This window comes from Leeuwenhoekiella sp. LLG6367-2.1 (assembly GCF_045055775.1).
GTDB classification, from domain to species: domain Bacteria; phylum Bacteroidota; class Bacteroidia; order Flavobacteriales; family Flavobacteriaceae; genus Leeuwenhoekiella; species Leeuwenhoekiella aequorea.
Genome location: NZ_CP159331.1, coordinates 2399461 through 2457131, shown reverse-complemented (window position 1 = coordinate 2457131; position 57671 = coordinate 2399461). Strand labels below are relative to the sequence as shown.

Below are 57671 nucleotides of genomic sequence, written 5' to 3'. Positions count from 1 at the left end.
ATCTAGTTTTCTTTATTTGGTTTATACCGAATCTACAAGCTCAGTTTTTGAGTAGAGAGCGCATTCTCAATGATGAAAACTTTGATAAGAAACCCTGGAGTTTTGGATATTACTTCGGGATAAACCGCTATGATTTTAACTTTGATTATAAAGAACAACGACCAGATATTTTTGTAGAACAGAGCTATGGTTTTAATGTAGGCTTGCTTGTTAATAAACGTATTAATGAATATCTAGACCTGCGCTTAGAGCCGGGATTAGTATACAACGGTCGTAATCTCTATTATCAAGATATTGCTGGTGAAGAAAATGACCGATTACGAGAGCTCAACTCTACTTACATACATATTCCGCTACTCATAAAATTTTCAACCAAGAGACTTAACAATTTCAAACCATTTGTGGTAGGCGGTTTGTCATACTCCTATAATTTATCGAGTAACGAGAACAATCCCGATGATAATAGTGCAGGCCAATTTAGAATGAAAGACAACACCTTCTATTACGAAGTAGGTTTTGGAATCGATTTATATCTACCCTATTTTAAATTTTCACCTAGCATTCGTGGAGTATTTGCTTTAACTGACGAACTTGTACCCGATGAAAATCCGAATAGCGTATATACTTCAAATATTGAAGTAATGCAGTCACGAGGAATATTTTTAAATTTTACCTTTCAATAATGTGGGAAGCTAATTTATACAGACAAAAGCACGGTTTTGTGTTTGATTACGGGAAAGACCTTATAAGTATGCTTAATCCCAAAGCCGGAGAGCGTATTCTTGATTTTGGCTGCGGTACCGGCGAACTCACAGCAGAGATTGCACAGAGCGGCGCAGAACTTGTAGGTATTGATGCTTCCTCAGAAATGATTAAAGCTGCTCAAGAGCAATTTGAAGGCATCAATTTTATTGAAGCGCGTGGAGAAAGCTTTATAGACAGCAAACAATATGACGCCATATTTAGTAATGCAACTTTACACTGGATATTAAATCCAGAAGCTGCAATTTCTGCCATGTATAGTAACCTCAAGCCTGCCGGAAGGTTACTGCTTGAAATGGGCGGTAAAGGTAATGTGGCTACTATAATTGAAACTTTGCAGGATGTTCTGGAAGAGCACGGTTATGTACAACAGTCAAAAACCGTAAACTGGTATTTCCCTAAACTTGGCACTTATTCCTACTTCTTAGAAAAAAACGGCTTTAAAGTTACCTTCGCTCATTTATACGACAGGCCTACAAAACTTAATGATCCTAATACAGGAATTATAGACTGGCTGACTATGTTTGCCGGTAAATATTTTACAGGCATACCAGCTGAAGACGTGTCATCGATACATAAAATCGTACAAGATCGCGTAAAAGAGCGATTATATAAGGATGGGCATTTTTATGCAGATTATAAACGTTTACGCATCTGCGCAATCAAATAACCTTAACCTCTTTTAAATTCACTAACTAAAATTGCTCCTGCAATTGCCACATTTAAACTCTCTGTATTTGCATTCCCAAATTGAGGGATGCTTATACGATGTGTAACTTTCTCAGCTATAGTATCTGATATTCCGTTTGCTTCATTACCTAAAATTAATAAAGCATCGTCTGGTAATTGTGACTCGTACACAGATACTCCATCCATAAATGCACCATATACCGGCAGATTTTGTTGACTTATGTAATTATCTAAATCTGTATACGTAATATTCACTCGGGTAATAGAACCCATTGTTGCCTGTATAACTTTTGGGTTAAAACAATCTACGGAATGATTTGAGCAAATAAGATGCTCAATATTAAACCAGTCGCATAAACGTATTAATGTCCCAAGATTTCCGGGATCACGCAGATCATCGACCAGCAGTTGCAAACCTGGTTTCTTTGTTTCTTTAAAAACGGGAATTGCAAAAAGCGCCAGGGCTTTCTGAGGTGTTTTTAGAAAACTTATTTTTTTTAATTCAGTTTCTGAAACTACAGTAGTATCGGTAACATCAGTAAAAAAACCTTCAACCGTAAATAGACTATGTAATTTAAAATCTGATTTTAAAAATTCTTGAATACCTTTAATTCCTTCCACTACAAACAACCCGTGCTGTTGTCTGTACTTTTTTTGACTAAGGCTCGTTATTAATTTTATTTGGCTTTTGCTAACCACGCTTAATGTGTATTTTTGAAGTTATTTTGAGAAAAGCTCACTTGCAACAACTATCAGCAAAAATAGGATTAATTATCCTACTCCTAGTCACCATTGCTTCGTGCAATGCAGTAAAACGAGTAGAAGATGGTCAATTACTACTCACTAAAAACACCATTCGTGTAAACGGGGAAGTTAACGACGCGTATAATATTAACAATATACCGTATCAACAACCTAACTCGAGACTACCGCTCCTAAATTCTCCTTTACGTCTCTATATCTATAACTGGGCAAGACCTAATATAGATTCTATTATGCAAGCTCGCTTTATAGAGAATGAAAGCGCTCGTAAATTCTGGACAGGCGTTCTCTCTCGAAAACAATTAGATAAGTATATAGAGTTTCGCGAAAATTTCAATCAAACACTTAAAAACACTGGCGAACCTCCTGCGATAATTTCAGAAAACCTGTCAAAGAGATCTGCTGCACGCCTTAAAGAATACTATAACAGTAAAGGATGGTTTAATGCGGAAACCGATTATACAATCATAAAAGACAGCCTCGATAAACGCGGTAATGTAATTTATGATGTTAAAACAGGAAATCCTTACATAATAGATTCAGTTTCAACATTTATCGCTTCTTCAGCAGTAGATTCAATTTATAATAAATACAAGAGAGATTCTTTTATAAAAGAAGGATCACAATATGAATTGCTCGACATTAATTCTGAAACTACACGGCTCACCGAGCTTATGCGTAACAATGGTTTATTCTATTTTGACCGGGAGTATATAAGTTTTATAGGTGACTCGGTAAATACCGGGAATAAAGTAAATCTTGAATTGTATATTAAAAATAGAGAAATACGTGCTCGAGATTCGGTATATGAAGTACCTCTAAATGTTCACAAAATAAGTCGTGTAAATGTTACCACAGATTATGGCTATTCTATACGTAATAACACACTTAAAGACAGCGCATCTTTAAACGATTATCATTTATATGCCTATGATAAGATTCGCTACAAGCCAAAATACTTAACAGACGCTTTATTTATTAAACCCGGAGATACTTATAGCGATGATTCCCGCAACAAATCCCTTATAAGGCTAAGTCAGTTAAGCACCTTTAGATATCCTGATTTGCGTTTCACTGAAGATCCCGAAGATCCTAAAGGAACAGACCTAATTGCAAATTTTTATCTCATCCCCCTACCTAAGTTTAATCTTCGAGTCGACTTTGACGTATCTACATCTAATATTCAAAAATTTGGTATTGCCGGTGGAGGATCATTGCAAATACGTAATGTTTTAGGAGGAATGGAAACATTGCAAATTTCTGGTCGCGGTAGTATAGGCGCTTCTAAATCACCTACAGAAAATAGCACAGGCTTTTTTGATATTACTGAGATAGGAACAGATTTAAGTCTTACAATTCCCCGTATATTTTTTCCGCTGAGAACTAAAGGTTTTATCACTCCAGAAATGTCGCCTTCCACCAGCTTCACAACCGGTATAGGTGTGCAACAAAATATCGGACTTGATAAACAGAATATCACCGGTGGTGTAAATTATAAATGGTCACCATCTAATAATCTTAATTATCGGTTTGACCTTTTTGACATACAATACGTTCGTAATTTAAATGTTGACAATTATTTTAAAGTATATGAAAATTCATATAACGAACTCGATGAGATTGCCCAAATCTACCTCGATGAAAATAGTTCGTTTAATGATCCGGAAACAAATCAATTAGCAATTCCTGATGGCGCATTAGGTTTTATAAGTGCTGTACAAACAAATGCTATAGCGGTTACAGAAAGTGAATTTGCAGATGTATTTAATATTGAAGAACGCCGCCAGCGTTTAACAGAAGACAATTTAATTTTAGCATCCAGTTTTACTTACTATAAAAATACCCGGGATAATCTATTTGATGATGAGTTTACAAGTTTCCGCACAAAACTGGAGATAGCAGGTAACACGCTGAGTGCCTTAGGCAATATTATAGGATTAGATAAAAATGATGATGATGCATACAGAGTTCTAGGCGTACGTTTTTCTCAATATGTAAAAACTGAAATCGATTTTATAAAACACTGGGATTTTGGGAATGATAACATTTTAGCTTTTAGAGCTTTTGGTGGTATTGCAATCCCCTACGGCAATTCTAAGAGCATCCCTTTTATACGCAGTTTCTTTGGCGGTGGATCTAATGATAATAGAGCATGGCAGGCATACAGACTAGGACCCGGAAGCACAGATAGTCCTAATGATTTTAATGAGGCAAATATGAAACTCTCCTTTAATGTAGAACAACGATTTACCTTATTAGGCGATTTAAAAGGAGCTATTTTTACCGATGTAGGTAACATCTGGAATGTTCTAGATAATGTTACAGAGCCTCAGGCGACATTTACTGGACTAAGCAGTTTAAAAGATATTGCGGTAGGAACCGGTTTTGGGTTTAGATATGATTTTAACTTCTTTGTGTTGCGATTTGACATCGGTTTAAAAACCTATGACCCTGCATTACCAGAGGGAGAACGCTGGTTTAAAAATACAAACCTATCAAATGCTGTTTATAACGTAGGTATTAACTATCCTTTCTAGGAAATATAAAGACTAAACCCCAAATATTTATTAATTTTACGTTTCAAACTAAGTAAACAATAACTTATGAGTCATAGTATCAAACCGGGAGTTGCAACCGGAAGAGAAGTTCAAGCGATTTTTAAACACGCCAAAGAAAATGGGTATGCATTACCTGCAGTAAATGTTATAGGATCTAGTACTATCAACGGGGTATTAGAAACTGCTGCTAAATTGAATGCACCTGTTATATTACAATTTTCTAATGGTGGTGCTCAGTTTAACGCAGGTAAAGGTTTTCCTAATGATGATCAAAAAGCTGCAGTAGGTGGTGCAGTTGCCGGAGCTAAGCACGTACATGAACTCGCTAAGCGTTACGGCGCTACAGTTATTTTACATACAGACCACTGTGCTAAGAAACTTTTACCTTGGATAGATGGTCTTCTTGATGCTTCAGAAGAGTATTATAAAATCCACGGGCATTCTTTGTTTAGTTCACATATGATTGACCTTAGTGAAGAATCTCTAGAAGAAAACATAGAGATCTGTAAGACCTATTTAGAGCGTATGAGCAAAATGGATATGACTCTAGAAATTGAATTAGGTATTACAGGTGGTGAAGAAGATGGTGTTGACAATACAGATGTTGATGATTCTAAACTTTACACACAACCAGAAGAAGTTGCTTATGCATATGAAGAGCTAAGTAAAGTAAGTGATCAATTTACGATTGCTGCTGCTTTCGGAAACGTTCACGGTGTTTATAAGCCTGGAAACGTAAAACTAACTCCGAAAATTCTTAAAAATTCACAGGAATTCGTTTCAGAAAAATACAATCTTGGACCTAATTCTATAGATTTTGTTTTCCACGGTGGTAGTGGTTCTACTGTTGAAGAAATACGCGAAGGAATAAGTTACGGTGTAATCAAAATGAACATCGATACAGATTTACAATGGGCATTTACTGAAGGTGTACGTAAATATTTTGATGCTAATAAAGATTTCTTACAGTCGCAAATAGGAAATCCTACCGGTGAGGATAGTCCTAATAAAAAATATTACGATCCACGTGTTTGGTTCCGTAAAGGAGAAGAATCATTTAATGCGCGTTTAGAAAAAGCATTTGAAGATCTCAATAACGTAAACACACTTTAGTGTTTATTCTTTCAGAAAAATAATACATAAAACCTCGAAAGTTTTACTTTTCGAGGTTTTTCACCCTTAATAGTTATCTTTTAAAAAACTGACACTTTATTTGAGATTATTAGAAAGAGTCTTCTCAAATTAAATTTATTTTCAAGAAAAGATTGATCTAAATCTGAAAATAGAAGTCAAATTAAAAAGCACAAATTTATGGCTTGGTTCAAACGAAAGGAAAAAGGTATACAAACTGCTACCGAAAATAAAAAAGATGTTCCTAAAGGTCTTTGGTATAAATCACCTACCGGTAAAATAATTGACGCAGAAGAGCTTGCAAAAAACTTCTATGTTAGTCCCGAAGATGATTATCACGTACGTATAGGTAGTGAAGAGTACTTTTCTATTCTTTTTGATGACGCAAAATACAAGGAGCTAGATAAGAATCTAACTTCAAAAGATCCATTAAACTTTGAAGATACCAAGAAATATGTAGATCGTCTTAAAGATGCCGAAGCAAAAACCGGACTCAAAGATGCGGTACGTACAGCAGTAGGTAAAAGTTTTGGAAAAGATCTTGTTGTAGCTGCAATGGATTTCAAATTTATAGGCGGTTCTATGGGATCTGTTGTAGGAGAAAAAATAGCACGTGCTGCAGATTATTCTCTTAAGAACAATGTTCCTTTAGTAATTATCTCTAAGTCTGGTGGCGCACGTATGATGGAAGCTGCTCTTTCATTGATGCAGCTTGCCAAAACATCTGCTAAACTTGCGCAGCTTGCAGATGCTAAAATCCCTTACATATCATTATGTACAGATCCAACCACAGGTGGTACTACAGCCTCTTTTGCTATGCTTGGAGATATTAATATTTCTGAGCCAGGTGCACTCATAGGTTTTGCAGGACCACGGGTAGTACGCGATACTACAGGCCAAGAATTACCTGCAGATTTCCAAACTGCAGAATTTCTTAAAGAACATGGGTTCTTAGATTTTATAACGCATCGTAAAGAACTGAAAACCAATATTAATTTATATATAGATTTAATTCTTAATCAGGCAATTCGTAATTAAATTAATAGTTCAACATTAATAATTAATTGTATCTTTGCCGGCTCAATGGGATAGACTCATTGAATACATAAAAACTATTTAAATAATATTGGCATGTATCTTACTCAAGAAAAGAAAGATGAAATTTTTGGTAAATACGGTAAAGACAAAAACGATACTGGTTCTGCAGAAGGACAGATCGCTTTATTTACACACCGTATCAACCACTTAACCGGTCACTTAAAACAAAACCGTAAAGATTTTAACACAGAGCGTTCTCTAGTTAAATTAGTAGGTAAGCGTAGATCATTACTTGACTATTTAATAAAGAAGGATATTACAAGATATCGTGCTATTGTTAAAGAATTAGGTTTAAGAAAATAATTCTTATTTTTAAAGGGGCAATTTTTGCCCCTTTTATTTTAGTAATTACCCAAAGTCCCGCAAGGGCAAAGAAAGCTACCTAGAGGTTTTTCACAGGTCACACACTACACACAACACAACAACAGACCTAGTCCTTGACTTAACTACTCAAGGCAATTGATTTAATCGCACGCATCGACGTGCCACTGAAAAACATTTTATGATTCCAAAAACTTTCAAAGAGGTCATAGACCTTGGTGACGGTAGAGAGATCTCTATCGAGACCGGTAAACTTGCAAAACAGGCACATGGCTCTGTAGTTGTACAGTCCGGTAAATGTATGATGCTTTGTACTGTAGTTTCTAATTACAAGCAAAGTGATGTTGATTTTCTTCCTTTAACGGTCGATTATCGTGAAAAATTTGCGGCAGCTGGCCGTTATCCTGGTGGTTTCTTTAAAAGAGAAGCACGCCCAAGTGATGGTGAAGTTTTAACTATGCGTCTTGTTGACCGTGTACTTCGCCCTCTTTTCCCAAAAGATTACCACGCAGAAACTCAGGTTATGATACAGTTAATGTCTCATGACGATGATGTTATGCCTGATGCAATGGCAGGACTTGCTGCATCTGCAGCTATTCAACTTTCAGACTTCCCGTTTGAATGTGCTATTTCAGAAGTACGTGTGGCACGTGTTGATGGTAAATTTATCATAAACCCTTCTAGAACACAATTAGCAGAATCTGATATCGATATGGTAATTGGTGCATCTGCAGATTCTGTAATGATGGTTGAAGGTGAAATGAATGAGATTTCTGAAGAAGAAATGACTGAGGCTATCAAAGCTGCTCACGAAGCTATTAAAGTACAGTGCGCTGCTCAGATTCGTTTAGCTGAAGCTTTTGGTAAAAAGAAAACTCGCGAATATGAACCAGAGCGTGAAGATGCAGATCTTGCAAAGAAAATTCACGAGATGGCTTATGACAAAGTATATGCAATAGCTCAAGCAGGTTCTGCTAAACATGAGCGTAGTGCATCCTTTGACGCGATTAAAGAAGAAATTAAAGCTACTTTTTCTGAAGAAGAGTTAGCAGATTTCGGAAGCCTTATTTCTAAGTATTACTATAAAGCTGAAAAAGCTGCTGTACGTGATTTAACCTTGAATGAAGGTTTACGTTTAGATGGTCGTAAGACAACAGAGATACGTCCTATCTGGTGTGAAACAGATTATTTACCTTCTGTACATGGTTCTTCAATCTTTACTCGTGGGGAAACTCAAGCATTAGCAACAGTAACTCTTGGTACTTCTCGTGAGGCAAATCAAATTGATATGCCATCATACGAAGGTGAAGAGACCTTTTATTTACATTATAACTTCCCTCCTTTCTCTACTGGTGAAGCACGTCCTATACGTGGTACTTCTCGTCGTGAAGTAGGTCATGGGAATCTTGCGCAGCGCGCTTTAAAAGGTATGATCCCTGCAGATTGCCCATATACTGTACGTGTAGTTTCTGAAGTATTAGAGTCTAACGGCTCTTCATCTATGGCAACTGTTTGTGCGGGTACAATGGCTCTGATGGATGCTGGTGTTCAACTTAAAAAGCCGGTTTCTGGTATTGCTATGGGATTAATTTCTGATGGTGATTCTGGTAAATATGCTGTGCTTTCTGATATTTTGGGTGATGAAGATCACTTAGGAGATATGGACTTTAAAGTTACCGGTACTGCAGATGGTATTACTGCTTGTCAAATGGACATTAAAGTAAAAGGTCTTTCTTATGAAATACTTGTTAATGCTTTAAAACAAGCACGTGATGGTCGTTTACATATATTAGATAAACTTACCGAAACTATTAGCGCTCCTCGTGAAGACGTTAAAGAATACGCTCCTAAAATGGTATCTGTACGTATTGCAAATGCATTTATAGGTGCTCTTATAGGTCCAGGTGGAAAAGTAATCCAAGAACTTCAGAAAGCAACAGGAACAACTATTGTAATTAATGAAGATCCTGTAACTGAAGAAGGTGTAGTAGAAATTTTAGGTACTGGTCAAGAAGGTATTAATGCAGTTCTTGCAAAAATTGATTCTATTACATTTAAACCTGTTGTAGGAAATAGCTACAAGGTTAAGGTTATTAAGATGCTTGATTTTGGTGCTGTTGTAGAATACCTTGATGCTCCTGGCAATGAGGTTCTATTACACGTGTCTGAGTTAGCTTGGGAACGTACTGAAAACGTAAGTGATGTTGTTAATATGGGTGATGAATTTGAAGTAAAATACTTCGGTATTGATTCACGTACCCGTAAAGAGAAAGTATCTCGCAAGGCATTACTTGAAAAACCAGAAGGTTATAAAGAACGTGCTCCTCGTGAAAATAATGATCGTGGTAGTAGAGATAAAGACAATCGCGGTAGAGATAATCGCAATCGCGATTCTAGAGATCGTAAAAGAGACTAATCTTTAGTTCATATGATTTTAAAAAGGAGCCCTCGGGCTCCTTTTTTTGCTCTAATTCGATTTAAATTCTTCTTAAAAATTTTAATTGAAATATTACCTAAAAAAATATTTAATATTTAAAAATACTATCCTACTAACCGCCAAACCTGCCATATATACAGACTTTGTCAGATTTCCTGCCAAAATTTTAAAATCTCTAAATACTGAATATTCAATCTCAACTTTAACATTTCTTTTTAAAAATTGCTTAGACGTTACTATTATAGCGCTAAGCGGGTTTAATTTTTAGCATTGGCTACAGATTATCAATAAAATCAATTGTCGTACGATACTTGCAGCTAATAGAGCGAACCAATAAAGAAAACTTAATGAAAGTATTAGTATTAGGTGCAGGAAATATGGGATTGACCTATGCAGAAGGTATGGCAGAATCTCCATTTTTAAATAAGCGTAAGCTTATGATATTTGATGTATCGCCAGAAAAAACCGAAGCATTATCTACAATGGCTCAGTTTGATGCATATGACAGTATCGATGAATGTGTACCGAAAGCTGATGTGATATTTATAGCTGTAAAGCCTTATCACAGTCAATCACTATTTAAATCTATGCAACCCTATATAAATGACCAGCAAATTTTTGTGTCATTAATGGCAGGAGTTACAATTAAGACTATTCAAGATGGTTTAGGTGTGAGTAAAGTAATTAGAACTATGCCTAATTTACCAGCTAAAGTAGGTAAAGGTGTTACTTCATTTACAGAGTCTAAAAGTGTAAGTCGTGTAGAATTACTTACAGTACGTAATTTATTAGATACAACCGGAGCATCAATTCACGTAGAAAATGAAAATTTTATTGATGCATCTACCGGAATTTCTGGAAGTGGACCTGCATATATCTTTTATTTTATGCAGTCTATGCTAGAAGCAGCCTTAAAAATGGGCTTCTCCTCAAATGATTCTAAGGTATTAGTTTCTAAAACTTTTGAAGGAGCAGTAACCTTATTTAATGACTCTAACTTATCGCCAGAAACCTGGATGGATCGTGTAGCTTCAAAAGGGGGCACAACACGTGCTGCACTAGATTCTATGGAGGATAATAATGTTAAAGAATTAATTAAAGAAGCAGCATATGCTGCGTTTAACCGAGCAACAGAACTTGGTAAAGAAAAATAATTTTATGAGCTCAAAACGTGTAGTTATAAAAGTAGGAACAAATGTAATGACCAACCGCAATAATAGAATTGTTGGTCCTGTTCTTCACGAATTAGTACGACAAATAGCTGAATTGTATGAGAAAGGATACCAACCCGTTCTTGTCTCTTCAGGATCTGCAATTGCAGGAAAAGAAGTTTTAGGCGATTGTAATTATAAAGATCCGTCTACGAGAAGACAAATATTTTCTTCAGTAGGACAACCGCGAATGATGCGTCATTACTATACCCTGTTTAATAGTTTTGGTATGCACTGCGCACAATTACTGGCGACAAAACGTGATTTTGCACCTGGTAAACATCGTGAAAATATGATTAATTGCTATGAAGGTTTACTTTCAGAAGGTATTATTCCTATAGCAAACGAAGATGATGCAGTTTCCCTAACTATGTCAATGTTCACTGACAATGATGAACTGGCGAGTTTAGTGGCAGAACTTATAGGTGCAGACGCACTTATTCTGTTAACAGATACAGACGGTTTATTTACAGGACATCCTGATGATGATGCCAGTAGAAAACTTACCGAAGTGCATCCCGAAGAAAATGTTGAACAATATGTTCAGGAAAATAATAAAGCGGAAGGTGAAGGCCGTGGCGGTATGAAATCAAAATTAAAAATCGCTAAAGAAACTGCCCGTAAAGATATAACCTGCTATATCGCAAATGGTAAGAAACCCAATGTGATTGTAGATTTACTTGAAGGCAAAAATATAGGAACTAAATTTTCTTCTTAGTTATACGAAGTTAGTTCCTTCAAAGCAGGTTTCAACGTTCAAAAAATTGAACAATTATTAACCGAAAAATTTAGAAAATGAAATTACTCTCAAAAGAGATAAAAAATAAAGTTCTTGATGCTATGATGCAAATCATAAAATCAAGAGAAACCGAAATATTAGAAGCCAATAAAAAAGATCTAGATGCTTTTGATCGTGATGATCAGGCTTTATACGACCGTCTGGTTGTAAATGATGCTAAGATCGCTGGGATGATACAAGCGATTCAAGAAGTTCGTAGTCAGGATGATCCAGTAAGTCAGGAAATATCTAATATTACCCTTGATAGTGGTCTAAAAATCATTAATAAAACGGCACCCTTTGGTACCATAATGATTATTTATGAATCTAGACCAGATGTAACTATCGAAGCAGCTGTTTTAGCTTTTAAAGCAAATAATAAGATCTTGCTAAAAGGTGGTAAAGAAGCTTACCATAGTAATGTGGTATTGGTGGATTGCTGGAAACAAGCACTACGAGAAAATGATCTAGATGAGTCGTGGATTACTATGCTGCAAATGAATAGAGCCGAAACTCAAGAATTCTTACGAAATCCTGACCAGCCTCTAGACTTAATTGTACCTCGTGGTGGAGAACGTCTTATCGATTTTGTTAAGCAACACGCTAAATGTGCAGTGCTAGTAAGTGGTAGGGGAAATAATTTCCTATATGTACATCCTGAAGCGGACTGGAAGAAGACAATAGAGGTTATCATTAATGCAAAAACCGATAAAATTTCGGGATGCAATGCACTTGACAAGGTGTTGGTTGATAAAAATCTTCCCGACTATGAAAGCAGAATTAAAGAGTTAAATCAAATTCTAACTGCTAAAGGTGTTGAAGTTCTAGCTGATTCTAACTCTAAAGAGGCACTTCCTGAAAATGAAGTTGTTCCTACAGAAGACACTTGGTATGAAGAATTTCTAGCTATGAAAATAGTCTTAGGTGCAGTATCGGGTATGGACGAAGCTATGCAAAAAATTAATACGTATAGTGGAGGTCACTCCAGTGCGATTATGACTCAAGATGTAGAAGCAGCGACAAAATTTATGGAAAATATAGATACTGCTGCTGTTTACCATAATGCTTCCACACGCTTTACAGATGGTGGACAAATGGGTGTAGGTGCAGAATTAGCGATAAGCACAGATAAATTGCATCACCGCGGACCGCTCGGTTTAAAACAATTGGTTACAAATAAATACTATGTATATGGTGATGGCCACGTGCGCGTATAAAAATTTGATATAATTGAATAAAAAAGCCCGGCATTGCCGAGCTTTTTTATTTTATAACCCTAATAAAACTATTCATTAATAAATTTAGCTATGCTTTTTAAGAATGTATTTAACTAATTGTCAGCGTACTATGTAAATCTAACTAGAACATATTATTGAAATTGTTAATATTTTCTAAAAATAGTGTGTTGATTTTGTAACCTTTTGGTGGATAGTATCGTATAAGATATAGGTTGAACAACTTAATACATGTAATAGTCCTATGAGACAATTAAAAATTACTAAACAGGTTACAAATAGAGAAACTGCTTCTTTAGACAAGTATCTTCAGGAAATAGGGAAAGTTGACCTTATTACTTCAGATGAAGAGGTAGAACTGGCACAGCGCATAAAAGCGGGGGATCAAAGAGCTCTAGAGAAATTAACTAAAGCAAACTTAAGGTTTGTTGTTTCTGTTGCAAAACAATATCAAAATCAAGGTTTAACATTACCTGATTTAATTAACGAAGGTAATTTAGGTCTAATTAAAGCAGCTCAGCGTTTTGACGAGACCCGTGGTTTTAAGTTTATATCTTACGCTGTATGGTGGATTAGACAATCTATATTACAAGCCCTGGCCGAACAATCTCGTATTGTACGACTACCTCTTAACAAAATAGGCTCCATCAATAAAATAAATAAAACATTTGCTTATTTAGAGCAATCACACGAACGCCCTCCTAGCCCTGAAGAAATTGCAAAGGAGTTAGATATGAGCATTAATGATGTAAAAGAATCATTAAAAAATGCAGGACGTCACGTAAGTATGGATGCACCATTAATTTCTGGTGAGGACTCTACATTGTATGATGTATTACGATTTGGAGAATCTCCTAATCCTGATCGGGAATTGCTTAACGAGTCTTTATGTACCGAAGTAGAACGTGCCTTAGATACATTAACACCCAGAGAAGCAGACGTTGTTCGTTTATATTTTGGTCTTGGTAATCAACACCCTATGACTTTAGAGGAAATAGGTGAAACATTTGATCTTACACGTGAGCGTGTACGACAGATTAAAGAAAAGGCAATACGCAGATTAAAGCACACATCTAGAAGTAAAATTTTAAAAACCTACCTGGGTTAATTTTACAAGAAATCGTTAAAAATGGGGTCTGCTAAGACTTTTTTATTAAATTGCCTCTTATTAGTTACCCCAAATTAACGCATTTAAGACAACAACAGTTTATCATAACTGTTCGTTTTTTGATTGATGAATGAATCCCCGGCTGATTACCGGGGATTTTTATTATTACAGCTATTACCCTATGATTTATACCCTAACTTATGTAAGTACTGCGGTAAATCTTTTTGACAATACAGAGATTAATTCAGTTTTAGATGCTGTTAAAGAGCAAAATAAAATTTTAGATGTTTCTGGTTTTTTAGTTTATAAAGAAGGAACATATCTTCAGCTTCTGGAAGGTGATAAAGAGGTTGTTTCTAAATTATATGAAAAGATAAGAAGCGATGAACGCCATAAAAATGTACTTACCTTACAACAATCCCAAGTTAGTCAACGTGTTTTTGATGATTATGAAAGTGGATTTTTAGTGCCAAATAATACCAACTTAATTTTTGATCTCAATAGTTATTTAAAGTATTTGCGTTTACTCGAGGATAATGAAGTAAATCAAATTATTACCATAGTTGAATCTATATATTCTAAAATGTAAATTTGTTTAATAAAACCTATACTAATGAAACCTACTTACCTTGCTCCATCGATATTAGCAGCAGATTTTGCAAATCTAGAACGCGATATAAAAATGATTAATGATAGTGAAGCAGACTGGTTTCATATTGATATTATGGATGGGATTTTTGTTCCTAATATCTCATTTGGTTTTCCCGTGTTAAAATCAATTACAAAACACGCTAAGAAAACGATAGATGTTCATCTTATGATTGTAGATCCAGATCGCTATATAAAAGAATTTGCTCTTTTAGGATCTACAAACTTGACCGTTCATTATGAGGCGTGTACCCATTTGCATAGAACTTTACAAGCTATAAAGGCCGAAGGTATGAAGGCTGGTGTCGCTCTTAATCCACATACTCCTGTAAATCTACTTAAAGATGTTATTGCAGATATTGACCAGGTGATTATCATGAGTGTGAATCCCGGTTTTGGAGGTCAGTCCTTTATTGAACATACTTATAAAAAAATAAGAGAGCTTAAAGAAATTATTCTAAATGCAAATGCTTCAACCCTTATTGAAATAGATGGTGGAGTTACAGATCAAAATGCTGAAAAACTTCTCGCAAGTGGTGCAGATATATTAGTAGCCGGAAGCTTTATTTTTAATTCTAAAGATCCTAGCCATACTATCAAGGCTATGAAAAATATAATGTAGACCTTTAAAATGAGAAGAGGTACGCTGATGAATAATTTTAAATAATAGTATTCAAAAAAATAAGGCAGAACGGGCGTGTAAGATAGTAAAATACGTAACGCCCCCTACAGCTCACGGATCCACCATACAAAACAGAGGCCAATTCTACCCTATATGTATTTTATATTTTGCGGCAATTTATAAAACATTAATTTTAATTGCCATTGTTATCATTGAAAATGATATTCTTTAACACTTCTGTCAAATTCTGCTCAAAGTAAGCTAAAACAAATTGAAAAATTTTATAGATTTCTTCATTTTGATGAATTTTTAACAAAGAATTAAAATTTAACTACAAGGTTATCATTACTAATAATTGTAGAATTTACATTCAATACTTGAAGAATATATTACGGTCTTTCATTAATGTAAATTGGAAAATCCCATATTAAGGGAAGCACAAAATACACCATACACGTAAGTATTAGTATCGATATTATATTCATCCATATACCAGCTCTTACCATATCGGGTATACGCAAATATCCCGACCCAAAGACAACGGCATTAGGCGGTGTGGCAACGGGTAACATAAATGCACAAGATGCTGCAACTGTCGTTGAAACCAATAACAAATAAGGATTTAAATTTAGGTTTAGAGCAATAGGTGCCAAAATAGGCAAAAGCATTGCCGTTGTAGCTAAATTAGAAGTTAATTCAGTAATAAAATTCACACTAAATATGATAATCAGTAGGAGAAGAAAAAGCGGAAGAGCTTCTAATAATACCATCTGATTTCCGAACCATTCTGCAAGACCTGTAACTTCAAAACCAGATGCTAAAGCCATACCTCCTCCAAATAGCAAAATAATGCCCCAAGGAATTTTTATAGCATCATCCCAATTTATCAGACGATCCTCTTTGTCCTTTGTAGGTATTGTAAACAAAAGAATTCCTGCAGCTATTGCTATAATAGTATCATCTATTTGCGGTAAAAAAAGTTCTAGTAAAAAAGCACGAGAAATCCAGCAAAAGGCAGTTGCTATAAATACGATAAGTACAATTTTTTCTTCTTGTTGAATAGGTCCCAACTCTGCCAGAAGTCTATCGATTTCCTTTTTACCTCCCGGAAATTCCTTCTGTTTAAATTTAAAAGCAACATTGGTTAAATATAACCACGAAATAGCTAACAAGAGAATACTTATGGGCAAGCCAAACTTAAACCACTGGAAAAAACTAATATCTATATTGTAAACTTCCTGAATATATCCTGCAAAAACTAAGTTAGGTGGTGTACCTATCAAAGTGGCCATCCCCCCTATTGAAGCACTATACGCAATACCTAACATTAATGCTTTTCCAAAAATCTGATTCTCATCTGCAATAGTGTTAGGGTTATCTTTTAATTGTGAAATAATAGACATCCCTATTGGAAGCATCATTACCGCTGTAGCCGTATTAGAAATCCACATAGAAAGAAAGGCGGTGGCAACCATAAAGCCTAGAATTATTTGCTTAACATTTGTTCCTATAGCCTTTATAAGATGTAAAGCTATACGCTTATGTAGGTTCCATTTTTCAATTGCAATAGCTAATAAAAATCCCCCTAGGTATAAAAATATATACTTATGCCCGTATGATTCAGTCGTTGTAGAAATGTCAAGAGCGCCAGTAAGCGGAAACAATACTATAGGAAGTAATGCCGTTACCGCAATAGGTGCTGCCTCGGTAACCCACCATAGTGCAATCCATAATGTTGCGCATAAAACAGAATACGCAGGAGCAGTCATCCCTGCAGGTGGATTTAGTTGCTGTAAACAAAAAAATAATAGAGGTCCAAGTATTAGTAAAATTCCTTTTTTAATTTTCATTTATTGTACTATTTAAAGTGGCTTTCACTACATATTTTAAAGCCGGCCTTAAATTACTTTAAATATTAATCTCCATATAATATGTTTTACAGTGATTAGACAAATGCATATAAACAAAGAAACTCCTTCGAGTGAAGGAGTTTCTACGTTAGTATACTTGATCAATTGGGCATACTAACGCCTCTCATTTATCTACTAACTACAATAAATTCAGATCTTCTGTTTTCAGAATATTCAACTTCAGTGCAATTTTCATTTTCCTCATCACAAATATTAATTGGTTTTGATTCGCCATATCCAATCGCACTCGCTATACGCGAAGGATCTATCCCATTATCAATAAGCCAATCTCTGGTAGAAAGCGCTCTATTAGTCGATAGTGTTTTATTAAAATAATCTGTACCACGTTGATCGGTGTGTGCTTCTATTTTAATTATCATTTCAGGATAAGCAATCATCGCGTTCAATACCTTTCTCATTTGTATTGCTGCAATATCATTAATGTTATATCTGTAATATTCAAAATATATTGGGTCGATTTTAATCTTTTCGGTAACCCCATCGGTAATGAATATATCAGACAAATCTTTCAATTTAAAATCTACTAATTTCATAAGATGTCCGGGAATAAGATCTGTATTTAGTTGAAGTTGATCTTTACTAAAGCCGGGTTTTGATGCTTCTACTTGATATTCTTGAGCACAGTTAAGATCTAAACTGTAAACACCATTTTCATTAGTTTCTACTTTTCTAAATTCATTATTTTCAGAATCATAAACAGTTACTATGGCATTTGCAAGAGGCTTCTTTGTTTCCACATTATAAATAGTACCCGTTATTGATTGAATACATTCTTTAAGATTATACTTAAAACTGTAAATATCGTCTCCTCCTTTACCTCCGTCTCTATTCGATGAAAAATATCCCGTATTCTTTGATTTCCCTGCTACGTAGGCAAAATCATCTGCATTGGAGTTTATTCCCGGACCTAAATTTATAGTAGCTCCATAAATCCCATCAGTAAGAGTAGATTTATAAATATCTAAGCCACCGTATCCTACGTGTCCTTCGGAAGAAAAATACAAGGTATTTCCTGAAACAAATGGAAATACATCATCAACAAGACTATTAATTAAAGGTCCAAGATTAAGGGGTTTTGAATAGGTTCCGTCTTCATAAATATCACAAACATAAATATCTGCTTTACCATAACCACCTGGCATATCTGAAGCGAAGTATAATTTTTTACCATCATTAGATACAAATGGATGTCCCACAGAATACTCATCACCATTAAAGGGTAAAAGTTCCTTTTTAAATCGTTTTGCAGTAACATCTACCCGATAGATCTTAAAGTAATTACGTTTGTCTCCTTTAAAAACTTTACGTCTGCCGTCCTGAAAACTCGATGCATAATACAGGTATTTACTATTAGGCGAAAAACTCACCGTAGCATCATGATAGGGAGTTTCCAGTTTATCATTGTACAAACCTACATCTGTCAACTCTCCGTTTGCATTAAGTTCGGCTTTATAAATTGCTAAATAAGGCGTATTGTCACGCTCTGTAATTTGATTAATATCCTTATTTCGGGAAGATGAAAAGACAAATGTGTTGTCACTAAAGGATCCTCCAAAGTCGGCATACTGCGAATTAATATCAAGATTTTTCACTTCATAAAGTGTATCACCTTTGAGTAACTCATTAAATCGAGATCGTTCTTCGTAATAAGCATTTAGTAAACCATCGATTTGTCGTTCTTTTATATAAGTCTCAACAACTGTGCTCGCTTTATCATACTCTTTTAAAAACCTTAGTGTATCATAATATTGATAACCTTGAAGATTGTTTGAATTTGGTCCTGCAAGAGTATACCATTTTTCATAGTATTTTTTTGCATTATTAAAATCCCTTAAATGATAATAGGTATCTCCAACATTCATATAAACTTCTGCTGGAACATTCTTTGCAGTTTCTAAATAGAGTTCATATTCTTTTGCTGCTTCGACATAAATAAAACGATCGTGTAACGTATTTGCCTTTTCAAGCTGACTTTGAGCAAATACATTTAATCCAACAAAGCAACATATTAATGTATATATATGGTTCATAGTTCAGGTTTTAGAAGAATCTTGGTGAGAAGGTTGCGCCTCGTTTACGAGCTAAAGAAAACTTTATTAGCACCTCGTGACTTCCGTCATTATATCTATTAAAGTCTGAAGTATTATAATCATAAGCATAACCTATAAAAATATTATCTGTCACTTGAAATCCTGCAAGACCTCCAACAGCCGCATCTACGCTGTAAGAAACTCCTGCTGTAAATCGTTCAAGAAATAGAAAGTTTGCAGATAAACTTGCCCGCATAGGAGCGCCTTCGATATAATCGAAGAGCACTGCAGGTTTAAACTTAGTGTTACCTCCTATATCAAAAATGTAACCTCCTATTAAGTATAGATTTAGCTTCTCTGTATTAACCATACTACTTTCTTCATTGTAATATTCCTGAGAGAAAAAGTTAGGCGTAGATAATCCTAAGTACCATTTATCGCTAAATAAGTAAGTCCCGGCTCCTAATACTCCTAAGAACTTATTATCAATATTATTCATAAATGCGGGATCATTTGGATTATTAAACATCCCTTTTCTAAAATCAACATTCAGCAATCTAAATCCTGCCTTCAGACCAAATGATAAATACGTCTGAGAAGATAACTGTACAGAATAAGAAAAGTTCCCGTCAACATTTAGATCTTCAGAAGGACCTAATGCGTCTCTAGTAATATTCAGTCCTAAGCCCACATTATATGTAACTGGCGTTTCCAAACCCAGATTTACAGTTTCCGGAGCCCCATCAATACCTGTAAACTGAGCTTTATAATTTGCCGTTATATTAAAGTTATCTGTTGACCCTACATAAGCAGGATTAATGGTCATTGTATTATACATATACTGAGAGTAGTTAGGCTCTTGCTGAGCATAAAGTCCTGTACAGCATACGCCTACTACTAGTACTCTGATTAAATTTGTTACTACTGTTTTCATAATTAAACTTTTTAAATGAGAGGTTTATTTATCGGGCAATGTATACCCATCCTGTAAGTGCACGAGCGCCGTCGTTGATCTCAAGAACATAATAATATGTTCCTGCTGGCAACCCACTTGATTTTTGAATTGAACTTGAGACATTAGAATCACCATTCCAGGTATTTAAATAACCGTTAGCGGTAAATACCAACTGCCCTGTTCTATTAAATATTTGCACTTTATTGTTAGGGTATTGCTCTATACATCTTATAGTAAATACATCGTTCATTCCATCACCATTAGGTGAGAACTCATTAAATACCATAAGACAATCTGGATCTATTTGTAATTCTGCAGCATTATTATCTAAATCTGCATCGACTGGATTAGAGCTAAGAATACGAGCAATATTTAAATAGCTACCGGTATCTAATACACTAACTGTAACTGTTAAGGTAACGGTCTCATTAGCTGCAATAGCTGGTATTTCCCAAATTCCTGTCGTATTATTATAGTCTCCTGATGTAGTATTAAATCCTTCAAAATCTAATCCTGATGGTAGTCTTTCTTCTACCTGAATATCAGACAAAGCAACCTGACCCGAATTTGTAACTGTAATAGTATATACGATTTGCTCGCCTATTGCAGGATTAATATTATCTACGGTTTTAGCAATTGTTAAGTCTGAACAAGCAGCGATTAAAAGATCTACATCTGCTGAAGTTTCTGTAAGGCAAGCATCATTTGATAAATAATTGACATTTACATTTTGAGTTCCTTCTGCCTCCCAGATAACTGTAATTGAATTATCACTATCTGTACCTCCGGAAACTATACGTCCTCCGGTACTCACTGTCCAAAAGTAATCTACCATTCCCGCTTCGGTCGTATAGGTGATTTCTGAACCTAAACATCCTACATCTACTGATGCATCTAAAGTTGCTTGAACGGGTTGAGTAAGTGTAACAGTTACCCCAAATCTCTCTGTACTTTCCAGCGAGTTAACAACAAGAGCTGCATAATATGTTGTACCATTTAACAATTCTGAATTAGGATCTAATGCCACCCCTCCAGATGCTTGAGCATACCATTTAACGTCTGATGTATTTAATACGATATCAGTTAAGGTAGGATTATCTGATGCACAGAAGCTTTGATTTGCATCACCTATCGGAGTTTCCACTCGTACAATCAGTTCGTCTGATGTAGAATCTGAATTAGAATTACCAAAGGAATTTGTTGCAGTTGCAACTACATCATATGTTCCTTGTGGTATTTCATTACCAGTAGGAATGGTAAGAGACCATGTATCATTACCATTATCAACTAAATCTCCATCTCCTTCTTGATATGTAAATCCATTAACTGAAACGGTCAACATATCTCCTGAAGTTGCAGTACCCATTATTAATGGTGTACTATCGCTTGTTACCTGAGAAGTTACTGTAGGTGCTATTGGCTGATTTACATTTGATGTATCAATTGTGATTTCGTCCACTGTGGCATCATTAGCAGTATTACCCGCGGCATCAGTTACAGTTACATCAACATCATAAGTACCATCTGGAATTTCATTTCCTACTGGAATGACTAATTCCCAGGTGCCATCTCCATTATCAACTAAATCACCATCTCCCTCTGTATAAGTAACTCCATTTACTATTACTGATATATCATCAGCAGAATCTAAAGTACCCGTGATTGTTGGTGTGCTTGTATTAGCTACAAGTTCATCAACTGTAGGAACTGTAGGTGCCACGGTGTCTATTGTTATTTCGTCCACTGTGGCATCATTAGCAGTATTACCCGCGTCATCAGTTACTGTTACCACAACGTCATAGGTTCCGTCAGGTATTTCATTTCCTACCGGAATTTCTAATTCCCAAGTGCCATCTCCATTGTCTGTCAAATTACCATCTCCTTCTGTATAGGTAATTCCATTTACTAAGACAGAAATCTCATCAGCAGAATCTAAAGTACCCGTGATTGTTGGTGTATTTGTATTAGCTACAAGTTCATCAACTGTTGGAACTGTAGGTGCTACGGTGTCTATGGTAAGTTCATCAACTGTTGCATCACTGGCAGTATTGCCCGCAGTATCGGTTACTGTGACATCAACATCATAAGTACCATCAGGAATCTCATTTCCTACCGGAATTTCTAATTCCCAAGTGCCATCTCCATTGTCTGTCAAATTACCATCTCCTTCTGTATAGGTAATTCCATTTACTAAGACAGAAATCTCATCAGCAGAATCTAAAGTACCCGTGATTGTTGGTGTATTTGTATTAGCTACAAGTTCATCAACGGTTGGAACTGTAGGTGCTACGGTGTCTATGGTAAGTTCGTCAACTGTTACGTCACTGGCAGTATTACCCGCAGTATCAGTTACTGTTACTTCAACATCATAAGTACCATCAGGAATTTCATTACCAATCGGAATTTCTAATTCCCAAGTGCCATCTCCGTTATCTGTCAAATTACCATCACCTTCCGTGTAGGTTACTCCATTTACTAAGACAGAAATCTCATCAGCAGAATCTAAAGTACCCGTGATTGTTGGTGTATTTGTATTAGCTACAAGTTCATCAACTGTTGGAACTGTAGGTGCTACGGTGTCTATGGTAAGTTCATCAACTGTTGCATCACTGGCAGTATTGCCCGCAGTATCGGTTACTGTGACATCAACATCATAAGTACCATCTGGAATTTCATTACCAATCGGAATTTCTAATTCCCAAGTGCCATCTCCATTGTCTGTCAAATTACCATCTCCCTCAGTATAAGTAACTGTGTTTACTGTAACAGAAATCTCATCAGCAGAATCTAAAGTACCCGTGATTGTTGGTGTGCTTGTATTAGCTACAAGTTCATCAACTGTTGGAACTGTAGGTGCTACGGTGTCTATGGTAAGTTCGTCAACTGTTACGTCACTGGCAGTATTACCCGCAGTATCAGTTACCGTTACCACAACGTCATAGGTTCCATCAGGTATTTCATTTCCTACCGGAATTTCTAATTCCCAAGTGCCGTCTCCATTATCTGTCAAATTACCATCTCCTTCTGTATAGGTAATTCCATTTACTAAGACAGAAATCTCATCAGCAGAATCTAAAGTACCCGTGATTGTTGGTGTATTTGTATTAGCTACAAGTTCATCAACGGTTGGAACTGTAGGTGCTACGGTGTCTATGGTAAGTTCGTCAACTGTTACGTCACTGGCAGTATTACCCGCAGTATCAGTTACTGTTACTTCAACATCATAAGTACCATCAGGAATTTCATTACCAATCGGAATTTCTAATTCCCAAGTGCCATCTCCATTGTCTGTCAAATTACCATCTCCTTCTGTATAGGTAATTCCATTTACTAAGACAGAAATCTCATCAGCAGAATCTAAAGTACCCGTGATTGTTGGTGTATTTGTATTAGCTACAAGTTCATCAACGGTTGGAACTGTAGGTGCTACGGTGTCTATGGTAAGTTCGTCAACTGTTACGTCACTGGCAGTATTACCCGCAGTATCAGTTACTGTGACATCAACATTATAAGTGCCATCTAAAATCTCATTTCCTACTGGAATGACTAACTCCCAAGTGCCATCTCCATTGTCTGTCAAATTACCATCGCCTTCTGTGTAAGTAACTCCATTTACTATTACTGATATATCATCAGCAGAATCTAAAGTACCCGTGATTGTTGGTGTACTTGTGTTTGCTATAAGTTCATCAACGGTAGGTACTGTAGGTGCCACGGTGTCGATAGTTAACTCGTCTACTGTTGCATCACTGGCAGTATTACCCGCATCATCAGTTACTGTGACATCAACATCATAAGTACCATCAGGAATTTCATTTCCTACCGGAATTTCTAATTCCCAAGTGCCATCTCCATTATCTGTCAAATTACCATCTCCTTCTGTGTAAGTAACTCCATTTACTATTATTGAAATCTCATCTGCAGAATCTAAAGTACCAGTGATTGTTGGGGTATTTGTAGTAGCTACAAGTTCATCAACTGTAGGAACTGTAGGTGCTACGGTATCTATAATTAACTCGTCTACTGTTGCGTCACTGGTAGTATTACCCGCGACATCAGTTGCTGTTACGTCAACATCATAAGTGCCATCAGGAATTTCATTTCCTACTGGAATTTCTAATTCCCAAGTGCCGTCTCCATTATCTGTTAAGTTACCATCACCTTCTGTATAAGTAACTGTATTTACTGTAACAGAAATCTCATCAGCAGAATCCAAAGTACCCGTGATTGTTGGTGTACTGGTGTTGGTTACCAAAACGTCAACTGTAGGAACTGTGGGTGCTACGGTATCTATAATTAACTCGTCTACTGTTGCGTCACTGGCAGTATTACCCGCAGTATCAGTTACTGTGACATCAACATCATAAGTGCCATCAGGAATTTCATTTCCTACCGGGATAACTAATTCCCAAGTTCCATTTCCATTGTCAACTAAATCTCCATCTCCCTCTGTATAAGTAACTGTATTTACTATTACTGAAATCTCATCAGCAGAATCCAAAGTACCCGTGATTGTTGGGGTACTGGTGTTTGCTACAAGTTCGTCGACGGTAGGAACTGTGGGTGCAACGGTATCGATTATTAACTCGTCTACTGTTGCATCACTTGCAGTATTACCTGCATCATCAGTTACTGTGACATCAACATCATAAGTGCCATCAGGAATTTCATTTCCTACTGGAATTTCTAATTCCCAGGTGCCATCTCCATTATCTGTCAAATTACCATCTCCTTCTGTGTAGGTTACTCCATCTACGACCACTGAAATATCATCCGCAGAATCCAAAGTACCCGTGATTGTTGGAGTACTGGTGTTGGTTACCAGAACATCAACTGTAGGAACTGTAGGTGCCACGGTGTCGATAATTAACTCATCTACTGTTGCATCACTGGCAGTATTACCCGCAGTATCTGTTACTGTGACATCAACATCATACGTACCATCTGGAATCTCATTTCCTACCGGAATTGCTAATTCCCAGGTGCCATCTCCATTATCAACTAAATCATCATCTCCCTCTGTATAAGTAACTCCATTTACTATTACTGATATATCATCAGCAGAATCTAAGGTACCCGTTATTGTTGGGGTACTGGTGTTGGTTACCAGAACATCAACTGTAGGAACTGTGGGTGCTACAGTGTCTATAGTAAGTTCGTCAACTGTTACGTCACTGGCAGTATTACCCGCATTATCAGTTACCGTCACCTCTACATCATACGTACCATCAGGAATTTCATTTCCTACTGGAATTTCTAATTCCCAAGTGCCATCTCCATTGTCAACTAAATCACCATCCCCTTCTGTATAAGTAACTGTATTTACTATAACAGAAATCTCATCAGCAGAATCTAAAGTTCCTGTGATTGTAGGTGTACTGGTGTTTGCTACAAGTTCATCAACTGTAGGAACTGTAGGTGCAACGGTGTCGATTGTTAATTCATTTATAGTTGCATCTGTAGCAGTTCCACCTATACCAACAACGGTTGCTTTAACATCATATATACCATCAGCTAAAGCTGAAGGAATTGTTAACGACCAAGTATCGTTAGTATTATCAGTAAGATTACCATCTCCTTCCGTATAAATTACACCATCTACTGTAACGGTAAGGACATCATCACTATCTGCAGTTCCAGTTATTGTTGGCGTTGTATTACTAGTTACTTGCGGTACTACTGTTGGTGTTGTAGGAATGGTATTATCGATAATCAACTCATTAAGTGTAATATCACTCGAGCTATTTCCTGCTAAATCAACAGCTGTAACTGCAACATCATATGTACCGTTTGCTAATTCATTTCCTACAGGTATAATTAATGTCCAAGTCCCATTACCATTGTCTACTAAATTACCATCTCCTTCTAGGTAAGTAATTGAATTTACACTGACTTCAATTAAATCAACTGAATCTGCAGTACCCATAATTGTAGGGGTAGTGTCACTAGTTATTTGTGGAAAGACCGTAGGAATGGTAGGATCTATGGTATCAATGATTAGTTCATTTGTAGTATCATCACTAGCTGTGTTTCCTGCTGCATCTGTAACAGTCGCTACCACATCGTAGGTTCCATCTAGAATTTCATTTCCTGAAGGAATCATTAATGTCCAGGTACCGTCTCCATTATCTGTTAAATCACCATCTCCTTCTAAATATGTAACAGTATTTACTGTGACAGAAATCTCATCTACAGAATCCAGAGTTCCTGTAATTGTTGGCGTGGTATTATTTGTAATTTGAGATTCAACGGTAGGTTTTGCTGGTGCTACAACATCTAGTAGATAGGTTATACTGGTTGAAACTGTTGTTTGACACAACAGTTCTGTAGCCGTAACCTCAGCTTCAATCGTTAAATCTGCATCACTAACTAACTGATTCCCGGGAACGTTAACTGTAAAAGTTAATCCTGCAAGAACTGTCGTATCATATTCAAAAGTATTTACAGTAACTGTTACAGGATCTCCCACTTGCGCATCTCCTCCTACAGTACCAGTTACAGCAACGGGTCCTGAAGACTCCGATTTATTAATAATTCCATCACCGGTTATTGGATCTAATGCAATTGTAGGTTGTGGCCCTTCATTTAAGGTTATTTCTACGACCTTTAGATCACCGGGTGCATTCTCACAGCCGGTAACCGCATCCACAAGACTTATATAGATTTGTGTAGGAGTATTTGCTCCTGTCAAACCTTTAATTTCTAATTCACCTTCGGCATTTATTTCATACGTTAGATCTCCATCAACCAGACCATTAGTTATTTCTACACTTCCGTTTGAATCTAAGTAATACTTAAAATTTCCTTCTAAAGTAGTTGTGGCTATAATATTTAAAATTTCAGGAATACATATAGGAAGATCTAGTCCTAATACTGTGATATCTCCCGACTCTGGCAATGGATTAACAGTAACTTCGACAGGAATTCTACCCGACTCCTCTGCGCAACTTGGAAGATACGAAGCCACATAAAATGTGGTATCTTCAGTCAAAGCATTAGTTGTAAACGCGTCGCCACTATTAACCGTGGCCAATAAATTATCACCACTTACGCTATCATACCATCTCAATTGTGCTCCAGCTGTATTTGTAGTTGCTGTTAATGCTGCGCTTTCTCCTACACATACTTCAGCATTTAATGATTCACTATCTAAAATAGGTATCCCCGAAGTTATTGCAACATCAAAAAGGTCTATGCGCTGAAAAAGACTGGCGTTTACTAACGATTGATAACGTACTACTATACGATCTGCCGGACCAGCCACATCAAAAGGAACTTGTACAATAGCATTACTTTGTAATAGCCCTAGAAGATCTAAGTTTAAAAGAGATGTTAGATTTGAAGAACTTACTAATTGTGTGCCGTTGTATGCTACTAATTCAATATTATTTGCAAGACCAACTGCTAGCAGCGTGGGGTCTACTCTCAAGCTTACTTTAAAATCCTCATCAGGTTGTGATGGTGTATCAAAATAAATATTTTGCTCGACTGAACCGGCTACTGCCAATAACCCTAAACTTATCTGTGAAAAAGTAGTAGGATCTGAATCAATTGCATTTTCCGGATTTGTAACCCCAGCTCCGGCTAATCTTAAGGCGTCTAGCGTAACACCGTTTGAACGAAAAGAAGTAAATGCCGGCTCATTACAAATTGCACTTCCTGATGCAGTGAAAGCACCTGAAACATATGCATCTCGTGTGGTTCCTAATCCTAACAGCCCATTTCCTGTAGAATTTGTAATACGAATGCTTGAATAAGTTTGATTCGGTTTAAGTGCTATAAAAAAATCACCGTTAGCATCGATTACAACGCGTACTCTATTTGTATTAAATGTATTTGGCTGCCGTGTGTCTGCCGTCAATACTGTAGTGTTTCCGTTTTTTGCCTCTATAACTAGACGTTGTCCACCAAGCACAATATCTAATACATCACCTACTAAGCCACCAAGGGTACCACCTAATAGTACATCTATAATTTGATCTTCGGCTTCTATTTTTACATAGGTTACAGCTTCGGCAGGAATGGGGTTATCATATCCTAACTCAAGAACTCCCACTGTAGGAGGATTTAGAACTACACCCAATGCAGTAATTCCTGAGTAGGCGCGAATACGTGCTTCTGTATTTAAATTACCATCTATTGCAAACGGTACAGATGTCACATATTCACTATCTAATTCATTGGTCGCAAATGTTCTTGTTTGAGAAAATACCGACAAAATGGGAACTGAAAATAAGATCAAGAAAAATAACAGATTGATTTTTATTTTCTGAAATGTAGAGTTCTGCATAATAGTTAGGTTTAAAATGAGAGTTAAACGAAAGTGATTCACTTAGAAAAATTGACAATAAGAACTTAGATCGAAAATGCATATAGCATTCAATCAATAGTTTAGGGGATTTTTTGAAATTTGGAGAAGGACTTAAATAACTCTAGAATACACTAGAATTCTGACACTAGCTTTGAGAATTGTAATTTTAGAATCATAAATGAGAGTTTATTAGTTCTATATTAAAATTATATAAACACTCCTTTAAAGACTTATTTAATCGATGTAATACACATATTTAAATATTATTATTTAAAATAGTAATATTTTACAAGTGTAAATTAATTACTATCACAGCTATTAAGTATGAATATCTAACACAAACCATACTTTTACCGAGATATCTTCATATTATATGTATATAATACAATAATTAGATAACTCAAAAAATTGTAAGCGCTTCTTATGAAGTTTAATTTCCGTAGGAATTTATTTGTAGGAATTATTTATTAAGGTTACTTGAAGAGAATTAACCTTTAGAATCATCGGTCGATGAAATACTCTTTTTGGGTCTTATAATGAGACGTAAATCTTGGTTTTTGGTTAAATATTCAGTAGACCAATTGTAAAAGGTACGCACCCGGTTGCGATAGTCAATTAATGCAAATAGATGAACAAATAGCCAAGCTCCCCAAGCGATAAATCCGTTAAGATGTAATTGTGGACTAGGCACATCTGCCACGGCTTTGTTGCTTCCTATAATAGCCATTGATCCACGGTCTTTATAAATAAATGGAATCTGACCCTTATTAGAATTTTGTCTTTTTAGGTTTTTTGCAAGTAACACACCTTGTTGCATAGCTACTTGGGCCAACTGAGGATGCCCTTCAGGAAAATTAGGGTCTCCATAACAAATCGATGAATCTCCTATTGCGTATATCGCTTCCTGACCCGTGATTTTGTTATACGCATCAACCTCTATACGGTTACCGCGTTTATAAACCTCATCAGGTATACCTTGAAATTTATAACCCGTTACACCTGTCGCCCATATAAGATTTTTGCTATAGATATGCGATCCGTCTTTCATCATTACTTTCTCACCATCAAAATCTACAACACGGGTATTTAATAAGATCTCAACCCCCATATCCTGCAGCTTTTTATACGTGTATTCCTGACTCTTCTTACTCATAGGAGAAAGCAGTTCTCCTCCTCCATTTACAAGATAAATTTTTGATCCCGATCCTATAAGTTCGGGAAATTCTTTACGGATGGTATTATTGCGTAATTCGGCAAAGATCCCCGAAATTTCAACTCCGGTAGGTCCGCCTCCTGCGATAACCATATTGAGGTAGGGTAACCGCTCTGACTTATCATTTATTCTGGTAGCCTGCTCCAGATGTAGAAGCAACAAATTACGCATTTCTAACGCATCCTCTAGTGTTTTCATAGGTATGGCATAACGCTGACATTGATCTAAGCCAAAAAAATTAGTTTGGGTTCCTGTTGCCATCACCAAATAATCATAAGATAATTTACCAGTATCTAATACTATTTGTTTTAATTCTGGTTTTACTTCAAGCAACTCCCCCATTCTAAATCTAAAGTTTTGCTTTCCTCTAAAAAGATTCCGAAAAGGAAATGTTATACTGGAAGGATCCAAAAAGCCGGTTGATACCTGATATAAGAGTGGTGGGAAAAAATTGTAGTTGTTTTTATCTACGAGGGTAACTTCAAAGTCTGAAGATTTAATTAAATATTTTACAAGATTAATTCCTGCAAATCCTCCTCCTATAACTACTACTCGTTTACTCATATCTTATAAATAATTCTGAAAATTAAAAGTTTTAAGGCAGAACGATATCGTATTTATGTCAAAATTAGGGTTGAATTTAGTTATGTCTTCAAAATAACTGGTTAAGGGTAAAGGAGGTAATTACATATACACTACGGATATCTCAAAATACCCTATACATAAGTTAGAATAGCATATTAATTTGATACTAAATTGATAAATTTTCGACCTTATAAAGAGGTAATTTATCGTAATTTGCAATCATTAACTTAATAATCAGCCCTTTTAAGACAACCACCATACATTATGGAAAGACACACTACACTAGGTGAATTTATTATTCAGAATCAAAAGGATTTTCCATACGCAAAGGGAGAACTTAGCTCTCTTTTAAGTGCTATTCGATTAGCCGGAAAAATGGTAAATCAGGAAATTAACAAAGCAGGACTTGCCGAAATTCGAGGTAAAGCCGGTCAAGAAAATGTGCAGGGAGAATCACAAGCAAAACTAGATGTTCTTGCAAATGATATGTTTATAAGTACTCTTAAAGATCGTGGTGAAATTTGCGGATTAGCATCAGAAGAGTTAGAAGATTTTTTAGTCTTTAACGAAGAAAAGCACAAAAATGCAAATTATGTAGTTCTTATTGATCCACTAGACGGTTCTTCTAATATTGATGTAGATATCACGGTGGGAACAATCTTCAGCATATACAGACGTATAAGCCCGGTAGGAACCCCGGTTACCTTAGAAGATTTTCTTCAACCTGGAATAAACCAGGTAGCTGCGGGTTATCTTATCTATGGGACATCGACTATGCTGGTTTATACTACAGGTAATGGCACCCACGGATTTACTTTTGATCCTGGGATTGGTTCATTTTTCTTATCGCATCCTCATATGAAACATTCTGAATCTGGGCGCATTTACTCCATCAACGAGGGTAATTATGTTCACTTTCCGCAGGGAATTAAAAAATTCATACGATGGACGCAAGAGTTAAATGAAGAAGAAAACAGACCTTTTACCTCAAGATATATTGGTTCTTTAGTTGCAGACTTTCATAGAAATATGCTACTTGGCGGGGTTTATTTATATCCTACCGGAACAACTTCTCCTAAAGGAAAACTGAGACTTTTATATGAATGTAACCCGATGGCTTTCTTAGCAGAACAAGCCGGCGGAAAAGCTTCAGATGGATACGGGCGTATTATGGAACGTATCCCGACAGAGCTTCACGAGCGCGCTCCTTTCTACTGTGGTTGTAAAACCGAAGTTGAAAAAATAGAGTGGTTTCTCAACGAAGAGGAAACAGATTAAATGAAAATCCGGAGTAGCAAGCTACTCCGGATTTTTTTTATAAAATATAACCCACCATTAAGTTATCGGATAATTTCCGTTAATGTGGATATTTTCCTTCTTTACCATTTCAGAATATATTAATTTTGAGTTATGGAAGAAGCGAAGTTTGCCATCATAGATGTTGAAACTACCGGTGGCGGAATAAAGGATAATAAAATTACGGAGATTTGTATCATTGTTCTGCAAAACGGTGAAGAGGTTAATCGTTTTGTAAGCTTAATTAATCCACAACGTGATATTCCCTATTATATAGAAAAACTAACAGGAATTAATGATGCGATGGTTTCTCAATCTCCTCGATTTGAAGAAGTAGCATCAGCGATTAATGAAGTCACACGTGATTGTATTTTTGTAGCGCACAATGTGGGTTTTGACTATAATGTTGTTCGTTCTGAATTTGAATCGGTAGGGATAGACTTTAATCGTAAGCGCTTGTGCACCGTGCGCTTATCTAAAAAATTGATTCCGGGATTATTTTCTTACAGCCTCGGAAATCTTTGTACTTCTATAAACATTCCACATCGCGACAGGCACCGCGCCCAAGGAGATACTGAAGCAACCGTATTATTATTTAAACGTTGTTTAGAACTTGATCCGGATTACGATGTGATTTCGGGGTTTTTAAATAGAAAATCTAAAGAATCTTATTTACCACCTCATTTTAAATCTTCAGATTTTGAAGATTTACCTACAACTGCAGGCGTATATTTCTTTAAAGATAAAAAGGGTACTCCGCTGTATATTGGCAAAGCTATCAACATTCAGAAAAGAGTATTATCGCACTTTAGAGAGAAAAGTAATCGTAAATATGCATTGTTACAAGATACCCATGCTATAGATTATGAACGTACAGGCAGTGAACTTCTTGCTCTTCTCAGGGAAGCCGAACTCATATTAAAATATTATCCAAAATTTAATAAAGCACAAAAAAATCCTGCAAAACCATATAAGCTTACCTCCTATTTAAATAAAAAAGGAATACATCAATTTGCACTTCATAAAAATAAAATAGCACCGGTAAGTTGGATGCAATTCTACACTCGTGAAGAGGCTATATTTTTTTTAGAATCTATATGTGAAACTTATAATTTATGCCCAAAATACTGCAGCTTGCAGCAAAATAATGGAGAGTGCAATCATTATAAAATCAAAGACTGTAGTGGTTTTTGCAGAGAGGAAATAGATCCTATTACATACAATAAAAGAGTCGCCAAAGCTTTTGAATTTATTAGTACGTATGATGACTCCTGTCTCATTCTTACTGAAGGAAGAACCACAGAGGAAAAATCTTTTATTTATCTGAAACAAGGCAAATATGCCGGTTACGGTTTTATAGAATCTACCGAAAATATAACCAAGGTTGAAGATTTTACAAACCAATTAATTCCTCAAAAGAGTTCAGCTTACGCAGATCGTATTATAAGTAGGTATTTAACGATGTCAGCAAATTTTGAAAAGATACAATTACAAAAAGAAGCTGTTTTTGAATATGACATTTTTGAGCGCTGGGTTTCCTAGTTTTCATCAAATAGCTTCTGGTCTTCTTGCATATCGAGACGCGATCGCACTTATGATCATAATTTGTGATGCGTGAAATAACATGAGTGGCAACAATATGATCCCTAAAGTTGCCATATTACCAAAGAGTATTTTAGAGAAAACAGTACCATGCACCAGCGATTTTTTGGTACCACAAAATTGCGCCGTTATTTGATCTTCGGTATTAAACCCTAAAAGTTTGCTCCCATAACTTGTAATTAGAAAAACACACACAAATAATACAATAACACCTAAGAATAAAAGACTTAGATCTATAACAGAAACCGTACTGAATAAATTCTCAGAAAAAGATTCTGCAAAACTCTTGTAAATTATAAGCAAGATAATTCCCTTATCAAATAGGGTTAGTTTAGAGCTGTGTTTTTGAACAAAATCGCTTAAATATCTTTGCAATAACATTCCAAAAACTACTGGTAAAATTATCTGAATGATAAGTTTTACATATATATCTGTAAAATTGAAATCACTCTGAGCAGGATCTACAAAAAGTCCCATCCACAAAGGTGTAAGAAGGATACCTATAAGTCCCGAAATACTCGCATTAAATATTGCTGAAGGAATATTTCCTTTTGCTATTGATACCATTACCACAGACGAACTCACAGTAGATGGCAGTGCTGCCAAGAAAAAGAAAGCAAGCCATATTATTTCTTGAGATTCAGTAGCTATCAATGGCTTCGTAAGCAAAACTAAAAAAGGGAATATTACAAATGTTGAAGCTTGTATAAGTACGTGAAGCTTCCAGTTGCTTAAACCTGCTTTTAATTTTGACGGACTCAATTTTACGCCATAAAAAAAGAAAATTAATGAAACTCCAATTGTAGTAATTAGATTAATAGGTATCAAGTCCTCTTGAACTCCCCAATCTGGAAAGAGGTATGAAACTACTAATACTGCAATAATTGAAAGAACAAATTTATCAGGTTTTATCGCCATATTCATATTTAAAAAATAACTCGCTATTCATCGATCAAAGTTATATCAGAAGATTTGAAAATATATTGGAGGGGATCATCTATATAGTAATAATGTAATAATTATAAATTTTTATTGATGTGACAAAAAAACATCAGAAAATGCATAACTTTTCATTCCAAAAACTAAAATATTCAGAATAATGAAAGAAAACTCAAAAACAGCCTCTACACCCAGAAGAGATTTTATCAAAAAAGCATCGTTGGCATCTATAGGAATATCTATTGTTCCGCGTCACGTGCTAGGTGGTGTAGGATTTACAGCTCCCAGTGACAAATTATTAATTGCCGGAATAGGTGTTGGCGGTAAGGGAGAAAGTGATATTAAAAGTTTTGCAGATTCTGGCAAAGCAGACATCGCTTTCTTATGTGATGTTGATGATCGTAGAGCTGCAAATTCAAGAGCTCGTTTTCCTAAAGCTAAATATTATAAAGACTGGCGAGAACTACTTGATAAAGAAGAGAAAAATTTTGATGCGGTATCCATTGCAACTCCAGACCATAATCACGCAGCTCCTGCCATTGCTGCTATGAAATCTGGTAAGCATATTTATCTACAAAAACCACTTACTCATGACATTTATGAAGCGCGACAATTAACCGAAGCTGCTGAAAAATATAAAGTAGTTACACAAATGGGAAATCAGGGTGCTTCTAATGACGGTACTCGTATTATGAGTGAATGGTTTGATGCAGGACTTATAGGTGATATTCAAGAGGTTTATTGTTGGACAGATCGTCCTGTATGGCCTCAAGGAATTCCGTGGCCTAAAACAGCCGCTCCTGTTCCCAGCGAATTAGATTGGGACTTGTGGTTAGGTACGGCTCCATATAAAGATTATGTAGGAGGATTGGTTCCTTTTAACTGGCGAGGCTGGTGGGATTATGGCACAGGTGCTTTAGGAGATATGGGATGTCACCTTGTAGAGGTTCCTATTCGTGTATTAAATCTTAAATACCCTAAAGATGTTCAATGTAGTGTAGGGAGCGTATATGTAGATGAGTTTAAGCGCGGTTACTTCCCGGAAGCTTGCCCTCCATCAAGTCACGTAACTATGACTTTTGCACAAACTGATAAAACAAAAGGCGATGTAAAATTACATTGGATGGATGGTGGAATACAACCAGCCCGTCCTGAAGAACTAGGTCCTAATGAAGTTTTTGGAGATGGAGGAAATGGTGTGTTGTTTATAGGTACAAAAGGTAAAATGATGTGTGGTACCTATTCTGAAAATCCACGTCTCATCCCTACTTCAAAAACCGATCAAGTTCAAGTTGCTGAGAAATATGAGCGAGTTCCAGGAGGTGCTAACGGTCATTATGCGCAATGGGTAGAAGCTTCACTTGCCGGCTACGGAAAGAAAGAAGTGAGCTCGCCATTTAGCGTAGCAGGTCCTTTGACTGAAACCTTACTAATTGCTAATTTAGCCATACGCGGTTTTGACGTGCGCAAAGAGCGTAGCGATGGACGATTTGATTATCCAGGCCGCTACATTGAAATGCTTTGGGATTCTGATGCTATGCGTGTTACTAATTTTGAAGAAGCAAACCAGTTTGTAAAACGTAATTATCGCGAAGGCTATACATTATAAAAAAAGTAATAACTGTAACGCAATGGAACACCCTATTATGAATAGAAAACTTCGCCTTTTAATGTATTTGTTTCTTATTACTTTTGGTTCTTTATTTAGAACAAATGCTCAGGATTGGGCAAATCTTAATAAGTATACTGAAGCCAATGAAATGATAGATAGTACTAGTAGCCTTCAGAATAGGGTGGTTTTTATGGGGAATTCAATTACGGAGGGTTGGGTTACAAATGATCCAGATTTTTTCACTGAAAACAACATTGTAGGACGTGGAATTAGTGGTCAAACAACTCCACAAATGCAATTAAGATTTAGGCAGGATGTAATTGATTTAAATCCGCAGGTAGTTGTTATTCTGGCCGGCACAAATGATATTGCCGGAAACACAGGACCTATGACAGAAGCACAAATTGTGGGTAATATAATTTCAATGGCAGAATTAGCTGAAGCCAATTCTATAAAAGTTATTATAGCTTCAATTTTACCAGCTGCAAAATATCCCTGGAAACCCGAAGTGGAATCAATAGAGCCAATTAAAAGAATCAATAACCAACTTCAAGCATATGCTGAACGTAAAGAGTATATATATCTCGATTATTATTCCGCAATGGTTAATGCATCTTTTGGCATTAAAGATCCGCTTTCTTATGATGGTGTTCACCCTACGCTTGCAGGCTATAAGGTTATGGAACCATTGGCGCTAAAATCTATTGAATCTGCTTTAAAAAAGTAGCTACTACAGAACTTTGCATTACTTAAAAAGCCGAATACCAATTTGAATATTGATATTCGGCTTTTATATGGATTATCATCAAATTATGCCGCACCACTTTGAGGAGCCCAATGCGAACAAAGCATCTCTGGAGCTGCCTTTAAAGGATTTGCACAAGTAGGACCGTGAAATCTTGTACACGTATTACAATTAGGATCATTTTTTAAAGCCTGCATCATAGTAAAACTATCACAGGTATAATTTGCATTTACTTGTACACCGTGAATTTTACATAGATTTGTTGCCAAAAGATTCTCACAATTTGAACAACTAATTACCGAGTCTGATTGCCATCTTATTACGTTTTTTGAGTTAATTATCTTGAATTTACGAAGTAGATGACGCAGAAGCAATATAAATAACTAAATATCAATTGCTTGTATTTAGATCTTTTTAAAATTGCACTCCATCATGTAGAATTTTTATTCAAATGTATTTATTATATAATCCCGTAATTCAGAATCGCGCAAACCTTTAAGAAGTTTAGCTACGATGCGCGCATTAAGTTCTGCGCCTGCTTTATTGGTATGCGTATGATCATCAGGAAAAAACTTATTTACCTGTTCCTTTCCTAGCTCTTCATACTTTTGGGCGACTGCATCATTAAGGTCTAAGAAGTAACCGCCGGCTTGCTCTGCTGCTTCTCTTGCCCAACCTCCATAACCTGTCGAAGCTCTATCTACTTTACCATTAGACCAATCGTTTCGGGGTATCATACTCAACACAATAGGGGTTGCTCCCGCTTCCTTAGTTTCTTTAATATACTGCTTCATATACCAGCCGTAAGAATATACCGTTTCAACGCCACTGCTATCGCGTTTTACCTCTTGAATCTCATCACCCATTCCTTTTATAGATCCCCGGTATTTTGCTTTATCAATGTTTCCTCCATCGTTATGGCCAAACTGCATTAACACAAAATCTCCCGGCTCCAGCTGCTCTTTAACAGCATCCCATAAACCTTCATATCTAAATGTACGACTACTTCTTCCGCCACGGGCTTTATTATAAACCGTCATTCGCGTAGTATCGACATGTTGAGAAAAATAAACACCCCAACCGGTTTTACCATCTTGACCGTTATTTGCAACGGTGGAATCACCTATTAAGAAGATATTTCGCTTTCGCGGAAGCCTTATCTCAGGGTTTTCCAGTAAATAGTTTTTTAACGTATTATCACTTTCCGCCAGACCTTCAGCAATTAGTGAAGCTGCAAGAACAGCTCCTTTTGCCGAAGTATGCGTATGATCGCGTTTGTAAAACAAATGCCCCGTAACCTGCTCCTCTCCCCTAGTTTCCATTTCTGAAGCCATTTTATCATTAAGATTTATGAAGGTCACACCTTCTTCTTCAGCAATTTGTTTGGCCCAGCCTCCATACGAATTTAAATTACGGGGTACTTTGCCGTTTTCCCAATCATTACGTGGTATAGGCGCCATGATTATCGGGATTGCGCCTTTAGACTTCGCTTCGGTTACCACTTTACGAATGTACCAGCCGTAGCTGTGCACCACTTCGTGTTTGCCCGTAAGTATATTGTCTATTTCCTCGTTCTCCTCACCAATACCTTTTATAGTACCACGAGCTCTTGAGTCATCATTTAATGCACCATTATCATTATGCCCAAACTGAATCAGCACATAATCTCCAGCTTTTAAACTGTCTAAAACCGGTTGCCACAATCCTTTAGACAGAAAGGTTCGGCTACTCGTACCGCCCAATGCGTGGTTTTCTACACGTACTTTTGTAGTGTCAATAAACTGCCCGATGTAATCTCCCCAACCCCAGAGTCCGCCGTCGCCTTTACCCTGCCCATTTTTAACTGTAGAATCTCCTACGCAATATACCGTAGGCTTTTGTGCATTAGCCGTATCACATTGCACAAAAAATATTGTCACAATAAGCAGACAAGCTAGTTTTACTATTTTCATGAGTCACTCTATTTATTCTCGGCGCAACCCAAAAGGGTCGGGCTTTTCGTGGCAATTCCGTTTGCTCTTAAACTCGCAATCCGGGATTTTCACTGCAATCCCTTGCGCGGGTACTGTTTGTAATTCCTTATTAAAGTTCAAAATCAGATGTCTTATATTCAATTAAGCCTTCAACATCTAACAAATACAGATCTTTATCTCTTTTTTTCTTTTTTATTCTCTCTGTAATCTAACGTCTCTCATCTAGAATCTATAGTCTACATACTATCATCTAGTCCCTAAAATCAAACCACAGCTTCATCGAGATTCCTTCATCGCCACTTTTGATACGTATGTTAGACGGCTGACTGCTAGGTCCTTGTTGCGATAGGGGTTTAAACGCTCGTTGTCCCGGCACTTCATACATAAACGAGATGTTCCCTTCTGGAAATGAGGGTTGAAAATGACTGCCTTTAAATCCGTTTTTGGCTTCTTCCGGAGTAAACAAACGAAGAAATAATTTATCGCTTTCGCTAAATACTTTAAAGCTATTTTTCCCGGCTTGCAGGTTTCCGGCTAAGAAATTTGCATAATAGCCTTTAAACTCAGGATACACCAGATCCTCAAAACTTTCTCCGGTAATAGTGTTATTGTATTCTTTTTCCCAAATCCCATACTCGATCCCCTGCTGGCGGTTGCGCCACGTATGATACGGCCCGCGGCCAAAAAGTGTGATGCCTTCTACATCTGTTTCCGGGAAATCAAACGTAATCCCAAATTTATCGATATCACCTTCATAAAAAGCACCGTCAAAACCACTGTTTCTTCCGGCATTCTTAAGGGCTACCAGTTCCATATGCACACGCCCATCAGGATACATGGTCCAGGTAATATGGTCTATCCCACCATTATAATCAATACGACACACTGCATTCTTCCCTTCCTGAGTAAGCGTTACCTTCTCAACCTCAGCTTTCATCCCAATAGGTTTGGGGCCATTTAAAAAAGGAATTGCTCTTTTCTTACTATTAATCTCAGTGATATATCCGCGTGTGGTGTTTAACTTAAGTGTAACCTCAGCGCTTTTCAAAGTAACGATTGCGTCCTCTTGAGTTGCTTTTGCAGCTTTTTTAGTTTCCTTTTGATAAATAAATTTATCAGCAAAATAATCGGCTTTATGAATGGCCCATGTAAAGGTGTAAATCTCGCGCCCGTGTTTATCGGTAGCAGTAATTTCTAACCAGTCTCCTTTAAAGAAATTTTCAGCAACCGGCATCTTGATTTTTCGGGTTTCTCCCGGTTCTGCATTTGGTAATTCTATAGTTCCAGAATCTAAAATACTCGCCGCAGTTCCCGGCTCATAGAAAGTTTTCGCCTCAGCTTCCATCACCCGATATTGCATGGTCACCGTGTTCAGGTTTGAAAACAAATAATCGTTAGTTACCAGGAAGCTTCCGTCAAAAGTTTCGGTAATCGCTTTGGGTTTAAACTGTATTGGAGACCAAACTTCTTTTACCGTAAAAAAGCTACCTTCTTTCTCGCGGTGCGGACCTAAAACGCCGTCTGCTGCCAGATTGCCTTTAGAGTCAAATTGCTTCTCACCCGTCCAGTCACTGCGCAATACCGCCTCATCGCTATATGCCCACATAAAACCACCGGCAAACAACGGACTTTTACTATAATGTTCCCAGAAGTCTTTAAGACCGGCACCTATACCATTATCATAAGTACCATGCATAAATTCGGTAGGAAAAAATACATTTTCCCCACTTCCAAAACGGTGTACACCTGTTAAAAATGTTGGGTAATGATGCGTATCCCAACCATCAAAATCTGACCACGGATGAATTACAATACGATTTTGTGGATCGTGTTTGGCAAAATCATCATCCAGTTCATAATTCCAGCCGCCTTCATTTCCTTGATCCCAGATAATTATAGACGGATGATTTACATCACGATCTACCATTTCTTTAATGAGTTTTTCACCCGTATTCGTCTCATATGGATTTTGCCAACCTGCGAGTTCGTCTAAAACAAACAACCCTAGCGAATCTGCAACGTGAAGAAAATGATCATCTGGCGGATAGTGAAAACGCACCGCATTCATATTCATATCCTTAATTAGGTTTACATCCATCACGCTGATGCGCTTGCTGGTACTGCGCCCACCTTCTGGCCAAAAGCTGTGACGATTAATTCCTTTCATAATAATCTTAGTGCCGTTTACATATATTCCGTCACGTTTTCTAAACTCAAGCGTTCTAAACCCGATGCGTTCACTTATTTTGTGAATGGTTTTACCATTTTCCTGTAATTGCAGTGTTAACACATATAAATTGGGATTTTCAGGATCCCAGGTTTTTACTCCTTTCCATTTTGCAGTAATAGTCTGTGTGGTATCGGTTTTATTGAGGCTAATAATTTGTGATTCCAGATTAGAATCACCGCCTAATAATGCAATTGAAGCAATTACTTGCAGATTTTCAGAAGGGTTAAAAATGTCTAAATCAGCCGTTAGGCTGCCATCCATTTGCGCATCAACGGCTACGTGCTTAATATGTGTTTTAGGTTTTATTTCTAACCACACCGGACGGTAAATACCACCAAACAACCACCAGTCTGCTTTGCGCTCTGCATTGTTTACACTTCCTATTTCAGAGTGTTTCCAGACGTGAACTTCGAGTAGGTTTTCTTCTCCAAACTTCAAATATTCAGTTATGTCGTATTCAAACTCATAAAAGCCACCATGATGCTTGGGACCTACCATTTTACCATTTACTTTCACTTCGGTATCGGTCATTACCCCGCCAAAATGAATCGTTACCTGTTTCGTTTTCGCAGATGCGGGAACATCAAAATTCAATTTATACAACCCCTCTTCTTTACTGGGTTCGTCCTGCTCCAATTCTTTGTACCAGCGGCCGTAGGTGTATTCACCAAAACCTTCTAACTCCCATTGAGACGGTACATTTATAGTAGACCAGGCACCGCTGTTATTGCCTGCAGAAACTTTAAACTCCCAGGTTCTAGGATGTTCAAAATCTATTCCTGAAAGCCAGATTTTATCGGTTTGCTGCCCAAAAGCGGCTATAATACTCAAAAGAAAAAGCGCGAAAAATGAGTGTTTTTTTTTCATAATAATTTAATTTCCGTCGGGTTTTAAAGCTTCAAATAAACTGCTGTAGGGTATGCTGTACGACTGCGGCTCATTGGGTTGTGACGGATTGTATGAAGGTGTATTTACTTTAATATATTGCTTGAGTGTGGATGAGCTTTCACGCATACCATTAACAACGGCTAGAGCAATTTCGTTAGCTCCAAAATTGCTGAAATGCGTATTATCTTCTAACGCTTTAGACTGCCCAGGAAACGTATTTGCCGGATATTGCACAAATGCTTTGCGCGAACCTTCTGGCCCCCAGGCCTCATACATTTGCGTGGTAAACGCAGTTAAATCTATAAGTGCTACTTTTTCCTTTTTAGCGACTTTACGCATTGCATCAGGAAAATCGCCATGCGTAGGTTTTAATTGATTACCGTCAAAAGCACGACGTTGCGTAGGGGTTATCAAAATAGGAATCCCTCCTTTTTCTTTAATACGCGTAACAAAATAGGTAAGCAGATTGGTATATAAGCCGTATGCGCCGTTGCCTTCGCCCTTTATTTTTTCATCGTTATGACCAAATTCGATTACTACATAATCATCCTTCTTCAGCATATTCAATACCTTATCTATTCTACTGCCTTTAAAAGAAGCCAGTGAAGCTCCGGAAGAAGCCATATTAGCAACTGCGATATTCTCGTCTAGATAAGCTGTAATAAATTGTCCCCAGGATGCCCAGGGCTCTAAATCCTGATTGGTAACCGTAGAATCTCCCACTAAAAAAAGCGTTTTCAAATTGGTTACAGGCTCGATATGAATATTTTTTATGGTACTATTTCCTAAGAACTCCAGGGTAAGTTTATCATCCCAATCGAGTTTCAAAAGTTCGCGGTCTTTTAAACCTACATTATAGTCTGAAGTAATTTGAGGTTTAAAAACACTAACATTAAAGGATAGTGTTACCTCATCTGTTGTAGTTATGGTATGCTGCGGAATAAAAAGCCTTTTGGACTCAGCTTTTAAAGTAGTTGTAGTGTTTTCTCCGGAAACCGTTACCGTGACTTTGTAAGTTCCTTCAGGAATTTGTACCGAAAAATAAACCGGAGCTGTAGTTGTAAAACCCTGCTTATTGCTAGTTACGCGATAGGCGGTACCAAAATCAAATCCATAGCCTAATTCGTTAGAGAAAGGTTGTCCAGAATTAATGCCAACCGCTGATGTTGAACTTTTTTGCTTTGTAAAATCAAAAAAAAATGACTCTTTTTCTTGAGATGAAAGTAGATTGCACATCAAGCCAAGAAGCATAAAAAGGCAGTAGCATTTCCGCATAGCTGTTTTGTTTAGAAAAAGTTATGTGAAAAATACAAAGAGGAATACACTAGCGTATCCTGTACTGTTCTGATATACGATTAAACCGAATTACGTTCTATATACTTAAATACGTTTTTGACTTTTTCTTTTTTGTTCTTGAGAATCATGTATGCCGCGGTCTCTCCCATTGCTTTAAAATCTGTACTAATTACGGTGATTCCTAAAAGTTCTTTTAACGGCGTTTCATTATAAGAGATTACACCGATGTCTTTTCCTAATACAAGATTGCGAGCACGTACTTGTCGAAGCAGATTTACAAGATCCATCTCTTCTATGGTGATGTAAACGTCTTTGCTTTCAAACTCCATATCATCATAAATCTCATCAAGAATTTCGAATTCAAAATCAAATTTTTGACAAAAATAGCGAAAGCCATGAACGATACGTCGCGGGTAGGGATGAACACTTTTTGAGGGATAAACCAGAATTAAACGGTCGTATTTCTTTAATTTATCCATTCCTTCAATGAGGGCATTATAAATATCCTCTTTAAAGTCTTGATATATAGACCCATAATTTCCTTTTATCTCTGGCTTTGCATTATCTACCACAAGCAATTGATCTTTAGGAATACGCTCTATTGTCTTTAATACATTAGGAGTAAAGCTTACATGATTAAGGTCTGTATCCTTAAAATGAGGCATAATCACGTAATAATTAAATGCACCTAGATTTTTTTCGATCGCATTAATAAATAGTGATTCTTCGCAATGATAAATGCTAAGATTTACATGTGCGTTTACACCCATGGTATTCACAAAATGATTAAAAATGATCATTTTATATGAACTGGGTTTATTGATCATGAAGAAAACATTAATCTTAGATATCAACTCCGTTTTGGCCGTGTAGTATCCTTTGCCCTTAACTGAAATTATAACTTTGCGTTCTTTTAATATTTTATAAGCTTTTTCTACCGTATCCCGACTCAAATACGCTGCTTCACTCAGTTCATTTATAGAAGGGATCTTTTGACCTACTTTCAATTTACCTTTTGCAACATCATCAATTATGGAGTCCACAATTTGTTTGTATTTAGGTATTCTTGAATCTTCATTGATTTTTATTTCAACAGTTCGAGCCATAAGTTAGGGATAACAAAATTCTATTTAAGTATCTGTAAAACTAATCAAAAGATTAGCTTCTAAAAACATTTATATAGCAGTACAGCACAGGATGCCAACCTAGTTCAATACCTATAATTTTGAATCAGAAGCGTTAAACTTTACAAAACGAAAATGGAAAAAACTTTTAGCCACGTAAATTATCTTTGGGATGAACAAAAGGCTGCAGAATTAGGCGATGACCAGGTTGCACTCTTTTTATACCGCTCCAATATCCTAGGTGCAGATTTAAGAATTACAAATTATGGAGGTGGTAACACCAGTTGTAAAACCATAGAAAAAGATCCGCTTACAAACGAAGATGTTGAGGTGATGTGGGTAAAAGGTTCTGGCGGTGATATAGGCACATTAACCAGACAAGGTATAGCAGGTTTATATACAGAACGCCTTAGAAATTTAAAAAACGTGTATGGTGGTCTTGAAGATGAAGACCGTATGGTAGGTCTTTTTAACCACTGCATTTATGACCTTAATTCTAAAGCGCCATCTATTGACACTCCGCTTCACGGTCTTTTGCCATTTAAACATATAGATCACCTTCACCCTGATGCGCTAATAGCAATTGCAGCTGCAGCAGATAGTGAGCAAGTGACTAAAGAAATCTGGGGAGATACAATGGGCTGGGTCCCTTGGCAACGTCCAGGTTTTGATCTTGGACTTCAGTTAGAGAAATGCCTAAATGATAATCCAGGTATACGTGGAATTGTTCTAGGAAGCCACGGATTATTTACTTGGGGAGATACTTCTTATGATTGCTACATAAATAGTCTTGAAGTAATTGAAAAAGCATCTGCTTATATCGAGAAAAAAGTAAAAGAAAAAGGAAGCGTTTTTGGAGGTGAAAAAATTGTAAGCCTACCACCTGATAAACGTAAAAATCAGGCTGCTAAACTAATGCCGCTACTGAGAGGTCTTGCTTCTTCAGAAGATAGAATGATTGGGCATTTTACCGATACAGAAACAGTACTTCAGTTTATAAACAGTAATGATCTAGAGCGTCTCGCTCCTATGGGAACTTCGTGTCCAGATCATTTTTTACGCACTAAAATTCAGCCGTTAATTCTGAATCTTGACAAAGATGACAATTTAGATGATACCGATGCAGTACTGGCTAAGCTTGAGCCTTCTTTTGCACAATACCGTCAGGAATATAAAGACTATTACGAGACGTGCAAACACGATAATAGTCCTGCAATGCGTGACCCTAATCCCGTAATCATTATCTACCCCGGAGTGGGAATGTTCAGCTTTGCAAAAAATAAACAAACCACTCGTGTAGCAAGTGAGTTCTACATCAACGCGATCAATGTGATGCGCGGTGCAGAAGCGATTACAAGTTATACGTCATTACCACATCAGGAAGCGTTTGATATTGAATACTGGCTTTTAGAAGAAGCGAAGTTGCAGCGTATGCCAAAAGAACAACCACTTTCGCGCAAAGTGGCTATTGTAACCGGGGCTGCCGGTGGTATTGGTAAAGCGATTGCAGATAAACTAGTTGCCGAAGGTGCTAATGTAGTACTTACCGATATGAGTGAGGAGGCGCTGAATGAAGCAGTAGCAACCTATAAAAAAGATCAGGTTTCTGGTGCAGTTTGCGATGTAACCAATCAGGAAGCGATTGAACAGGCCTATAAGGACGCATGTTTAGCTTTTGGTGGGGTCGATATTATTATTCATTCTGCAGGTCTTGCAATCTCAAAACCTTTAGAAGAAACGACTCAGAAAGATTGGGATTTATTGCAGGATGTACTTGTAAAGGGTCAGTTTTTAATGGCTCAGGAAGGTGTTGCTGTAATGCGTAAGCAAGGCTTAGGTGGTGATATTGTTAATATTGCTAGTAAAAACGGATTGGTTTCAGGACCTAACAACGTTGCTTATGGCACTGCAAAAGCTGCACAACAGCATATGACTCGTTTGCTTGCTGCAGAATTGGGAACAGATAAAATACGTGTAAATACGGTAAATCCTGATGGGGTTATTGTAGGTAGCAAAATATGGGAAGGTGACTGGGCAGAAGGTCGTGCAAAAGCATACGGCATCGAAGTTAAAGACTTACCCGCTCATTATGCAAAACGTAATTTATTAAATGAGATCATTCTTCCAGACGATATTGCAGACGGTGTTTTTGCTTGTGTAGGGGTTCTACAAAAGAGTACAGGAAACACCATAAATGTAGATGGTGGTATGGCCAATGCGTTTGTACGCTAATTAAAAAACTTACTGAAGCCGGTTAAAACTCTTAGATCTATTTTGATTCCAAGAGTTTTAACTAACTTCATTTTTTAGAATTTCTTTTCCTATGAAACTTAATAACCAACAACTCGAAGATCTAAACAAAACAGGTCTTTCTGATCATAAATCACACTATGATTTTTTAGCTCAATCGTTGTCGAATAACGGTACTGATGTTGAAAAAATTATTAGTAAGCTTGCTCAATTTCAGGTAGCAATCCCTAGCTGGGCATTGGGTGCCGGTGGCACGCGCTTTGGCAGGTTCTCATTTTCAGGTGAACCGGCTTCTTTAGAGCAAAAAATAGAAGATATTGGCTTGATCCACAGCCTTACACAAACTGCCGGCGCTGTATCGCTTCATATTCCGTGGGATGTTCCCAACGATTACAATGCCATTAAAGAACTTGCAGCTATCCATAAAATTAAATTTGACGCCGTAAATAGCAACACTTTTCAGGATCAAAAAAACCAGAAAGAATCATATAAATATGGTTCGTTAAGTAATACCAGTGCTACAATACGCGATCAGGCCATTGCGCATAACAAAGAAGTTATTAAAATAGGAAATAAACTGGAATCAAAAAGTCTTACCGTATGGTTGGCAGACGGCTCTTCGTTTCCGGGACAGAACAACTTTCAAACGGCACTTACACATACTCAAAACAGCCTGATATCAATCTATGAAGATATGCCGCTAGACTGGAAACTTTTTATAGAATATAAACCCTACGAACCTAATTTTTACAGTACCGTAATTCAAGATTGGGGAACTTCACTTATGCTGGCAAATGGTTGCGGGGAAAGAGCTTATACGTTAGTTGATTTAGGACATCATTTACCGAATACTAATATTGAACAGATTGTTTCCATCTTAATGATGAAAGGCAAATTGGGTGGTTTTCACTTCAATGACAGCAAATATGGAGACGATGATCTAACCGTAGGCAGCATCAAGCCATATGCTTTATTCCTCATCTTTAACGAACTGGTTTACGGGATGCAAAACAATCCCAACAATCCAGAACTGGGGTGGATGATCGATGCGAGTCATAATGTAAAAGATCCATTAGAAGATTTAATTCAGTCGCTAGAAGCGATTCAGGAAGCGTATGCAAAAGCGCTTTTAATAGATCAAGATGCACTTAGGGCAGCTCAAGAAGCTAATGATGTTACGCTTTGTCAAGAAATTATTCAAGGTGCTTACCGTACCGATGTACGCCCTCTGGTTCGCCAGGCACGGCTACAGGCTGGCGGGGTAATTAATCCTATTGATGCCTACCGTAAACTTGATGTACGTGGCCAATTGATAAAAGAACGTGGTAGCAACACTATCGCTACAGGACTTTAATCTGGAAAGAAGTATTTAATGAAGCAAACAGTTACGGCAGTATTTGATATTGGTAAGACAAACAAGAAATTTTTTCTTTTTGATTCTGAATTTCAAGAAGTGTACCGTGAGTACATACAGTTTGATGAGATCACAGATGAAGACGGGCATCCTACCGAAGATCTTTCCGCTTTGCGAGAGTGGTTAAAAACGGTTTTTGACCGCATTTTAAAAACCGAAAAATTTGACATCAAAGCCATTAACTTTTCTTCGTACGGTGCCAGTCTAGTACATTTAGATGAAAACCGTGATGTGATTTTTCCACTTTATAATTATACCAAAACGATACCTTCCGAAATTATAGATTCGTTTTACAAAAAATACGGACCTGAAGAAAATTTTCATCAAAAAACAGGTTCGTCAAGCTCAGGCATGCTCAATGCAGGGATGCAGTTGTATTGGCTGAAAAACACCAAACCTGAGGTATTTAAAAAAATTAGATATTCACTACACCTTCCGCAGTATTTAAGCTTTGTTTTTACAGGAATCCCGTTGAGCGAATACACCAGCATTGGCTGCCACACCTCGCTTTGGGATTTTGAAAAGCGCGATTACCACGACTGGGTATATGCCGAAAAACTAGACCAGATTTTACCTCCTATCGTTTCTACGGAAACCAGTATTAATATGAACTATAATGGTAAGCGCATCAAAATAGGCGTAGGTATTCACGACAGCTCGGCTGCCCTACTCCCCTATGTGCGCAGTCTTAAAAAGCAGTTTATTTTGATTTCTACGGGAACCTGGAGTATTGCTTTAAATCCATTTGTAGAAAACGAACTCAGCAAAGCAGATGTTGCCAAAGATTGCATCAATTATATGCGTATTAATGGGAAACCTGTAAAATCTGCGCGCCTCTTTTTAGGCAATGAATACAGCATACAGGTTAAAAAACTAACCGAACATTACGGAGTAGCTAAAGACTATCACAAAACCGTAAAATTTGATCCTGAAATACATTATGAACTTGTGAAAGAATTTGAAAAACTCTTTCATTGGGAGTCTCTTGAAGATCCCGAGATGCCACCCAAAACCGTTCTTAGATATACCTCATTTGAAGATGCCTACCACCATTTGATGATGGAACTAGTGCTGTTACAAGTAAAGAGTATACAGACTGCAAAAGGCGATATGACGATAGAAAAACTTTTTGTTGACGGTGGGTTTAGTGACAACGACATTTACATTCATTTGCTTTCGCATCATTTTAGAACTATGGAACTACGTACCACAGACTCCTCATTAGGCTCTGCATTAGGAGCGGCAATCTGTATCTCTGATACTCAATTAAATTCTAAGTTTTTAAAGAAAAATTACTCGATGAAAAAACACATTCCTTTCATCGCTAAATAAATAATATGGCCAACGCTTTTGACACTGCCTATCCTTCTGTTGACGATTTACGTACCAAAGCTAAAAGCCGCGTACCAGCATTTGCTTTTGAATATCTTGATGGCGGTTGCAACGAAGATGTAAGTATAAAACGCAATACATCAGAGATACGCGATGTACAATTACAGCCGCGCTACTTAAATAATTACGGACATAGCTCTACCAAAACAAAAGTTTTAGGGATGGAGTTTGATGCACCTTTTGGGATTGCACCGGTAGGACTACAGGGATTAATGTGGCCCAACTCACCTGCTATTTTAGCAGAAGCCGCACACAAACACAACGTGCCTTTTATTCTGAGTACCGTGACTACAATGAATATTGAAAAAGCCAGCGAACTTACCGAAGGGAATGCCTGGTTTCAACTCTACAATCCGGTTGAAGATGCGGTGCGTAACGATATTATAGATCGTGCCGAAGCGGCAGGCTGCCCGGTTTTAGTTCTCTTGTGCGATGTGCCTACGTTTGGGTTTCGTCCCAGAGATTTTAGAAACGGACTCGCGCTTCCGCCTAAAATGTCTTTAAAAAATATACTTCAGATTATGGGGAAACCTACCTGGGCATACAACACGCTTAAATACGGTCAGCCTACTTTTGAAAATCTAAAACCTTACACGCCCGAAGGTTTAAACCTGAAACAACTGGGCGCCTTTATGGATCGTACCTTTTCAGGAAAACTCAACGAAGAAAAAATAAAACCCATCCGCGATCGCTGGAAAGGGAAACTCGTGCTTAAAGGAGTAGCATCATTAGAAGATACTGCTGCTGCCATCCGTATGGGATTTGACGGCATTATCGTTTCTAATCACGGCGGGCGCCAACTCGACGCGGCCCAATCTACCATAAACAGCCTAAAAGAAATTGCAGCCGCCTACGGCGATCAGATTGAAGTGATGATGGACAGCGGCCTGCGTTCTGGTCCTGATATTGCCCGTGCGATGGCTTGTGGAGCCAAATTTACCTTTATGGGACGCTCATTTATGTACGGCTGCGGCGCTTTAGGAAACAAAGGCGGCGATCACACTATAGGGATGCTTAAAACCCAGTTTAAACAAGTGATGGATCAGCTGGTTTGCGAGCGCGTTGAAGATTTACCAAAACATTTAATAACAACCTAAACTATGTCTCAATACAACCAGGAAGAAGATACTATTGAAGAAATCGCAGGTGGCGAATTTGAACGCCAGCCCGTTCCGCAATCCAGACTGCAAAGCTGGAAAGCCTTTTTAGGAATGTACGCCGGGGAGCACGCCGCAGGTACCGAGTTTGTAATAGGTCCTTTATTTTTAACCACCGGAGTAAGCGCCCTTGACCTCATCATAGGTTTATTAATAGGTAACCTCCTTGCCGTTTTAAGTTGGAGATTTTTAACCGCAGAAATAGGAACTAAATTTAGATATACCTTGTATTTTCATTTAGAAAAAATTTGCGGTACCCGCCTGGTAACGGCCTACAATCTGGCAAACGGAATCTTATTCTGTTTTCTTGCCGGAGCGATGATTACCGTTTCTGCCACTGCCGTAGGTATTCCCTTTGATATGGAAATGCCCAAACTTACCGATACCACGCCTAACAGCCTTACCTGGGTCATTGTCGTTTTAGCGATAGGAGCTGTAATTTCACTCATTGCTGCCCGCGGATACAATACCGTTGCCAAAGCTGCTAACTGGATGTCTCCGGTAATCGTACTGGCTTTTGTAGCCTGTGGTGTTATGGCCTTGATACAACTTGATGTAAATAGCTTTTCAGATTTCTGGAATATCTGGGGCGAAGGCAGTGCGCCGTTTCCGGGACAAATAAAATATACCTTCTGGCACGTGGTGTTATGGTCGTGGTTTGCAAATGCAGCCATGCACATTGGGATGTCAGATTTATCGGTATTTCGTTTTGCTAAAAAAGCAAGCGCAGGTTGGACAACGGCTGCCGGTATTTACATAGGCCACTATATCGCCTGGATCGCTGCTGCTCTGCTCTATGCGGTATATCTTAAATCACCCGAAGCGATGGCAATGCTTGCCGGTGGGGAAGCACCTACTGTTGCACCAGGACCGCTGGCGTATAACGCTATTGGTATTTTTGGAATTATCGCGGTGTTACTTGCAGGCTGGACGACGGCAAACCCAACGATCTACAGAGCCGGTCTTGCCTTTCAAGCCATCATCCCTAAACTTTCTACCTTCTGGGTAACCATCATTGCAGGTACAGTAGCCACCATAGCCGGTCTATTCCCTGCATTTGCGATGAAACTCTTAGGTTTTGTTGCTCTTTATGGTTTTATTTTGGCACCTATAGGAGCAATCATTGTTTTTGAATATTTCTTCGGAAAGCGCGCCGGAATACAAGCCTTTTATGCAGAAAAAACCGGAATCAAATTCAACTGGGCGGTGTTTGGCGCCTGGGCGTTAAGCTTTGGAGTCTTCTATTTTATCTCGGTGCAGTATGATGTGTTCTTATCCTTTTTAACCCTACCCGCGTGGATTAGCTGTGGAATCTTGTTTTTGATCTTTAGTAAACTGTACCAGCGCAAAGCGGTATAGCTCAAAATAATTGTGTGTGTAAATGGTCGTTATTGTAGGGGATAACGGCCATTTCTTGTTTACCGCTTTTATATACTATTGGGTTTTATAGCCGAAAGCTAAGCTGGGATAAGGAATTCTGTAAAAAGGTGTGGGGTAAAGGTTTACATTTACGGGAAACTAAAATTATAAATGCTTGTAAGTGTTTACTAGCAGATATATAAAATGGATATAACACGACTTATGGTGTTATCCTTACGTTGTGTGCAATTTTTATAAAATGCTCATTAAACCAATTAATATATTAAATTTGTTTTCTCAATAGATATTAAATAATGAAACTTAAATCAATCAAATACTTTAACAATGAACAAGAATGGGGTTTCGATAAGATTGAATTTTTCGACCTAACTCTTCTTGTCGGTGTTTCAGGAGTCGGGAAGACTCAAGTTTTACGATCAATTCATGCACTACAAAAAATTGCTCAAGGAAGTAACGAAAACGGTGTAAAATGGGAAGTAGAGTTCGAAACTTTAAAGGGAAATATTTATAATTGGAAAGGTGAATTTGAAAATTTAAAATCTAAAAACGAATTTATACCAGATTTTCTTAATTCTGACAAAGAAGAGATTGAACCAAAAATTGTTTTTGAAGAATTACTTTTAAATTCTGAAAAAATAATTGAACGAAATCAAGAAAGTTTCATATTTAACGGCAAAGAAATGCCAAAATTGATATCGACAGAAAGTGCAATTAATATTTTAAAAGAAGAAGAATTAATTTTAGACCTTTCTGAAAGTTTAAAATTGATTATTTATAGAGATCATACTCAAAAGGAAGGAGTTAGATACAGCAGATTAAGTATTAAAAAGCTGAAAAATAAGTATAAAAACTTCCAACAAATAAAGGAAAGCGAATTAGAAACATTCGATAAACTTGCGTTAGTATATGAGATGCAAGAACCAGTATTTGATGAAATTAAATCTCGTTTTGTTGAAGTTTTTCCTCAAGTAGAAGACGTAAAAATAGAACCTATTCAAGATGATGAATTTTCCAATTTTCTATTTGAAGCTACTATTATTCAAATTAAAGAAGTTGGGGTTCAAAAGTGGATTCCACATAATCGGATGTCGTCTGGAATGTTAAGGACGCTTATACATATAGCAGAAATGTATCTATGGGTTGAAGGAACTGTAATATTAATTGATGAATTTGAAAATAGTCTAGGTCTGAATTGTATAGATGTTTTGACAGAAGACTTAGTTTACGATGATAATAATATTCAATTCATTGCAACAAGTCATCACCCTTATATTATAAACAAAATTCCTTTTGATTATTGGAAAATTGTTACTAGAAAAGGCGGACTTATAAAAACTTTTGATGCTAAAGATTTTGACATGGGCAAATCTCATCATGATAGATTTATGAGTCTTATAAATCATCCTTTTTACAAGCAAGGAATTTCTTAGATGAATCTATATTTTGTATTAGAAGGGGAACAAACAGAGGTCAAACTCTACCCTCAATGGATTGAGAATATTTTACCCAATTATTCAGAAGTTGATTTTGAACACGAAGCAGATCAAAACAATTACTATATTTTTTCTGGTGGAGGAATACCTTCAATATACAATCATGTTGTTAATGCAATCAAAAACATTAACGACAATACCATTTATGACAAATTAATAGTTTGCTTAGATGGGGAAGAAATTGGTGTCGATGCAAGATTAAATGAAATTAAAACCTTCATAAATAATTCCGGAGTATCAATAAATGATAACTGTGAAATACATTTTGTCGTACAAAATATATGTATTGAAACTTGGTTTTTAGGTAACAGAAAAATAGTCAAAAAAAATCCACAGGGCACAAAACTTCAAGCTTTTAAAAAACATTTCGATGTTATAAAAGAAGATCCAGAATTAATGGACGAAATGGAGCGATATAGAAATAAAGCTCATTTTCATTATTCATATTTTAAGGAAGTATTAAAAGAGCGGAATTTAACATATCGTAAGTCTCGACCAGATGTTGTAATGGAAAAGACTTATCTTGATCAACTCAAAAGAAGAATACAAGACACTGATCATATTCCCTCTTTCAAAAAACTCTATGATCTGCTGATTTCCATAGCGGAATAAAAACAGGACACAATCGAGTGGATGGCTCCGCCATCAAATGACGGAGTGCACCCCTCACACCACCGTACGTACGGGTCTCGTATACGGCGGCTCGTAATCCATCACTCCAAGGCTCTTTTCACCCTTGAAACTATCCTCTAGTTTAAGCATAGGCTACACAAATTGTGTTCCTATGCGAATTTTAAAGAGGATTACGTTCGGTCCTTCCCTAATTGTGGGACCTCTGGGGTTATGCCCCAGGTCCCCCGTTTACTCACGTTTCCCACGCGTGTCCTCAAATCCCTACCGAATCTACATAGCTACTTCTTAATCCTTGAGAGTTCATCGAAGGCTTACTACCCCTGCACCTAATGGACCTGCCTACCGGCAGGCAGGCTTGCACCCTCTCGATTAAACCTTTATCTTTCGGTAAAACAAAAAGACCCAGGCAAGGTCCTAGCCCATTAGACAAATGAATTTTAAGTCGATTAAAACAGTACTACTTATAACTTTTATGCTGCACGCTTGCAATCCTAATGACATGAAGATCAAGGTTCTTGAGATCCTTAAAAAGGAGCATATTCCTAGTGGATCTGGGATTATTGCGTCTGCTAACAGCTACTATGTTATTGGCGACGATTCCCCATTTTTGTTTTCTTTAAACAGTGATTTTGAAATCACTTCTAAAACACCGCTTGTAGAAGATTTTACTTTTTTAGAAAATGGCAGAATTCCTAAATCAGAAAAACCAGACTTTGAAGCCTTAGAAAGGATTGACAAACATGAGATGGTCGTTTTTGGGTCTGGTTCTAAATCCCCACAACGAGATGTGTTTATCCGCATTTTGTTGAAAGACCCTCTGCTCATTGAGAACTATGATAGTTCTGACTTTTACACTAACCTGAAAAACCTGCCCCTATTTAAAGATTCTGAGTTAAATATTGAGGCAGCCGCTTTTTACAACAACCAAATCTTTCTTTTTAACCGCAACAAAAATCTGATTTTAGAATTTGATTATAAGGAGTTAGTAACCCATCTACAAGGTAAAACGGCTTTCCCGCAACCAAAAATCAGGGAATATTCCTTACCCAGGATAAAGGGTATAGAAGCTGGTTTTTCAGGAGCAACTGCTTTAAAAAACGAATCAAAAATTATTTTTACTGCGTCTGTAGAAGATACAGACAATGCGTATGATGATGGGGAAATACTGGGTAGTTTTATTGGGGTTATTGATATTTCCCATAACAACAGCTCCGAATCTTTTGTTTACTGTAAAATCCCTAATCAAGGAGCTCATTTAAAAGTTGAGTCTGTAAGTGTTGAAGAGGAAATTTCATCAGGAAAAGCTAAAGTTGTGCTTATAACAGATGATGATAAGGGTAATTCCATCATTTTAAAATGTATGTTAAATTGGTAAACGGGAGTCTCCCCGTTTACGCGCGTTTCTAACGCGTGTCCCCCCACTGTATCTACGCAAAAGCACTTTTGATATCCTTAGGGTTACACAAGAATGTGGTTGCTTACCCCGCTTCAACAGGTAAGAACAGGATGCTGTTTCCTTATAAAAAAAGGAACTTGTTTATTCTAATGGATAAACCGGTATGAGACAGCTTTCTATATTTTTCCTTCTTACTTTATTAGCTCTAAGCAGCTGCAAAAACAAAACCGCACCACCAGATCTGGCAGCAGCAGAACCTGCAGCTTTTGAGCCCGAGTGGGTAAATGAAGTAGGTGCAAAACCCAATACCTTTAAAGAACAAATCTTTTACGTTAACGACTACGATGCGGTTGAGGACGGGAGCGCGTTGACCACGACTGCGATTCAAAAAGCCATTGATGCAGCAGCAGCAAACGGCGGCGGTACGGTAACCTTTAAACCGGGAAAATATTTAAGTGGTTCTGTTTTCATCAAAAAAAACATACAATTTACCATTCCTGAAGGGGTTGAGCTTTTAGGGAGTGAAGACATCAAAGACTACCCCGAGATTGATACGCGTATTGCTGGTATTGAGATGAAATGGCCTGCGGCACTAATTAATGTGTTAGATGAGACGAATGTGACCATAAATGGCGATGGTCTGGTTGACGGGCAAGGAAAAGTCTTCTGGGATTATTACTGGAACCTCCGTAAAGAATACGAACCCAAAGGCCTCCGCTGGATTGTAGATTACGATGCCAAACGCCCGCGTACGCTACTGGTACAAAATTCAGAAAATGTATTTATAGAAGACCTCAACATACAACGTGCAGGCTTCTGGACGGTACAGGTGTTGTATTCTAACCACATCACGGTAGATGGCTTAACCATTAGAAACAATATAGGCGGTCACGGCCCCAGCACCGATGGGATTGATATTGATTCCTCGAGATATATTCTCGTACAAAACTGCAATATCGACTGCAACGACGATAATTTTTGTTTAAAAGCCGGGCGCGACTGGGACGGCTTGCGCGTAGATCGGCCTACGGAATATGTAGTGATTAGAGACTGCATCGCTTTGGCAGGATCAGGATTGTTTACCATAGGTAGTGAGACCAGCGGAGATATACGACACGTGTTTGTCTCAAACATTAAAGGTCTGGGAACTAAAAACGGACTCAACATTAAATCGGCTACTAATCGTGGCGGTACTGTTGAAGATGTATATATGCAAAACATTCAAATGGATAGCGTACGTACGTTTATGGAAGTTTCGATGAACTGGAATCCGTCATACTCCTACTCCAAACTACCCGAAGGTTACGATGCCGAAACCATACCGCAGCGTTGGAAAACCTTATTGATGGAAGTAGATCCTCCGGAAAAAGGAATCCCAACGTTTAAGAACATCACCCTCTATAATATTGATGTTAAAGGCGCGCAGCGTGCTATCAACGTAAACGGTATGGAACAATCTTTAGTAGAAAATATCACCTTAAAGGATGTCCAGATTCAGGCAGAAGAAGCTGGTCAAATCACCCACAGTACCAACTGGGATATTGAGAATGTAAGCCTAAGCATAAACGATGGTTCAACCTTAAAAATTGAGAACTCACCCGGAGTTGTAATTTCAGATTCGCTTTACCGCAAACCCACACAGCAGTAGTGCAATGAAAATTTCAAGCCGGCTATATATTATAGTTATTCTAATCTCGCTCTCCGCTTGCGGTACAGCTCAACCACAACCCAAAGACGAGGTTTTTGAACTGGTCACTGTAGATAAGAAGACTGCAATTATATATGATGCAACCGGTCCTGCACTCGATTCAATTTCGGCACACTTACTTGCTCAAGATATTGAGCGCGTAACGGGTTTTAAGCCAAAAGTAACTACGCGTATTACTGAAATATCAGGCAACGTTATTGTAATTGGTAACAATGATTCACAGTTAATTAGCAACTTGGTTAAAGATCAAAAGAGGCTATCGGCAGAAAACCGCTGGGAAACGTATTCCCATAGACTGCTAATTAATCCTGTAGCAAACGTTGAAAAAGCGTTGATTATATCTGGTGCAGATGCTCGCGGAACAGCTTATGGTGTTTTTTCAATCTCTCAGAAAATAGGAGTTTCTCCCTGGTACTGGTGGGCAGATGTCACACCTACACCTCAGGAAAATTTGGTGTTGGCGATTGAAGATTTTCAATCGGTGAGTCCGGCGGTTCAATTCCGTGGTATTTTTATAAATGATGAAGACTGGGGATTACAACCCTGGGCTGCAAAAACTTTTGAACCCGGGACCGGTGATATAGGACCTAAAACCTATGCTAGGGTTTTTGAATTGTTGTTGCGCCTTCGTGCCAATACGATTTGGCCGGCGATGCATCCCAGTACTAAGGCATTTTTTCATTATCCGGGCAATGTACAATTGGCAAAAGATTATGAGATTGTCTTAGGATCGTCACACGCAGAACCGATGTTGCGC

The 57671-nt window shown here is 37.3% G+C and carries 39 protein-coding genes (2 of these 39 only partly in view); 27 read left to right on the top strand and 12 right to left on the bottom strand.

Annotation, left to right across the window (positions count from 1 at the left end; all coding sequences use genetic code 11):
* Window positions 1-683: the 3' portion of a porin family protein gene (locus ABVM53_RS11070; RefSeq protein ID WP_405326044.1), read on the top strand. It extends 19 nt beyond the left edge of the window; only the last 683 of its 702 coding nucleotides appear in the window; its start codon lies beyond the left edge, outside the window; it ends in the stop codon at window positions 681-683.
* A complete protein-coding gene (locus ABVM53_RS11065) occupies window positions 683-1432 on the top strand; it encodes a class I SAM-dependent methyltransferase (RefSeq protein WP_405326042.1) in 750 nt (249 codons plus the stop codon). Before ABVM53_RS11070 ends, ABVM53_RS11065 begins: the two co-directional genes overlap by 1 nt.
* Window positions 1433-1434: 2 nt before the next feature.
* Here ABVM53_RS11065 and ABVM53_RS11060 read toward each other — a convergent pair whose 3' ends face one another.
* A complete protein-coding gene (locus ABVM53_RS11060) occupies window positions 1435-2151 on the bottom strand; it encodes a TrmH family RNA methyltransferase (RefSeq protein ID WP_405326040.1) in 717 nt (238 codons plus the stop codon).
* Window positions 2152-2192: 41 nt separating this feature from the next.
* On the opposite strand from ABVM53_RS11060, the gene ABVM53_RS11055 reads away from it, so the two are divergent.
* From ABVM53_RS11055 to rpe, 11 genes are all read left to right on the top strand, one after another.
* Window positions 2193-4751 (top strand): BamA/TamA family outer membrane protein, encoded by a 2559-nt coding sequence (locus tag ABVM53_RS11055; RefSeq protein WP_405326038.1) that lies wholly within the window; start codon window positions 2193-2195, stop codon window positions 4749-4751.
* 66 nt (window positions 4752-4817) lie between these two features.
* Window positions 4818-5885, top strand: coding sequence for a class II fructose-bisphosphate aldolase (gene fbaA / locus ABVM53_RS11050; protein ID WP_128758850.1), 1068 nt, complete (start codon window positions 4818-4820; stop codon window positions 5883-5885).
* A gap of 198 nt (window positions 5886-6083) precedes the next feature.
* Window positions 6084-6941, top strand: a complete 858-nt coding sequence (gene accD, locus ABVM53_RS11045) for an acetyl-CoA carboxylase, carboxyltransferase subunit beta (protein ID WP_128758851.1) — start codon at window positions 6084-6086, stop codon at window positions 6939-6941.
* Window positions 6942-7034: 93 nt separating this feature from the next.
* The gene (gene rpsO, locus ABVM53_RS11040; protein ID WP_128758852.1) at window positions 7035-7304 is read left to right on the top strand and encodes a 30S ribosomal protein S15; all 270 of its coding nucleotides are present in this window, start codon (window positions 7035-7037) and stop codon (window positions 7302-7304) included.
* Window positions 7305-7503: 199 nt separating this feature from the next.
* A complete protein-coding gene (locus tag ABVM53_RS11035) occupies window positions 7504-9738 on the top strand; it encodes a polyribonucleotide nucleotidyltransferase (protein WP_371455957.1) in 2235 nt (744 codons plus the stop codon).
* A gap of 368 nt (window positions 9739-10106) precedes the next feature.
* Window positions 10107-10913 (top strand): pyrroline-5-carboxylate reductase, encoded by an 807-nt coding sequence (gene proC, locus ABVM53_RS11030; protein ID WP_405326034.1) that lies wholly within the window; start codon window positions 10107-10109, stop codon window positions 10911-10913.
* A gap of 4 nt (window positions 10914-10917) precedes the next feature.
* Window positions 10918-11688: a glutamate 5-kinase gene (gene proB, locus ABVM53_RS11025; protein WP_128758855.1), complete on the top strand. Its 771-nt coding sequence runs from the start codon at window positions 10918-10920 to the stop codon at window positions 11686-11688.
* 77 nt (window positions 11689-11765) lie between these two features.
* The gene (locus tag ABVM53_RS11020) at window positions 11766-12965 is read left to right on the top strand and encodes a glutamate-5-semialdehyde dehydrogenase (protein WP_405326032.1); all 1200 of its coding nucleotides are present in this window, start codon (window positions 11766-11768) and stop codon (window positions 12963-12965) included.
* 262 nt (window positions 12966-13227) lie between these two features.
* Complete coding sequence (locus tag ABVM53_RS11015; RefSeq protein ID WP_405326030.1) at window positions 13228-14091, top strand: RNA polymerase sigma factor RpoD/SigA; 864 nt, start codon at window positions 13228-13230, stop codon at window positions 14089-14091.
* A 181-nt stretch (window positions 14092-14272) separates the two neighbouring features.
* Window positions 14273-14680 carry a BLUF domain-containing protein gene (locus ABVM53_RS11010; RefSeq protein WP_405326028.1) on the top strand — a complete coding sequence of 136 codons (408 nt, stop codon included), beginning with the start codon at window positions 14273-14275 and terminating at the stop codon, window positions 14678-14680.
* A 24-nt stretch (window positions 14681-14704) separates the two neighbouring features.
* Window positions 14705-15361: a ribulose-phosphate 3-epimerase gene (rpe, locus tag ABVM53_RS11005; protein WP_405326026.1), complete on the top strand. Its 657-nt coding sequence runs from the start codon at window positions 14705-14707 to the stop codon at window positions 15359-15361.
* A gap of 389 nt (window positions 15362-15750) precedes the next feature.
* Here rpe and ABVM53_RS11000 read toward each other — a convergent pair whose 3' ends face one another.
* The 5 genes from ABVM53_RS11000 to ABVM53_RS10980 all read right to left on the bottom strand — a co-directional run bounded on the left by ABVM53_RS11000 (window position 15751) and on the right by ABVM53_RS10980 (window position 30365).
* Entirely contained in the window at window positions 15751-17211 is a 1461-nt protein-coding gene (locus ABVM53_RS11000; protein ID WP_405326024.1) for an SLC13 family permease, read from the bottom strand.
* Between the two features lie 188 nt (window positions 17212-17399).
* Window positions 17400-19322, bottom strand: a complete 1923-nt coding sequence (locus tag ABVM53_RS10995; protein WP_405326022.1) for an OmpA family protein — start codon at window positions 19320-19322, stop codon at window positions 17400-17402.
* Between the two features lie 10 nt (window positions 19323-19332).
* Window positions 19333-20256, bottom strand: coding sequence for a type IX secretion system membrane protein PorP/SprF (locus ABVM53_RS10990; RefSeq protein ID WP_405326020.1), 924 nt, complete (start codon window positions 20254-20256; stop codon window positions 19333-19335).
* Between the two features lie 28 nt (window positions 20257-20284).
* On the bottom strand, window positions 20285-28567 hold the full coding sequence (locus ABVM53_RS10985) for an Ig-like domain-containing protein (RefSeq protein WP_405326018.1): 8283 nt from the start codon (window positions 28565-28567) through the stop codon (window positions 20285-20287).
* A gap of 508 nt (window positions 28568-29075) precedes the next feature.
* On the bottom strand, window positions 29076-30365 hold the full coding sequence (locus ABVM53_RS10980; protein ID WP_405326016.1) for an NAD(P)/FAD-dependent oxidoreductase: 1290 nt from the start codon (window positions 30363-30365) through the stop codon (window positions 29076-29078).
* A 285-nt stretch (window positions 30366-30650) separates the two neighbouring features.
* Between ABVM53_RS10980 and fbp the strand changes: the two genes are divergently transcribed.
* Complete coding sequence (fbp, locus tag ABVM53_RS10975; RefSeq protein ID WP_371455947.1) at window positions 30651-31664, top strand: class 1 fructose-bisphosphatase; 1014 nt, start codon at window positions 30651-30653, stop codon at window positions 31662-31664.
* Window positions 31665-31796: 132 nt separating this feature from the next.
* Window positions 31797-33224 carry an exonuclease domain-containing protein gene (locus ABVM53_RS10970; protein WP_405326013.1) on the top strand — a complete coding sequence of 476 codons (1428 nt, stop codon included), beginning with the start codon at window positions 31797-31799 and terminating at the stop codon, window positions 33222-33224.
* A gap of 6 nt (window positions 33225-33230) precedes the next feature.
* Here the strand turns inward: ABVM53_RS10970 and ABVM53_RS10965 are convergent, their stop codons facing one another.
* Window positions 33231-34202 (bottom strand): bile acid:sodium symporter family protein, encoded by a 972-nt coding sequence (locus ABVM53_RS10965; protein ID WP_405326011.1) that lies wholly within the window; start codon window positions 34200-34202, stop codon window positions 33231-33233.
* A 181-nt stretch (window positions 34203-34383) separates the two neighbouring features.
* Here ABVM53_RS10965 and ABVM53_RS10960 point away from each other — a divergent pair, with 181 nt between their 5' ends.
* Window positions 34384-35832, top strand: a complete 1449-nt coding sequence (locus ABVM53_RS10960) for a Gfo/Idh/MocA family protein (RefSeq protein WP_405326009.1) — start codon at window positions 34384-34386, stop codon at window positions 35830-35832.
* Between the two features lie 37 nt (window positions 35833-35869).
* Complete coding sequence (locus ABVM53_RS10955) at window positions 35870-36562, top strand: GDSL-type esterase/lipase family protein (RefSeq protein ID WP_405326007.1); 693 nt, start codon at window positions 35870-35872, stop codon at window positions 36560-36562.
* Between the two features lie 83 nt (window positions 36563-36645).
* Here ABVM53_RS10955 and ABVM53_RS10950 read toward each other — a convergent pair whose 3' ends face one another.
* The 5 genes from ABVM53_RS10950 to ABVM53_RS10930 form a co-directional block, all read right to left on the bottom strand.
* On the bottom strand, window positions 36646-36849 hold the full coding sequence (locus tag ABVM53_RS10950) for a hypothetical protein (protein ID WP_405326005.1): 204 nt from the start codon (window positions 36847-36849) through the stop codon (window positions 36646-36648).
* A 174-nt stretch (window positions 36850-37023) separates the two neighbouring features.
* Window positions 37024-38532: a rhamnogalacturonan acetylesterase gene (locus ABVM53_RS10945; RefSeq protein WP_405326003.1), complete on the bottom strand. Its 1509-nt coding sequence runs from the start codon at window positions 38530-38532 to the stop codon at window positions 37024-37026.
* 271 nt (window positions 38533-38803) lie between these two features.
* Window positions 38804-41650 (bottom strand): glycoside hydrolase family 2 TIM barrel-domain containing protein, encoded by a 2847-nt coding sequence (locus ABVM53_RS10940; RefSeq protein WP_405326001.1) that lies wholly within the window; start codon window positions 41648-41650, stop codon window positions 38804-38806.
* A gap of 6 nt (window positions 41651-41656) precedes the next feature.
* Window positions 41657-42946, bottom strand: coding sequence for a rhamnogalacturonan acetylesterase (locus ABVM53_RS10935; protein WP_405325999.1), 1290 nt, complete (start codon window positions 42944-42946; stop codon window positions 41657-41659).
* Between the two features lie 80 nt (window positions 42947-43026).
* On the bottom strand, window positions 43027-44073 hold the full coding sequence (locus ABVM53_RS10930; protein ID WP_405325997.1) for a GntR family transcriptional regulator: 1047 nt from the start codon (window positions 44071-44073) through the stop codon (window positions 43027-43029).
* 153 nt (window positions 44074-44226) lie between these two features.
* Between ABVM53_RS10930 and ABVM53_RS10925 the strand changes: the two genes are divergently transcribed.
* From ABVM53_RS10925 to ABVM53_RS10880, 10 genes are all read left to right on the top strand, one after another.
* Window positions 44227-46323 carry a bifunctional aldolase/short-chain dehydrogenase gene (locus ABVM53_RS10925; RefSeq protein WP_405325994.1) on the top strand — a complete coding sequence of 699 codons (2097 nt, stop codon included), beginning with the start codon at window positions 44227-44229 and terminating at the stop codon, window positions 46321-46323.
* Window positions 46324-46414: 91 nt separating this feature from the next.
* Complete coding sequence (locus ABVM53_RS10920; protein WP_405325992.1) at window positions 46415-47695, top strand: sugar isomerase; 1281 nt, start codon at window positions 46415-46417, stop codon at window positions 47693-47695.
* Window positions 47696-47713: 18 nt separating this feature from the next.
* Window positions 47714-49087, top strand: coding sequence for an FGGY-family carbohydrate kinase (locus tag ABVM53_RS10915; RefSeq protein ID WP_405325990.1), 1374 nt, complete (start codon window positions 47714-47716; stop codon window positions 49085-49087).
* 5 nt (window positions 49088-49092) lie between these two features.
* Window positions 49093-50244, top strand: coding sequence for an alpha-hydroxy-acid oxidizing protein (locus ABVM53_RS10910; RefSeq protein ID WP_405325988.1), 1152 nt, complete (start codon window positions 49093-49095; stop codon window positions 50242-50244).
* 3 nt (window positions 50245-50247) lie between these two features.
* Window positions 50248-51663, top strand: coding sequence for a purine-cytosine permease family protein (locus ABVM53_RS10905; RefSeq protein WP_405325986.1), 1416 nt, complete (start codon window positions 50248-50250; stop codon window positions 51661-51663).
* Window positions 51664-51977: 314 nt separating this feature from the next.
* Window positions 51978-53114 (top strand): AAA family ATPase, encoded by a 1137-nt coding sequence (locus ABVM53_RS10900; RefSeq protein ID WP_405325984.1) that lies wholly within the window; start codon window positions 51978-51980, stop codon window positions 53112-53114.
* The gene (locus ABVM53_RS10895; RefSeq protein WP_405325982.1) at window positions 53115-53789 is read left to right on the top strand and encodes a hypothetical protein; all 675 of its coding nucleotides are present in this window, start codon (window positions 53115-53117) and stop codon (window positions 53787-53789) included.
* Window positions 53790-54309: 520 nt separating this feature from the next.
* Window positions 54310-55185, top strand: a complete 876-nt coding sequence (locus ABVM53_RS10890; RefSeq protein ID WP_405325980.1) for a DUF6929 family protein — start codon at window positions 54310-54312, stop codon at window positions 55183-55185.
* 184 nt (window positions 55186-55369) lie between these two features.
* Window positions 55370-56854, top strand: a complete 1485-nt coding sequence (locus ABVM53_RS10885) for a glycoside hydrolase family 28 protein (RefSeq protein WP_405325978.1) — start codon at window positions 55370-55372, stop codon at window positions 56852-56854.
* A gap of 4 nt (window positions 56855-56858) precedes the next feature.
* Window positions 56859-57671, top strand: the 5' end (the start) of a protein-coding gene (locus ABVM53_RS10880) for a glycosyl hydrolase 115 family protein (RefSeq protein ID WP_405325976.1). It continues 1704 nt past the right edge of the window; only the first 813 of its 2517 coding nucleotides appear in the window; its start codon is at window positions 56859-56861; its stop codon lies off the right edge, out of view.

Excerpts from the sequence above, each read along its gene's own strand:
- ABVM53_RS10970 (WP_405326013.1), top strand. The coding sequence starts at position 31,797 with ATGGAAGAAGCGAAGTTTGCCATCATAGATGTTGAAACTACCGGTGGC.
- ABVM53_RS10905 (WP_405325986.1), top strand. The coding sequence starts at position 50,248 with ATGTCTCAATACAACCAGGAAGAAGATACTATTGAAGAAATCGCAGGT.
- ABVM53_RS10900 (WP_405325984.1), top strand. The coding sequence starts at position 51,978 with ATGAAACTTAAATCAATCAAATACTTTAACAATGAACAAGAATGGGGT.
- proB (WP_128758855.1), top strand. The coding sequence starts at position 10,918 with ATGAGCTCAAAACGTGTAGTTATAAAAGTAGGAACAAATGTAATGACC.
- ABVM53_RS10995 (WP_405326022.1), bottom strand. The coding sequence starts at position 19,322 with ATGAACCATATATATACATTAATATGTTGCTTTGTTGGATTAAATGTA.
- ABVM53_RS10910 (WP_405325988.1), top strand. The coding sequence starts at position 49,093 with ATGGCCAACGCTTTTGACACTGCCTATCCTTCTGTTGACGATTTACGT.
- ABVM53_RS10930 (WP_405325997.1), bottom strand. The coding sequence starts at position 44,073 with ATGGCTCGAACTGTTGAAATAAAAATCAATGAAGATTCAAGAATACCT.
- ABVM53_RS10885 (WP_405325978.1), top strand. The coding sequence starts at position 55,370 with ATGAGACAGCTTTCTATATTTTTCCTTCTTACTTTATTAGCTCTAAGC.
- ABVM53_RS11015 (WP_405326030.1), top strand. The coding sequence starts at position 13,228 with ATGAGACAATTAAAAATTACTAAACAGGTTACAAATAGAGAAACTGCT.
- ABVM53_RS10925 (WP_405325994.1), top strand. The coding sequence starts at position 44,227 with ATGGAAAAAACTTTTAGCCACGTAAATTATCTTTGGGATGAACAAAAG.
- ABVM53_RS10890 (WP_405325980.1), top strand. The coding sequence starts at position 54,310 with ATGAAGATCAAGGTTCTTGAGATCCTTAAAAAGGAGCATATTCCTAGT.
- ABVM53_RS10955 (WP_405326007.1), top strand. The coding sequence starts at position 35,870 with ATGAATAGAAAACTTCGCCTTTTAATGTATTTGTTTCTTATTACTTTT.
- ABVM53_RS11065 (WP_405326042.1), top strand. The coding sequence starts at position 683 with ATGTGGGAAGCTAATTTATACAGACAAAAGCACGGTTTTGTGTTTGAT.
- accD (WP_128758851.1), top strand. The coding sequence starts at position 6,084 with ATGGCTTGGTTCAAACGAAAGGAAAAAGGTATACAAACTGCTACCGAA.
- ABVM53_RS10945 (WP_405326003.1), bottom strand. The coding sequence starts at position 38,532 with ATGAAAATAGTAAAACTAGCTTGTCTGCTTATTGTGACAATATTTTTT.
- proC (WP_405326034.1), top strand. The coding sequence starts at position 10,107 with ATGAAAGTATTAGTATTAGGTGCAGGAAATATGGGATTGACCTATGCA.
- ABVM53_RS10960 (WP_405326009.1), top strand. The coding sequence starts at position 34,384 with ATGAAAGAAAACTCAAAAACAGCCTCTACACCCAGAAGAGATTTTATC.
- ABVM53_RS10990 (WP_405326020.1), bottom strand. The coding sequence starts at position 20,256 with ATGAAAACAGTAGTAACAAATTTAATCAGAGTACTAGTAGTAGGCGTA.
- ABVM53_RS11000 (WP_405326024.1), bottom strand. The coding sequence starts at position 17,211 with ATGAAAATTAAAAAAGGAATTTTACTAATACTTGGACCTCTATTATTT.
- fbp (WP_371455947.1), top strand. The coding sequence starts at position 30,651 with ATGGAAAGACACACTACACTAGGTGAATTTATTATTCAGAATCAAAAG.
- ABVM53_RS10895 (WP_405325982.1), top strand. The coding sequence starts at position 53,115 with ATGAATCTATATTTTGTATTAGAAGGGGAACAAACAGAGGTCAAACTC.
- rpe (WP_405326026.1), top strand. The coding sequence starts at position 14,705 with ATGAAACCTACTTACCTTGCTCCATCGATATTAGCAGCAGATTTTGCA.
- ABVM53_RS11035 (WP_371455957.1), top strand. The coding sequence starts at position 7,504 with ATGATTCCAAAAACTTTCAAAGAGGTCATAGACCTTGGTGACGGTAGA.
- ABVM53_RS10985 (WP_405326018.1), bottom strand. The coding sequence starts at position 28,567 with ATGCAGAACTCTACATTTCAGAAAATAAAAATCAATCTGTTATTTTTC.
- ABVM53_RS10980 (WP_405326016.1), bottom strand. The coding sequence starts at position 30,365 with ATGAGTAAACGAGTAGTAGTTATAGGAGGAGGATTTGCAGGAATTAAT.
- rpsO (WP_128758852.1), top strand. The coding sequence starts at position 7,035 with ATGTATCTTACTCAAGAAAAGAAAGATGAAATTTTTGGTAAATACGGT.
- ABVM53_RS10940 (WP_405326001.1), bottom strand. The coding sequence starts at position 41,650 with ATGAAAAAAAAACACTCATTTTTCGCGCTTTTTCTTTTGAGTATTATA.
- ABVM53_RS11010 (WP_405326028.1), top strand. The coding sequence starts at position 14,273 with ATGATTTATACCCTAACTTATGTAAGTACTGCGGTAAATCTTTTTGAC.
- ABVM53_RS10920 (WP_405325992.1), top strand. The coding sequence starts at position 46,415 with ATGAAACTTAATAACCAACAACTCGAAGATCTAAACAAAACAGGTCTT.
- ABVM53_RS10915 (WP_405325990.1), top strand. The coding sequence starts at position 47,714 with ATGAAGCAAACAGTTACGGCAGTATTTGATATTGGTAAGACAAACAAG.
- ABVM53_RS10965 (WP_405326011.1), bottom strand. The coding sequence starts at position 34,202 with ATGGCGATAAAACCTGATAAATTTGTTCTTTCAATTATTGCAGTATTA.
- fbaA (WP_128758850.1), top strand. The coding sequence starts at position 4,818 with ATGAGTCATAGTATCAAACCGGGAGTTGCAACCGGAAGAGAAGTTCAA.
- ABVM53_RS11020 (WP_405326032.1), top strand. The coding sequence starts at position 11,766 with ATGAAATTACTCTCAAAAGAGATAAAAAATAAAGTTCTTGATGCTATG.
- ABVM53_RS10935 (WP_405325999.1), bottom strand. The coding sequence starts at position 42,946 with ATGCGGAAATGCTACTGCCTTTTTATGCTTCTTGGCTTGATGTGCAAT.